The organism is Pseudomonas chaetocerotis (assembly GCF_015712105.2).
GTDB lineage: Bacteria > Pseudomonadota > Gammaproteobacteria > Pseudomonadales > Pseudomonadaceae > Aquipseudomonas > Aquipseudomonas chaetocerotis.
On the sequence record NZ_JACFYX020000006.1, the window covers coordinates 53,126 to 110,796 of the forward strand.

49 protein-coding genes, 1 tRNA gene and 1 pseudogene (2 of these 51 running past the window's edge) are annotated in these 57,671 nt (G+C 61.6%); 26 read left to right on the forward strand and 25 right to left on the reverse strand.

All coding sequences use genetic code 11. The features are described from left to right. On the forward strand, nucleotides 1-270 hold the end of the coding sequence (locus H3221_RS12040) for a formylglycine-generating enzyme family protein (RefSeq protein ID WP_196474668.1). It extends 564 nt beyond the left edge of the window; 270 of the gene's 834 nt are visible here — the last part of the coding sequence; the start codon falls outside the window, past its left edge; its stop codon occupies nucleotides 268-270. A 61-nt stretch (nucleotides 271-331) separates the two neighbouring features. Then, nucleotides 332-979: a 2-polyprenyl-3-methyl-6-methoxy-1,4-benzoquinone monooxygenase gene (gene coq7 / locus H3221_RS12045; RefSeq protein WP_196474669.1), complete on the forward strand. Its 648-nt coding sequence runs from the start codon at nucleotides 332-334 to the stop codon at nucleotides 977-979. 48 nt (nucleotides 980-1,027) lie between these two features. On the opposite strand, the gene H3221_RS12050 is transcribed toward coq7, so the two are convergent. Further along, on the reverse strand, nucleotides 1,028-1,450 hold the full coding sequence (locus tag H3221_RS12050; protein ID WP_003463479.1) for an OsmC family protein: 423 nt from the start codon (nucleotides 1,448-1,450) through the stop codon (nucleotides 1,028-1,030). Between the two features lie 234 nt (nucleotides 1,451-1,684). On the opposite strand from H3221_RS12050, the gene crp reads away from it, so the two are divergent. Beyond that, nucleotides 1,685-2,329, forward strand: a complete 645-nt coding sequence (gene crp / locus H3221_RS12055) for a cAMP-activated global transcriptional regulator CRP (protein ID WP_017675648.1) — start codon at nucleotides 1,685-1,687, stop codon at nucleotides 2,327-2,329. A gap of 49 nt (nucleotides 2,330-2,378) precedes the next feature. On the opposite strand, the gene trpC is transcribed toward crp, so the two are convergent. The 16 genes and pseudogenes from trpC to H3221_RS12135 form a co-directional block, all read right to left on the reverse strand. Beyond that, nucleotides 2,379-3,218 (reverse strand): indole-3-glycerol phosphate synthase TrpC, encoded by an 840-nt coding sequence (trpC, locus tag H3221_RS12060; RefSeq protein ID WP_196474670.1) that lies wholly within the window; start codon nucleotides 3,216-3,218, stop codon nucleotides 2,379-2,381. Further along, on the reverse strand, nucleotides 3,215-4,261 hold the full coding sequence (gene trpD / locus H3221_RS12065) for an anthranilate phosphoribosyltransferase (protein ID WP_196474671.1): 1,047 nt from the start codon (nucleotides 4,259-4,261) through the stop codon (nucleotides 3,215-3,217). Before trpD ends, trpC begins: the two co-directional genes overlap by 4 nt. Then, nucleotides 4,258-4,854: an aminodeoxychorismate/anthranilate synthase component II gene (locus H3221_RS12070; protein ID WP_196474672.1), complete on the reverse strand. Its 597-nt coding sequence runs from the start codon at nucleotides 4,852-4,854 to the stop codon at nucleotides 4,258-4,260. The genes trpD and H3221_RS12070 overlap by 4 nt, the downstream gene beginning before the upstream one ends. A 13-nt stretch (nucleotides 4,855-4,867) precedes the next feature. After that, nucleotides 4,868-6,358: an anthranilate synthase component I gene (gene trpE, locus H3221_RS12075; RefSeq protein WP_196474673.1), complete on the reverse strand. Its 1,491-nt coding sequence runs from the start codon at nucleotides 6,356-6,358 to the stop codon at nucleotides 4,868-4,870. 67 nt (nucleotides 6,359-6,425) lie between these two features. Next, nucleotides 6,426-7,246 (reverse strand): annotated as a pseudogene (locus H3221_RS12080) (phosphoglycolate phosphatase). Next, on the reverse strand, nucleotides 7,243-7,917 hold the full coding sequence (gene rpe / locus H3221_RS12085; protein ID WP_196474675.1) for a ribulose-phosphate 3-epimerase: 675 nt from the start codon (nucleotides 7,915-7,917) through the stop codon (nucleotides 7,243-7,245). The pseudogene H3221_RS12080 and the gene rpe overlap by 4 nt, the downstream one beginning before the upstream one ends. 199 nt (nucleotides 7,918-8,116) lie before the next feature. Then, nucleotides 8,117-9,577: an NADP-dependent succinate-semialdehyde dehydrogenase gene (gabD, locus tag H3221_RS12090; protein WP_196474676.1), complete on the reverse strand. Its 1,461-nt coding sequence runs from the start codon at nucleotides 9,575-9,577 to the stop codon at nucleotides 8,117-8,119. A 62-nt stretch (nucleotides 9,578-9,639) separates the two neighbouring features. Beyond that, on the reverse strand, nucleotides 9,640-11,019 hold the full coding sequence (locus tag H3221_RS12095; RefSeq protein WP_192982906.1) for a hypothetical protein: 1,380 nt from the start codon (nucleotides 11,017-11,019) through the stop codon (nucleotides 9,640-9,642). 77 nt (nucleotides 11,020-11,096) lie between these two features. Beyond that, nucleotides 11,097-12,245 carry an iron-containing alcohol dehydrogenase gene (locus H3221_RS12100; protein WP_196474677.1) on the reverse strand — a complete coding sequence of 383 codons (1,149 nt, stop codon included), beginning with the start codon at nucleotides 12,243-12,245 and terminating at the stop codon, nucleotides 11,097-11,099. Nucleotides 12,246-12,422: 177 nt separating this feature from the next. Then, a complete protein-coding gene (locus tag H3221_RS12105; RefSeq protein WP_196474678.1) occupies nucleotides 12,423-13,793 on the reverse strand; it encodes a sigma-54 interaction domain-containing protein in 1,371 nt (456 codons plus the stop codon). Between the two features lie 103 nt (nucleotides 13,794-13,896). Then, entirely contained in the window at nucleotides 13,897-14,724 is an 828-nt protein-coding gene (locus H3221_RS12110) for an ABC transporter permease (RefSeq protein WP_196474679.1), read from the reverse strand. Between the two features lie 206 nt (nucleotides 14,725-14,930). Then, a complete protein-coding gene (locus H3221_RS12115) occupies nucleotides 14,931-16,178 on the reverse strand; it encodes an ABC transporter permease (protein ID WP_196474680.1) in 1,248 nt (415 codons plus the stop codon). Nucleotides 16,179-16,332: 154 nt separating this feature from the next. Continuing rightward, nucleotides 16,333-17,364: an ABC transporter substrate-binding protein gene (locus tag H3221_RS12120; protein WP_075750056.1), complete on the reverse strand. Its 1,032-nt coding sequence runs from the start codon at nucleotides 17,362-17,364 to the stop codon at nucleotides 16,333-16,335. Between the two features lie 53 nt (nucleotides 17,365-17,417). Beyond that, nucleotides 17,418-18,515 carry an ABC transporter ATP-binding protein gene (locus H3221_RS12125; protein ID WP_196474681.1) on the reverse strand — a complete coding sequence of 366 codons (1,098 nt, stop codon included), beginning with the start codon at nucleotides 18,513-18,515 and terminating at the stop codon, nucleotides 17,418-17,420. A gap of 260 nt (nucleotides 18,516-18,775) precedes the next feature. Continuing rightward, nucleotides 18,776-19,405: a response regulator gene (locus H3221_RS12130; RefSeq protein ID WP_160019919.1), complete on the reverse strand. Its 630-nt coding sequence runs from the start codon at nucleotides 19,403-19,405 to the stop codon at nucleotides 18,776-18,778. Beyond that, nucleotides 19,402-21,807 (reverse strand): PAS domain-containing sensor histidine kinase, encoded by a 2,406-nt coding sequence (locus tag H3221_RS12135; RefSeq protein ID WP_196474682.1) that lies wholly within the window; start codon nucleotides 21,805-21,807, stop codon nucleotides 19,402-19,404. The genes H3221_RS12130 and H3221_RS12135 overlap by 4 nt, the downstream gene beginning before the upstream one ends. Nucleotides 21,808-21,920: 113 nt before the next feature. On the opposite strand from H3221_RS12135, the gene H3221_RS12140 reads away from it, so the two are divergent. Further along, nucleotides 21,921-22,919, forward strand: a complete 999-nt coding sequence (locus H3221_RS12140) for an alpha/beta hydrolase family protein (protein WP_196474683.1) — start codon at nucleotides 21,921-21,923, stop codon at nucleotides 22,917-22,919. A gap of 21 nt (nucleotides 22,920-22,940) precedes the next feature. Here the strand turns inward: H3221_RS12140 and H3221_RS12145 are convergent, their stop codons facing one another. The 3 genes from H3221_RS12145 to H3221_RS12155 are packed head-to-tail and all read right to left on the reverse strand — an operon-like array spanning nucleotide 22,941 to nucleotide 25,396. After that, on the reverse strand, nucleotides 22,941-23,702 hold the full coding sequence (locus H3221_RS12145) for a DnaJ domain-containing protein (RefSeq protein ID WP_196474684.1): 762 nt from the start codon (nucleotides 23,700-23,702) through the stop codon (nucleotides 22,941-22,943). Beyond that, complete coding sequence (gene murU, locus H3221_RS12150) at nucleotides 23,703-24,374, reverse strand: N-acetylmuramate alpha-1-phosphate uridylyltransferase MurU (protein ID WP_196474685.1); 672 nt, start codon at nucleotides 24,372-24,374, stop codon at nucleotides 23,703-23,705. Further along, the gene (locus H3221_RS12155) at nucleotides 24,371-25,396 is read right to left on the reverse strand and encodes an aminoglycoside phosphotransferase family protein (protein WP_196474686.1); all 1,026 of its coding nucleotides are present in this window, start codon (nucleotides 25,394-25,396) and stop codon (nucleotides 24,371-24,373) included. The genes murU and H3221_RS12155 overlap by 4 nt, the downstream gene beginning before the upstream one ends. Nucleotides 25,397-25,520: 124 nt before the next feature. Here H3221_RS12155 and H3221_RS12160 point away from each other — a divergent pair, with 124 nt between their 5' ends. The 11 genes from H3221_RS12160 to H3221_RS12210 all read left to right on the forward strand — a co-directional run bounded on the left by H3221_RS12160 (nucleotide 25,521) and on the right by H3221_RS12210 (nucleotide 39,952). Continuing rightward, on the forward strand, nucleotides 25,521-28,349 hold the full coding sequence (locus H3221_RS12160) for an LPS-assembly protein LptD (RefSeq protein ID WP_196474687.1): 2,829 nt from the start codon (nucleotides 25,521-25,523) through the stop codon (nucleotides 28,347-28,349). Beyond that, the gene (locus tag H3221_RS12165) at nucleotides 28,330-29,622 is read left to right on the forward strand and encodes a peptidylprolyl isomerase (protein ID WP_196474688.1); all 1,293 of its coding nucleotides are present in this window, start codon (nucleotides 28,330-28,332) and stop codon (nucleotides 29,620-29,622) included. The genes H3221_RS12160 and H3221_RS12165 overlap by 20 nt, the downstream gene beginning before the upstream one ends. Nucleotides 29,623-29,718: 96 nt before the next feature. After that, nucleotides 29,719-30,732, forward strand: coding sequence for a 4-hydroxythreonine-4-phosphate dehydrogenase PdxA (gene pdxA, locus H3221_RS12170; protein WP_196474689.1), 1,014 nt, complete (start codon nucleotides 29,719-29,721; stop codon nucleotides 30,730-30,732). A gap of 204 nt (nucleotides 30,733-30,936) precedes the next feature. Next, entirely contained in the window at nucleotides 30,937-31,746 is an 810-nt protein-coding gene (rsmA, locus tag H3221_RS12175; RefSeq protein ID WP_196474690.1) for a 16S rRNA (adenine(1518)-N(6)/adenine(1519)-N(6))-dimethyltransferase RsmA, read from the forward strand. A gap of 29 nt (nucleotides 31,747-31,775) precedes the next feature. Next, the gene (apaG, locus tag H3221_RS12180; protein ID WP_196474691.1) at nucleotides 31,776-32,156 is read left to right on the forward strand and encodes a Co2+/Mg2+ efflux protein ApaG; all 381 of its coding nucleotides are present in this window, start codon (nucleotides 31,776-31,778) and stop codon (nucleotides 32,154-32,156) included. After that, nucleotides 32,156-32,974, forward strand: a complete 819-nt coding sequence (locus tag H3221_RS12185) for a symmetrical bis(5'-nucleosyl)-tetraphosphatase (RefSeq protein WP_196474692.1) — start codon at nucleotides 32,156-32,158, stop codon at nucleotides 32,972-32,974. Before apaG ends, H3221_RS12185 begins: the two co-directional genes overlap by 1 nt. 40 nt (nucleotides 32,975-33,014) lie before the next feature. Next, nucleotides 33,015-33,344 (forward strand): thiosulfate sulfurtransferase GlpE, encoded by a 330-nt coding sequence (gene glpE / locus H3221_RS12190; RefSeq protein WP_196474693.1) that lies wholly within the window; start codon nucleotides 33,015-33,017, stop codon nucleotides 33,342-33,344. Nucleotides 33,345-33,628: 284 nt separating this feature from the next. Next, nucleotides 33,629-35,551, forward strand: coding sequence for a PrkA family serine protein kinase (locus H3221_RS12195; RefSeq protein ID WP_196474694.1), 1,923 nt, complete (start codon nucleotides 33,629-33,631; stop codon nucleotides 35,549-35,551). Nucleotides 35,552-35,767: 216 nt separating this feature from the next. After that, entirely contained in the window at nucleotides 35,768-37,039 is a 1,272-nt protein-coding gene (locus H3221_RS12200) for a YeaH/YhbH family protein (protein ID WP_192982864.1), read from the forward strand. Between the two features lie 10 nt (nucleotides 37,040-37,049). Beyond that, nucleotides 37,050-38,615, forward strand: a complete 1,566-nt coding sequence (locus H3221_RS12205; protein WP_192982861.1) for a SpoVR family protein — start codon at nucleotides 37,050-37,052, stop codon at nucleotides 38,613-38,615. Nucleotides 38,616-38,728: 113 nt separating this feature from the next. Then, the gene (locus H3221_RS12210; protein WP_196474695.1) at nucleotides 38,729-39,952 is read left to right on the forward strand and encodes a multifunctional CCA addition/repair protein; all 1,224 of its coding nucleotides are present in this window, start codon (nucleotides 38,729-38,731) and stop codon (nucleotides 39,950-39,952) included. Between the two features lie 224 nt (nucleotides 39,953-40,176). On the opposite strand, the gene folK is transcribed toward H3221_RS12210, so the two are convergent. After that, nucleotides 40,177-40,710 carry a 2-amino-4-hydroxy-6-hydroxymethyldihydropteridine diphosphokinase gene (gene folK, locus H3221_RS12215; protein WP_196474696.1) on the reverse strand — a complete coding sequence of 178 codons (534 nt, stop codon included), beginning with the start codon at nucleotides 40,708-40,710 and terminating at the stop codon, nucleotides 40,177-40,179. Next, on the reverse strand, nucleotides 40,701-41,057 hold the full coding sequence (gene folB, locus H3221_RS12220) for a dihydroneopterin aldolase (protein ID WP_160019936.1): 357 nt from the start codon (nucleotides 41,055-41,057) through the stop codon (nucleotides 40,701-40,703). The genes folK and folB overlap by 10 nt, the downstream gene beginning before the upstream one ends. 75 nt (nucleotides 41,058-41,132) lie before the next feature. On the opposite strand from folB, the gene plsY reads away from it, so the two are divergent. Then, nucleotides 41,133-41,702, forward strand: coding sequence for a glycerol-3-phosphate 1-O-acyltransferase PlsY (gene plsY, locus H3221_RS12225; RefSeq protein ID WP_196474697.1), 570 nt, complete (start codon nucleotides 41,133-41,135; stop codon nucleotides 41,700-41,702). Between the two features lie 56 nt (nucleotides 41,703-41,758). Here plsY and tsaD read toward each other — a convergent pair whose 3' ends face one another. After that, complete coding sequence (tsaD, locus tag H3221_RS12230) at nucleotides 41,759-42,784, reverse strand: tRNA (adenosine(37)-N6)-threonylcarbamoyltransferase complex transferase subunit TsaD (RefSeq protein ID WP_196474698.1); 1,026 nt, start codon at nucleotides 42,782-42,784, stop codon at nucleotides 41,759-41,761. A gap of 203 nt (nucleotides 42,785-42,987) precedes the next feature. On the opposite strand from tsaD, the gene rpsU reads away from it, so the two are divergent. From rpsU to H3221_RS12280, 10 genes are all read left to right on the forward strand, one after another. Then, nucleotides 42,988-43,203, forward strand: a complete 216-nt coding sequence (gene rpsU, locus H3221_RS12235) for a 30S ribosomal protein S21 (RefSeq protein WP_003290642.1) — start codon at nucleotides 42,988-42,990, stop codon at nucleotides 43,201-43,203. 146 nt (nucleotides 43,204-43,349) lie between these two features. Then, complete coding sequence (gene dnaG / locus H3221_RS12240) at nucleotides 43,350-45,350, forward strand: DNA primase (protein WP_196474699.1); 2,001 nt, start codon at nucleotides 43,350-43,352, stop codon at nucleotides 45,348-45,350. A gap of 67 nt (nucleotides 45,351-45,417) precedes the next feature. After that, nucleotides 45,418-47,265, forward strand: coding sequence for an RNA polymerase sigma factor RpoD (rpoD, locus tag H3221_RS12245; RefSeq protein WP_196474700.1), 1,848 nt, complete (start codon nucleotides 45,418-45,420; stop codon nucleotides 47,263-47,265). A gap of 155 nt (nucleotides 47,266-47,420) precedes the next feature. Then, nucleotides 47,421-51,155: a bifunctional diguanylate cyclase/phosphodiesterase gene (locus H3221_RS12250; protein ID WP_196474701.1), complete on the forward strand. Its 3,735-nt coding sequence runs from the start codon at nucleotides 47,421-47,423 to the stop codon at nucleotides 51,153-51,155. A gap of 16 nt (nucleotides 51,156-51,171) precedes the next feature. Then, nucleotides 51,172-51,248 (forward strand) — tRNA-Ile (locus H3221_RS12255). Between the two features lie 250 nt (nucleotides 51,249-51,498). Next, nucleotides 51,499-52,620, forward strand: a complete 1,122-nt coding sequence (locus H3221_RS12260) for a Fic family protein (protein ID WP_196474702.1) — start codon at nucleotides 51,499-51,501, stop codon at nucleotides 52,618-52,620. Between the two features lie 162 nt (nucleotides 52,621-52,782). After that, the gene (locus H3221_RS12265) at nucleotides 52,783-53,553 is read left to right on the forward strand and encodes a nuclease-related domain-containing protein (protein WP_196474703.1); all 771 of its coding nucleotides are present in this window, start codon (nucleotides 52,783-52,785) and stop codon (nucleotides 53,551-53,553) included. Between the two features lie 132 nt (nucleotides 53,554-53,685). After that, nucleotides 53,686-54,813, forward strand: coding sequence for a hypothetical protein (locus H3221_RS12270; RefSeq protein WP_162976834.1), 1,128 nt, complete (start codon nucleotides 53,686-53,688; stop codon nucleotides 54,811-54,813). After that, entirely contained in the window at nucleotides 54,810-55,916 is a 1,107-nt protein-coding gene (locus tag H3221_RS12275) for a hypothetical protein (protein WP_162976833.1), read from the forward strand. The genes H3221_RS12270 and H3221_RS12275 overlap by 4 nt, the downstream gene beginning before the upstream one ends. Next, the gene (locus H3221_RS12280) at nucleotides 55,903-56,592 is read left to right on the forward strand and encodes a hypothetical protein (RefSeq protein WP_162976832.1); all 690 of its coding nucleotides are present in this window, start codon (nucleotides 55,903-55,905) and stop codon (nucleotides 56,590-56,592) included. Before H3221_RS12275 ends, H3221_RS12280 begins: the two co-directional genes overlap by 14 nt. A 273-nt stretch (nucleotides 56,593-56,865) precedes the next feature. Here the strand turns inward: H3221_RS12280 and H3221_RS12285 are convergent, their stop codons facing one another. Further along, nucleotides 56,866-57,105, reverse strand: coding sequence for a helix-turn-helix domain-containing protein (locus H3221_RS12285; protein WP_196474704.1), 240 nt, complete (start codon nucleotides 57,103-57,105; stop codon nucleotides 56,866-56,868). 298 nt (nucleotides 57,106-57,403) lie between these two features. Then, nucleotides 57,404-57,671, reverse strand: the 3' portion of a protein-coding gene (locus H3221_RS12290; protein WP_196474705.1) for a helix-turn-helix domain-containing protein. 5 nt of this gene lie beyond the right edge of the window; only the last 268 of its 273 coding nucleotides appear in the window; its start codon lies off the right edge, out of view; it ends in the stop codon at nucleotides 57,404-57,406.

The window sequence follows — 57,671 nt, forward strand, 5'->3', positions numbered from 1 at the left end:
ACGGCAGCCGTCGGCCAGTTCCCGGCCAATGGCTTCGGCTTGCATGACACCGCTGGCAACGTCTGGGAATGGACAGCCTCGAACTTCACCCAGCGCTTCGACGGCAGCGAAACACAGAGCGCAGGCTTGCTCGACAATGGCCCGCGTGTGGTGCGCGGCGGCGCCTGGAACAGCGGCCCGGTCTACCTGCGCAGCAGCATGCGCGACCTCAAGCAACCCCATCATCGCGACTATGCCCTGGGGTTTCGCGTGTTGCGCGAACTGCCTTGAGCGCGGACGACCTGGTGACTTTGCAGTAAACTGGCAAGGTTGTTCCCTCTGGAGGTGCCCCATGGCCAGCGAACGTCAGTATTCCCCCGTCGACCGCCTGCTGCTGCAAGCCGATGCCGCACTGCGCACACTGCTGCCATTCAGCGGTGCGCCGGGTCGCCCATCGCCTGCCATCGTGCAGAACGAGACCGAGCTGAGCAGCGAGGAGTCGCGCCACGTCGCCGGCCTGATGCGCATCAATCACACCGGTGAAGTCTGCGCCCAGGCGCTCTATCAGGGCCAGGCGCTGACCGCCAAACTCCCGGAAGCGCGCAGCGCCATGGAGCATGCGGCTGATGAGGAAATCGACCACCTGGCCTGGTGCGAACAGCGCATTCGTGAGCTGGGCAGCCAGCCCAGTGTACTCAACCCGCTGTTCTACGGTATGTCCTTCGGCGTTGGCGCCGTTGCCGGACTGGTCAGTGATCGCGTCAGCCTGGGCTTCGTCGCCGCCACAGAAGATCAGGTGTGCAAGCATCTGGACGAGCACCTGGAGCAACTGCCCGAGCACGACACCAAGTCACGCGCCATCCTCGAACAGATGCGCATCGACGAACAGCAGCACGCCAACAGCGCCATGGCAGCCGGCGGTGTGCGCTTCCCGGCACCGATCAAGTTCGGCATGACCTTACTGTCGAAGGTGATGACCAAGAGTACCTACCGCATCTGAAACGAACGAGGGCGCCAATCGGCGCCCTCGTTACTTGCTCGTATGGATTCAGCCCAGTTCGACGATTTCGTAATCGTGGCTGATGTCCACACCGGCACGACCCAGCATGATCGAGGCCGAGCAGTACTTCTCCGCCGACAGCTCCACCGCCCGCTTGACCTGAGCCTCTTTCAGCCCACGGCCCTTGACCACGAAGTGCAGGTGGATCTTGGTGAACACCTTGGGCTCCTCGTCTGCGCGCTCGGCGTCGAGGAACACCTCGCAGCTTTCTACCGGTTGGCGGCCCTTGCGCAGAATGCTGACCACATCGAAGTTGCTGCAGCCACCGAGGCCGATCAGCAGCATCTCCATCGGCCGAATACCGAGGTTACGACCACCCGCATCGGGCGGACCGTCCATCACCACGGCATGGCCACTACCGGACTCGCCGAGGAACAGAGCTTCACCGGCCCATTGCACACGCGCTTTCATCGATATTGGCTCCCAGAGTGGAAAAGTTTGGCAGATTAGCACAGGCAGGCTGCAATCCGATGTGCGCCGAATGCGCGAAAGTTCCACACTGTAACGTTACCCAAGTCGCAAAAAACTCCTTGGTCATAGTATGTCTGTTAAGCTGGCGTCGGAATGCTGTCACACTTGGCCGGATAACAAATAAGAAATTGCCGTTGGACAAAGGCCTTCACTTTTAATATTCGGGACTCGGGCATGGTTGCTATTACCCTTACACCAAAGATCAAGAACCTCGACAAACTTCTCGCGCATTGTCATCGCCGTCGTTACACAGCCAAAAGCACCATCATCTACGCAGGTGATCGTTGCGAAACCCTGTTTTTCATCGTCAAGGGCTCAGTCACCATCCTGATCGAGGATGACGATGGCCGTGAAATGATCATCGCCTATCTCAACTCTGGCGACTTTTTCGGCGAGATGGGCCTGTTCGAAAAGGATGGCTCAGAGAAGGAACGCAGCGCCTGGGTTCGCGCCAAGACCGAATGCGAAGTAGCGGAAATCAGCTACGCCAAGTTCCGCGAACTGACCCAGCAAGACCCCGAAATCCTCTTCGCCCTCGGCAGTCAGATGGCCGAGCGCCTGCGCAATACCACGCGCAAGGTCGGCGACCTGGCCTTCCTCGATGTCACTGGCCGTGTTGCGCGCACCCTGCTTGACCTGTGCAAGCAGCCGGATGCGATGACCCATCCGGATGGCATGCAAATCAAGATCACCCGTCAGGAAATCGGCCGCATCGTCGGCTGCTCCCGCGAGATGGTCGGTCGGGTACTCAAGTCGCTGGAAGAACAGGGCCTGGTACACGTCAAAGGCAAGACCATGGTGGTCTTCGGCACGCGCTGAACCAGCCTCCGTAAAAAAGCCGGCTTGATTGCCGGCTTTTTTATGCGTCTTACTCAGGATCGTTGCCGATGACAGCCGGCCGGCCGCGTTCGGGAAAGAACAAGCGCTGTAATTCGCTGCCCGGACTTTCCGCACGCATGAAGGCTTCACCGACCAGGAAGGCATAAACCTGGTTGATCTCCATGAGCTCGACATCGGCGCGATTGAGAATGCCGCTTTCGGTCACCACCAGACGATCACGCGGAATACGCGGCAGCAGGTCGAGCGTGGTTTCCAGGCTGACATCGAAGGTGTGCAGGTTGCGATTGTTGATACCCACCAGCGGGGTGTCCAACGTCTTCAGCGCACGCTCCAGCTCATCGCCGTCATGCACCTCGACCAGCACGTCGAGACCGACGTCCTTGGCCACCGAGGCCAGCTCGGCCATGCGCACGTCATCCAGGCAGGACACGATCAACAGCACGCAGTCGGCGCCCAGTGCACGTGCTTCGACGATCTGGTACGGATCGACCATGAAGTCCTTGCGGATCACCGGCAGCGCGCAGGCGGCGCGCGCCTGCTGCAGGTACTGGTCGGCGCCCTGGAAGAAATCGATATCGGTCAACACCGACAGGCAGGTGGCGCCGCCCGCTTCGTAACTACGGGCGATATCCGCCGGCACGAAGTCGGCGCGCAGCACGCCCTTGCTCGGCGAGGCTTTCTTGATCTCGGCGATCACGGCCGGTTGCTTGCGCGCCGCCTGTTCCAGCAACGCGCGGGCAAAGCCACGCGCAGCATCGGCACTGCGCGCAGCGGCCTCGACCTCGGCCAGGCTGACCTGAGCGCGACGGGCCATCACTTCCTCGAACTTACGGGCGACGATCTTCTCCAGTACGGTTGGCACGCTCACCCTTCGTTCTCCTGTTTGAATACCGCGGTAAAGGACACCAGCTCTTCCAGCTTCTCACGCGCCAGGCCGGTGTGCAGGGCATCATGCGCCAGCTGCATACCTTCGCGCAGGCTGCTGGCATGGTCAGCAGCGTAGAGCGCCGCGCCAGCGTTGAGCACGATCATATCGGCGGCCTTCTGACCGTTGTCGGTCTTGCGCCGGCCGAGGGCATCGTGGATCAGCGCCAGCGACTGCTCGGCGTTGTCGACGGTCAGGCCGATCAGGCTCTGACTCTTGATACCGAAATCCTCGGGCTGGATGCGGTACTCGCTGACCGCGCCATTCTTGAGTTCGGCAATGAAGGTCGGCGCGGCCAGGCTGATTTCGTCCAACCCATCCTGCGCGTGCACCACCAATACGTGCTCGCTACCCAGACGCTGCAGCACTTCGGCCATCGGCCGGCACAGGGCCTGGCTGAATACGCCGATGACCTGATGCTTGGCGCCTGCCGGGTTGGTCATCGGGCCAAGCATGTTGAAGAGGGTGCGCAGGCCCAGCTCGCGGCGCGGGCCGATGGCGTGCTTCATCGCCCCGTGATGAGACGGCGCGAACATGAAACCGACGCCCACGCTCTCGACACAGCGCGCCACTTGCTCGGGCTTGAGCCCCAGGTAGACACCGGCGGCTTCCAGCAGGTCGGCACTGCCACTCTTGCCGGAAACTGCGCGGTTGCCGTGCTTGGCCACCTTGCCGCCAGCTGCCGCGACGACGAAGGCCGCCGCCGTGGATACATTGAAGATGTTCATGCCGTCGCCACCGGTGCCGCAGGTATCGACCAGACGCTCGGCGTCGATCACTACGGGCGCGGCCAGCTCGCGCATGACGCTGGCGGCACCGACGATCTCGTCGATGGTCTCGCTCTTCATGCGCATGCCCATGAGGAAGGCGCCGACCTGCGCGTCGGTGCACTGGCCGGTCATGATCTCGCGCATCACCGCCTGCATTTCCTCGGTGGTCAGATCGAGCTGGGCGACGATACGGCCCAGGGCTTCCTTGATATTCATGCGCGCACGCCTCCGGTCTGCTTGAGGAAGTTGGCGAACAGTTCGTGCCCCTGCTCGGTGAGGATGGATTCGGGGTGGAACTGCACGCCCTCGATGTTCAGGGTCTTGTGGCGCAGGCCCATGATCTCGTCGACCGAGCCGTCTTCATGCTGGGTCCAGGCGGTGATTTCCAGGCAATCCGGCAGGGTTTCACGCTTGACCACCAGGGAATGATAGCGGGTTACGGTGAGCGGGTTGTTGAGACCGGCGAACACGCCCTTGTCCTCATGGAACACCGGGCTGGTCTTGCCATGCATCACCTGGCGCGCGCGCACCACATCACCACCGTAGGCCTGTCCGATGCTCTGGTGGCCGAGGCATACACCGAGAATCGGCAGCTTGCCGGCGAAGTGCAGGATGGCCTCGATAGACACACCCGCCTCGTTCGGCGTGCAGGGGCCGGGCGAGACGACGATGCGCTCAGGCTGCAAAGCCTCGATCTCGGCGATGGTCAGTTCGTCGTTGCGGATCACATGCACGTCGGCCCCCAGTTCACCCAGGTACTGCACGACGTTGTAGGTGAAGGAGTCGTAGTTATCGATCATCAAAAGCATGGTACGGCTCCTCTTATTCCTGGGCCTGAACGGCTGTCTGTTCGGCGAGTGCGACAGCGCGGAACATGGCACGCCGCTTGTTCAGGGTTTCTTCCCACTCCAGCGCGGGCACCGAGTCGGCGACGATGCCGGCGCCGGCCTGCACGTGCAACTCGCCGTCCTTGATCACCGCCGTGCGAATGGCAATCGCGGTGTCCATGTTGCCGTTCCAGGCGTAGTAACCGACTGCACCGCCATAGACGCCACGCTTGACCGGTTCCAGCTCGTCGATGATCTCCATGGCGCGGATCTTCGGCGCACCGGACAGGGTGCCGGCCGGCAGAATGGCACGTAGCGCGTCCATCGAAGTCAGGCCCTTCTTCAGCTGGCCGGTGACATTGGAAACGATGTGCATGACGTTGGAATATCGCTCGATGACCATCTTCTCGGTCAGTTTCACCGAGCCGATTTCCGAGACGCGTCCTGTGTCGTTGCGGCCCAGATCGATCAGCATCAGGTGCTCGGCGACCTCCTTGGCATCGGCCAGCAGGTCTTCTTCCAGCGCCAGGTCGGCCTCTTCGGTGGCGCCACGCGGGCGAGTGCCGGCGATGGGCCGGACGGTGACCAGGTTGTCCTCGACACGCACCAGCACCTCGGGCGACGAACCCACCACATGGAAATCGCCGAAGTTGAAGAAGTACATGTAAGGCGTCGGATTGATGCAGCGCAGCGCGCGGTACAAGTCGATGGGCGCTGCCTTGAACGGAATGGACATGCGCTGGGAAATCACCACCTGCATGCAGTCGCCCGCCAGGATGTAATCCTTGATGGCGCTGACCGAGCGCTCGTAATCCTCACGACTGAAGCTGGAGCGGAACACGGGCTCCTCGCCCGCAGGCTTGTTCAGATCCACCCCCAGACGCGGGGTGAAAGGCTGACGCAGCTTGTGCAGGACTTCCTGCAGGTGCGCCTGGCCACGCTCGAAGGCCTGCGCCTCGGCCGGATCGGCCAGCACGATGGCGTGCATCTTGCCCGCCAGGTTGTCGAACACCACCACGGCATCGGAGACATTGAGCAGGATATCCGGCGTGCCCAGCGCATCGGGATTGACCCCGGCAGCCAGCTTGGGCTCCACGTATCGAACGCTGTCGTAGGCGAAGTAACCCACCAGGCCACCATTGAAACGCGGCAGCCCGGCGATGGTCGGTACCTTGTAGCGCGCCTTGAACTGCTCGACGAAGGCCAGTGGATCGGCGCACTCATGGCGCTCGACCTCGACGCCGTCGGTGGTGATCACCACCTCATGACCGTGCACACGCAGCACGGTGCGCGCTGGCAGGCCGATGATCGAGTAGCGGCCCCACTTTTCGCCGCCCTGCACGGACTCCAGCAGGTAAGAGTTGGGCGCATCGGCCAGTTTCAGGTAGATCGACAGCGGCGTGTCGAAGTCAGCGATGGTTTCGCAGGCAAGCGGAATGCGGTTGTAGCCTTCAGCGGCTAAACGCAGGAATTCTTCATGGGTCATGATCAGCCTCATGGCTCGGGGTAAACGGTCGGGTGCAAACGGGCCGCGCAGCGGCGGCAGGACGAGATCAGGCGCGCCAGCGCCAACGGGCCAGAGCCTTGATCACTTTCATCCAGAGTTTGCAGCTAACCACCACGGTGCGATCTCGACAGGCGGGGGAATAAGGAGAGCGGCCACGGTATCGCAGCCGCTCGGGCTAAGCAACTATCAGAGCAACTCGGCCAGGTTATCGACCACCAGACTTGGCTGCTCCTCGGCAATCGGCCGGCCGTGGTTGTAGCCGTAACTCACGGCGACGCAGGGCACCGCGGCAGCGCGCGCGGCCAGCACGTCGTTGCGCGAGTCGCCGACGAACAACGATTGCGTCGCCTCGACCCCGGCCAAACGCATTACCTGCAGCAGTGCCGCGGGATCGGGCTTCTGCTGCGCCAGGGTGTCACCGCCGATGATCCAGCGAAAATAGCCGCCCAGGCCGACCTGCTCCAACAACGGCGCGACGAAGCGCTCCGGTTTGTTGGTCACCACGGCGAGCTCGACGGCCGCCGTGCTCAGCGCTTCGAGCAGCTCGTGCACGCCGGGGTACAACGCGGTCAGGTGATGGCAATCGGCGTAGATATCGAGAAAGCGCGCCAGCGCCTCTTCCGTCTCGGCCTCGCCGACTGCCGAGTGATCCAGACCACCGGCCAGGGCGCGTCGCACCAGCACCCGCGCGCCGTTGCCGACCCAGTCACGGACTCTTGCAACACCAGCTGGCGCGCGGCCCAGCTCGACCAGCATGCGGTCGACGGCTTCGGCCAGATCCGGCACCGAGTCGATCAGCGTGCCGTCCAGGTCGAACATCACCAGGCGCGGCAGCTCACCGCCACACAATGCACGCAGCGGTTTCATCCACGCACCAGTGCCAGCTCGGTGCGCATAGCGTCGATCACCGCCTTGTAGTCCGGCTGGTTGAAGATGGCCGAACCGGCGACGAAGGTGTCGGCGCCTGCTTCGGCGATCTCGCGAATGTTCTGCACGTTGACGCCACCGTCGATCTCCAGGCGGATCTCGCGGCCACTGGCGTCGATCAGCGCACGGGCTTCGCGCAGCTTGTCGAGGGTGCCGGGGATGAACTTCTGCCCACCGAAACCGGGGTTGACGCTCATCAGCAGGATCATGTCGACCTTGTCCATCACGTACTTGAGCACGTCCAGCGGCGTGGCCGGGTTGAACACCAGGCCAGCTTTGGCGCCGCCGGCCTTGATCAACTGCAGCGAACGGTCAATGTGCTCGGAAGCTTCCGGGTGGAAGGTAATGTAGCTGGCGCCCGCCTCGATGAAGTCACCGATGATGCGATCCACCGGCTTGACCATCAGGTGTGCGTCAATGGGCGCAGTGATGCCGTACTTGCGCAGCGCCGAGCAAACCATCGGGCCGATGGTCAGGTTGGGCACGTAGTGGTTGTCCATGACATCGAAGTGGACGATGTCCGCACCGGCGGCGAGTACGTTGTCCACTTCCTCACCCAAGCGGGCGAAGTCGGCGGAAAGGATCGACGGGGCGATGGCGAAGGGTTGCATGGCGCACCTCTGAGTGCTTGGTCACGGTGGCGCGCATTGTAACGGCTGTGGCGTCTTCAATCGACCGAAGCCAGCTTGGCGTAGGGTGCGACATGCCGAAGGCTTGTCCACCATGGTTCGGCTGCGACGCAGCATGAAGAAAAGGTGGACAAGCTTCGCGTTGTCCACCCTACTCAAGGCACCGTGGGAGCCGCCGGCCTCAGATACCACCCAGGCAGAGGTACTTGATCTCCAGGTACTCATCCAGCCCGTACTTGGAGCCCTCGCGGCCCAGGCCCGAGGATTTCATGCCGCCGAATGGCGCCACTTCGTTGGAAATCAGCCCGGTATTGATACCCACCATCCCGTACTCCAGCGCTTCGGCTACACGGAAGGTGCGCCCCAGATCGCGGGTATAGAAGTAGCCGGCCAGGCCGAACTCGGTGTCGTTGGCTTGGCGCACCACCTCGGCTTCGTCGCTGAAACGAAACAGTGGCGCCAGCGGACCAAAGGTCTCTTCGCGGGCCACACGCATATCCGTGGTGACGCCAGTGATGACCGTGGGCTCGAAGAAATGCCCGCCCAACGCGTGCGGCTTGCCGCCCTGCAGCACCTTGGCGCCCTTCTCCAGCGCATCGGCCAGATGAGCCTGCACCTTGGCCACGGCATTGCCGTCGATCAACGGGCCAATTACAACGCCTGCTTCATCACCCGAGCCAACCCGCAGTTTGGCCACGGCCGCGGCCAGCTTGTCGGCAAAGGCGTCGTAGACAGCGTCGTGCACATACAAGCGATTGGCGCAGACGCAGGTCTGCCCGGCGTTGCGGTACTTGGCCACCAGTGCGCCTTCGACCGCGGCATCGAGATCGGCATCCTCGAAGACGATGAACGGCGCATTGCCACCGAGTTCCAGCGAGAGCTTCTTCAGCGTCGGAGCACATTGCTCCATCAATTTAATGCCGACACCAGTGGAACCGGTGAACGACAACTTGCGCACGATGGGGTTGGCGCACAGCTCGGCACCGACTTCTCGGGAACGCTCGGCATCAGCCGGCAGTACGCTGAACAGCCCGGCCGGAATGCCCGCGCGCTCGGCCAGCACAGCCAGCGCCAGCGCACTGAACGGTGTCTGTGGCGCCGGTTTCAGCACCATGGCGCAGCCAGCGGCCAACGCTGGGCCGGCCTTGCGGCTGATCATCGCCGCCGGGAAGTTCCAGGGCGTGATGGCTGCGGTCACGCCAATGGGCTCCTTGGTCACGATCAGACGCTTGTCCGGCTGATGGCCGGGAATGGTGTCGCCATAGACGCGCTTGGCTTCTTCGGCGAACCATTCGATGAAGGATGCCGCGTAAAGCACCTCACCGCGCGCCTCGGTCAGCGGCTTGCCCTGCTCGGCGGTCATGATCTGGGCCAGGTCTTCCTGATTGGCCAGCATCAACTCGTACCATTTGCGCAGTCGCGCCGCCCGCTCCTTGGCCGTCAACGCACGCCAGGCGGGCTGGGCAGCCTGCGCCGCCTCGATGGCCTGACGGGTCTGCGCGCCACCGATGTTCGGCACGACGCCCAGCGACTTGCCGTTGGCGGGGTTAAGGATTTCAGTCACATCGCCATTGCTGGCGTCGCACCATTGGCCATCGATATAGGCCTGATGGCGCAGCAGATCGGGATCGTTCAGTTGCATGATTTTCTCCTGCTGCCGAGGGAGGCGTTCCCTCCTCGGCTGAATTTGGGATTGCACAGGCCTCACTCGGCGGGCGGCAGATCCTTGGTGAAGGTCTGGTCGTTCTCGCCACGGAACATCCGTGCCCCATAGATCAGCGCGCACAGACCGACGCCGATGGCGAAGGCCCAGCCGGCGCCCTTGATCGCCAGCACCGCACCGATCACCCCGGCAATGCCCAGGTCACGTTGGCTGCGTGCCTCCATGATGCCCAGGCGCACACTGACGTAGCCCTGGATCAGCAGAGTCAGCGCCAGCGCAACACCGAGGATCGGCTGCACCAGCGTCACCACCGGCAACAACAGCAGACCGGTATTGGTGCCCCAACGGAACGAGCCAACCCCGCCGTAGATCGATTTCATCGCCTTGGCGCCACCCTTGAAGCGCTCGGTGATGACCACCTGCATGGCGGACCACTGCGGGCCACACATGGCCACGTCCGGCCCGAATATGCTCATGAAGGCATTGCGCCCACCAAAGATCAGGTGCGAGCGGTTGGGGTTGAAGTCGACCTTCTCGTCACGGCGCACATGGTCGGCCTCGCCGAGGATCGCCCTGGCGCCGAGCACGTCACCGAACACCACCAGATAGGCGGCGAACACGGTGGGGATGGCGGTGACGAACATCATCAGTGGCGGCATGCCGAGGCCGAACACGGTGTACTCGTTCCACAGGGTGACGAAGTCCGGCTGGCTGATACCCCACTCGATGCTGGGCCAGGGTGCCTCGCCGAAAATCGGCGCGACGATCACCGCCAGCAAAATGATCGGGAAGATGCCCAGCTTGGCGAAGTTCCACCAGAAGCGATTGCGCTTCTTCAGCTCCTGGAAATGGATGGAAAACACCAGATAGAAAGCGATGCCAATGGCGATGGAAATGGTCCAGGGGAAGCTGTCGAAACGACCGCCTTCCTTGAATACCGTCACCACCGCACTCAGGCCCGCGCCCATGATGATGCCGGCCTTGAGCGCCGAGGGCACCAGGGACACCACCTTGCGTGCCATGCCCGTCATGCCCAGGCCTATCGAGAACACCCCCAGCATCAACTGGAAGGCAATCAGCGCATGTACCCGCTCCGGGCCCTCCGGAAACTGGCTGCAGTAGGCCATCAGCAGGGGAATCGCCGGGGTGATCCAGCCCGGAACGACCGGGTCGCCCAGCAGATGGTGGGTCAGATACAGCAGGCCGTTGAGCATGACCACCGCCAGCGCCACCTCGAAAGGCATGCCGAGGAATTCGGTCATCAACGGAATCGCCGCCAGATCCACTGCGCACATGAGCAGGCCCTGCATGTAGTCGGAGATTTCGAAGCGGTAATGAATGAAAGGCAGACGCACCTTGAATGGCCCCACCGGCCAGTAGGGGGCTTCCACACCAAGGTCTTGTTGATGCAGTTCGGACATTTGAGTCACCCAGCTTTATTAGAGTTGTATTTCAGCCGGCCCCAGCACACTGGGGCCTGTCATCTTCGTTACGGTAATCAGTAGGCAGAGCGGTAGATTTGTTCGATGTCGCCAGCCGTCAGGCGCCGAGGATTGTTGCGCATCAGGCGGTCGATCTTGCTCGCCTCCTCGGCCATGGCCGGGATGGCGTCTTCCGGTACACCGAAGCTGCGCATACCCTTGGGAATGTCGACGCTGGCGCACAGCTCGGCCATGGCCTCGACGGCCAGGTTGGCGGCGGCCTTGTCGCTCAAGCCATGCGTTTGCACGCCAAGAGCAGCAGCGATCTCGGCCATGCGCTCGACGCAGGCCAGCTTGTTCCAGGCCATCACGTAGGGCAGCAGCAAGGCATTGCTGACGCCGTGAGCGATATTGAAGCGCCCGCCCAGCGGGTAGGCCAGCGCATGCACAGCGCCCACGCCGGCATTGCCGAAGGCCATCCCGGCCATCAGGCTGGCGGTGGCCATGTCTTCGCGAGCGACCAGGTCAGCCGGATTGGCGTAGGCCTTGGGCAGCGCCTTGGCGATGAGCTTGATGGCACCAATGGCCAGAGCATCGGTGATCGGCGAGGCGTTGACCGACAGGTAGGACTCTACCGCGTGCACCAGTGCATCGACGCCACTGGCAGCCGTCACGCCGCGCGGGCAGGTCAGGGTCATCACCGGGCTGACCAGGGCGACGTCGGGCAACAGATAGTCACTGACGATGCCCTTTTTCAGTTGCGCCTGCTTGTCGGAGAGGATCGACACGTTGGTCACTTCCGAGCCGGTGCCGGCGGTGGTCGGGATGGCAATCAGCGGCGGGCCTTTGCGCTTGACCTGATCGACACCGAACAACTCTTCCAATGCACCGTCATGCCCGACGTAACCGGCCACGGCCTTGGCGATATCGATGGCGCTGCCGCCACCAACACCGATCAGGCCATCGTGACCGCCGTCGCGATAGACCTTTGCGCAGGCCTCGACGATGGCGATCTCCGGCTCCGGCTCGACACCATCAAAGATGCCATAGCGGCGCTCGCCGAGTTGCTGAAGGACATGCTCGACCGTACCGGACTTGATCAGGATGGTGTCGGTGACGATCAGCGGGTTGGTGATATTCAGTCGAGGCAGTTCGACCGCCAGTTGCTCCACAGCACCCTGGCCGGTCAGCAGCTTATTGGCGATCTTGAATGCAGCAATACTCATCAGCAGGCCCTTTGTGCGTTGTTGTGCTGAACGGGTTCAGGGCTTGCCATAGCCATTCCTGTGCCAGCTCGCGAAAAGCGGCGTGCTAGAAGGCTTGCGTCGATTTGTCACAGCGCTGCGCAGAACACAACTGATCAGAAAACCAATCAAAATCGTGCGTTTCGATCCATTTTCCAATCAACCCTGTTCCCAGCGCTTCATCTTCTGCACCAGCGTCGCCTGGCTCAGGCCGAGCACCTTGGCCGCTTCTCGGGTGGTCTTGTGCTGCATCAGCGCACGACGGATGAGACGCCGCTCAAGGTTCTCCACCTGCTTGCGCAATGGCAGCAGGTCGTGTTCGCCAGCGTCGCTGCGGGCGATGCGCATCTCCTCCGGCAGGTCGAACAGTTCGATGCGTTCACCACTGCAGGTGACGACCAGGCGCTCGACCAGATTGATCAGCTCGCGGATATTGCCGGGCCAGGCGTAGTCGGTCAGCGCATCGAGCGCTTCGAGCTCCCAGCTCAGCGCTCGTCCATAACGCTGGTTGAATTCGGCCAGGTAGAAATCCAGCAGCGGCTGAATTTCCTCGGGCCGCTCGCGCAAGGCCGGAATGTGGATCGGCACGACGTTGAGCCGGTAGTAGAGGTCGGCGCGAAAACGCCCCTCGGCGACCATCGTACGCAGGTCGTGGTGGGTGGCGGTGATGATGCGCACGTCCACCTCCTTCAACTCCAGGCCACCGACCGGGATGAAGCGGCTCTCCTCGATCACCTTGAGCAGCTTGACCTGCAGCGGCAGTGGGAGATCACCGATCTCATCGAGAAAAACCGTGCCCTGGTGCGCCAGCTCCAGCAGACCGCGCTTGCCCTTGCTGCCTGCACCGGTGAACGCGCCCGGCACATAGCCGAACAACTCGGCCTCGATCAGGTTCTCCGGCAGCGCACCGCAGTTCAGCGCCAGGAACGGCTGCGCTGCGCGCGGGCTGCTCTTGTGGATGTACTGGGCGATCAACGTCTTGCCGACCCCGGTTTCCCCCTGTAGCAGCACCTTCACGTCGCTGGCGGCGACCTGCCGCGCCTGCATGAAGACGCGCCCGGAAGCGGGCTGATCGGCGACTGGTGAGGCCTCGAGCAGATCGTCACGCTGCCCGGCATGCAGCTTGGCCGTGCTGTTGCGCAACTGCTTCAGTTGCTGCAACTCGTCGCGCTCATGCTTCATGCGCAGCAGCTCGGTCATGTCGCGCACGGTGCTGACCACGTAGCGCACGCGGCCATCGGCGGCGAAGATCGGCGTACCACTGACCAGCAGACGCTTGCCCTGGCTGACGCTCTGCATCAGCGACAGCGCCTTGCCTTCCTTGAGCACGCGCAACGACACCGACTGCGAGATCACGCCCTGCTCGACCAGCGCCTGCATGTGCTGGCCGACGACGTCCTCGGCACGCAGCCCGGTCAGACGCTCATAGGCACTGTTGACCTTGAGAGTGATGCCGTCGGCGTCGGTGATGTAGACGCCGTCATGCAACGCGTCGATCAGTTCGCGAAAACCGGGATCATCGAAGTCCATCTGGCCGCCTTGTTACGGAGGAGAAACTGCACATTCTACGCCCGGAAACGAGCAAGGCCCCGCCGGTTTCCCGGCGAGGCCCTGAGCATGCAGCTACGGCGATCTATTCCGGCGCCGAAGTTCGCAGCTTCTCGCTGCGACCACGCAGCCATTCCAGGGTCAGCAGCAACAGAATGGAGAAGCCGATCAGCAGGGTTGCCGCAGCAGCGATGGTTGGCGACAGGTTCTCGCGAATACCGCTGAACATCTGCCGCGGCAGGGTAGCCTGCTCGGGACCGGCGAGGAACAGGGTCACCACCACTTCATCGAAGGAGGTGGCGAAGGCGAACAGCGCGCCGGAGATCACACCCGGCGCGATCAGCGGCAGGGTCACCCGGCGAAACGCCGTCAGCGGAGAGGCGCCCAGGCTGGCGGCGGCGCGCACCAGGTTGTGATTGAAGCCCTGCAATGTGGCGGACACGGTAATGATCACGAACGGCACGCCGAGCACGGCATGCACCAGGATCAGTGACAGGTAGCTGTTGCCCATGCCCAGCGGCGCGAAGAACAGGTAGCTGGCGACGCCGATGATCACCACCGGCACGATCATCGGCGAGATCAGCAGGCTCATCACCAGCGCCTTGCCGCGAAACTCGCCTCGGGTCAGGCCGATGGCCGCCAAGGTGCCGAAGACCATGGCCAGCATGGTCGCAGCCGGGGCGATGATCAGGCTGTTCTTCAGCGAGCGCATCCAGTCAGCGGACATGAAGAAGTCCTCGTACCAGCGCAGCGAGAAGCCCTGCAACGGGTAGACCAGAAAGGTGCCGGAGTTGAACGACAGCGGCACGATGACCAGCACCGGCAGGATCAGAAACAGCAGCACCAGGCCGCAGAGAATGCGCAGGCCGTAATACCAGAGGCGCTCGACGGGTGACATGTAGGGGCTGAGCATGCGGTTTTACTCCAGTGAGCGTTTTAAGCTCCCCTCTCCCGCTTGCGGGAGAGGGGTTGGGGGAGAGGGCGCTCTTCTTGTGCCCTCCTCCCGAGTTCGATTACCGAGAGGCGGTGGTGCCGAAACAAGCACCCTCTCCCGCCCTTCGGGCACCCTCCCCCATGAATGGGAGAGGGTCATCAGATGGCCTGCTGCGCAGACCGTTTTTAGCCAAGCCTCAGCTTGCTCGCACCAACCAGCCAGCTGTACACCACATAGAGCACCAGGGTCGCCGCCAGCAGCAGGCCGCCAAGGGCCGTGGCCATGCCCCAGTTGATGGTGGTGTTGGTGTAGAAGGCGACGAAGTAGCTGATCATCTGGTCGTTCGGGCTGCCCAGCAGCGCCGGGGTGATGTAGTAGCCAATCGACAGGATGAACACCAGCAGGCAACCGGCACCGACACCGGCCAGGGTCTGCGGGAAGTACACCCGCCAGAAACTGGCGAACGGGTGGCAGCCCAGCGATACCGCCGCACGCATGTAGCTGGGCGAGATGCCCTTCATCACGCTGTAGATTGGCAGGATCATGAACGGCAGCATGATGTGCACCATGGCCACGTACACACCACTGCGGTTGAACACCAGTTGCAGCGGCTGCTCGATGATGCCCAGCGAGATCAGCGCGCTGTTGATCAGCCCACCCGACTGCAGCAATACGATCCAGGCCGCCACCCGCACCAGGATCGAGGTCCAGAACGGTAGCAGCACCAGGATCATCAGCAGGTTGCCCTGCCGCGTGGGCAGGTTGGCCAACAGGTAAGCCAGTGGGTAGGCCAGCACCAGGCAGATGGCGGTGATCACCAGGCTCATCCAGAAGGTACGGGCGAAGATGTCCAGATAAATGGCCTGGTCCGGCGTGGCCTTGGCCAGTTCGCCAAGGTCGTCGATGCGGTGATCGAGCGCAGCCAGCAAATAGTATGGCGTCACCGACGAAGCATTGCGGCGGATCACCTGCCAGTAGGCGGGATCGCCCCAGCGCTCGTCCATGTCGAGGAAGGCTTCCTGGTAAGACACCGGCTCCTCGCGCAGCGGTAGCTTGCGTGCGGTGCTGCTGACCAGGCTGCGAAAGCCCGCCAGTTCCATGTTCAGGCGCTTGGACAGATCGCCCAGGCTCTGGTTGCGCCGCGCCTCGAGCATATCGCTGGCAATCGCCCGGTATACCGACTCCTGCGGCAGACCACGGCCATCCCATCCGGCAATCGCCTCGACGGTAAGCGGCAGGCTGCCGACCACCTCAGGGTTGTCGACGCTGCGCATCAGCAGCGCGCCGATGGGCAGCAGGAAGGTCAGCAGGAGAAACAGCAACAGCGGCAGGATCAGCGCCTTGGATTTCAGGCGATTGAAACGCTCGGCACGAGCCAGACGCTGCTTCAGGCTCGGCCCAGGCAAATCGTTGGCAGGCAGTACGGCGGCCATGGACAACTCCGCAAGCTAAGGCCGCACCAGGCGGCAGGAATTCGGGGATACGACAAACATCGATTGGGCAGTTCCGCCCCCTCATCCGGCGCTAAGCGCCACCTTCTCCCGCAGGAGAAGGGGACGAGGAAGGTGTCGCTATGCGACGCACCGTTTAGCGGGCAGCCCAGGCGTTGAAACGCTGCTCCAGCTGCTCACCGTAGTCAGCCCAGAAGGTCACGTCGATCGCCACCTGGTTGGCGATGTTTTCCGGGGTGGTCGGCATCAGGTTCAAACGCTCCGGCGCCAGCAACTCGATGGCCTGCTTGTTGGCCGGGCCGTAGGCGATGTTCTCCGAGTAGGTCTTCTGCGCTTCGGGCTTGACCGAGTAGGCGATGAATTCCTTGGCTAGCTCCACGTTCTTGGCGCCACGCGGGATGGCCCAGGAGTCGAAGTCGTAGATGCCACCGTTCCACACCACTTGCAGGTTGCTCTCGGCTTGCACGGCCGCGATACGACCGTTGTAGGCCGAGCTCATCACCACGTCGCCGGAGGCCAGGTACTGCGGCGGCTGGGCGCCGGCTTCCCACCACTGGATATTGGGTTTCAGTTCATCGAGCTTCTTGAACGCACGATCCTGGCCTTCCTTGGTGGCCAGCACCTTGTACACGTCCTTGACCGGCACGCCGTCGGCCATCAGGGCGAACTCCAGGGTGTACTTGGCGCCCTTGCGCAGGCCACGCTTGCCCGGGAATTTCGCCACATCCCAGAAGTCGGCCCAACTGGTCGGTGCAGCGCTCAATTTGTCGGCGTTGTAGGCCAGCACCGTGGACCAGACGAAGAAGCCGACGCCGCACGGTTGGATGGCGCCATCGATGAAGTTGGCCTCATCGCCGAACTGCGCCGGGTCGAGCTCCTCGAACAGACCTTCGTCGCAACCACGAGCCAGCTCCGGCGACTCCACCTCCACCAGGTCCCAGCTCACGCTGCGGGTGTCGACCATGGCTTTGACCTTGGCCATCTCACCGTTGTATTCGCCGCCCAGCACCTTGTTGCCAGTGTCCTTCTCGAAGGGTTCGTAGAACGCCTTGACCTGCGCCGCCTTGTTCGCGCCGCCGAAGGAAACCGCCGTCAGATCCACCGCCAGTGCCGGCATGGCGCAGCTAACGCCCAGGGCCAACGCCGCGAGCTTCAGGGATTTCGTCATTCTTATCAGCTCCTCTGTGTTTCGGGGTAAAGGTGAAGCACTGCGCGAAAGGCTCACTCGGCTTGGAGTGGATCCAGCGCGCGGACATGCTCGACAGACCAGCCGAGCGGAACCAGGTCACCAACGGTCAGGGCCGGATCGAGCTCGGCCACGGGTTGTTTGACGTAGAAATCGGATTGGCCGCAGACCTCCATGCGAATACGCACGTGGTCACCCAGGTAGATGAACTCGGCGATACGCCCGGAGAAACGATTCGGGCAGGTTTCGCTATGGCCGTTGAGGCGGATGCGCTCGGGGCGGATCGACAGACTCACGGCATCGCCCACTGCGCCGACATTGACTGCCGTGGCACGTACCTCTTCACCACGCGCCAGGCGCACCACGCACTGCTCGCCATCGCGGCTGATCAGCTCGCCGGCCAGACGGTTGTTCTCACCGATGAACTGGGCGACGAAGGTGTTGTGCGGTGCTTCGTAGAGTTCGCGCGGCGGCGCGATCTGCTGGATCTCGCCCTGATGGAACACGGCCACGCGGTCGGACATGGTCAGCGCCTCGCCCTGATCGTGGGTCACATAGACCACGGTCACGCCCAGGCGCTGGTGCAGGTGTTTGATTTCCATCTGCATGTGTTCGCGCAACTGCTTGTCCAGCGCGCCCAGTGGCTCGTCCATCAGCACCAGTTGCGGCTCGAATACCAGCGCACGGGCCAAGGCCACACGCTGCTGCTGACCACCGGAGAGCTGACCCGGATAACGGTTGCGGAAGCTGTCGAGCTGTACCATCGACAGCGCGCGCTTGACTCGCTCACTGATGTCGGTGCGCGACATGCCGCGCACGCTCAGCGGGAAGGCCAGATTCTCGGCCACGGTCATGTGCGGAAACAGCGCGTAGTTCTGGAACACCATGCCGATGTCACGCTTGTGCGGCGGCAATTTGTTCAGGGAGCGACCATCGAGGAGGATCTCACCAGCGGTCGGCGTCTCGAAACCGGCCAGCATCATCAGGCTGGTGGTCTTGCCGGAGCCGGACGGGCCGAGCAGGGTCAGGAACTCACCCTTGCGGATATCCAGGTTGAGGTCTTTGACGATCAGCGTTTCGCCGTCATAGCTCTTCTGCACGCCACGGAAGCTCACCAGTACATCGTTTGCCATCACACCACACCCTTGTTCTTGTCTCAGGCCGATGAGCCAAGATTAGGTCGGCGAGAAAGGGTGAAAAATCGGGCGGGATGACAAGCTGATATCAGGCGCGAGGAGAATCTCGTGTAGGGATTGTCCTACAAATCCCGAGTCAGTATCTCGGGCATCACGCCCGTAGGGTGTCGCGGGGCCGCCGAGGCTGCGCGCACCAATCTTCCGGCTCCACGGCATTGGTGCGCACGGCGCACCCTACACGCAAAGCCATGCGCAACTCAGACCAGTCGGTGCTCCATCGCGTAACGCACCAGATCGGCCATCGAATGCGCGCCGAGCTTTTGCATCAGGCGCGCTTTGTGCGTGCTCACGGTCTTGTTGCTGATCGCCAGGTGCAGGGCGATATCGTTGACGCCCTCTCCCCGAACCAGACGCTCGAACACCGAAAACTCACGCTCGGACAGTTGCGCATGAGGTGGGCGCGAATCGGTCAGGCCGACCTCGAAGACCATGCGGTCGGCCAGCGCCGGATCGATATAACGCCCACCGCCGGCCACCTTGCGAATCGCGGTAATCAGCAGCGCCGGATCGCTGTCCTTGGTCGCGTAGCCGGCAGCCCCGGCCTTGAGCGCACGCGCCGCCATCTGCGCCTCGTCGTGCATCGACAGCACCAGAATCGCCGGAGCTTCGGTCAGCGCGCGAATACGTGGGATGGCCTCCAGACCATTGACGCCAGGCATGGAGATATCCAGCAGCACCACGTCGCAAGAGGTGCGGCGCAACACCTCGATCAGTTGCTCGCCATTGCAGGCTTCGCCGGCCACCTCGAGATCACGCGCCATACCGATCAGTTGCTTGATGCCTTCCCGCACGATGGTGTGGTCTTCGGCCACCAGTACCCTAATCACGCTGCGATCTCCTCTTCCAGATTGATACGCGCACACAGCGTAGTGCCCTCGCCCGGCTGGCTGTCAATCTGCAACTGTCCGCCGAGCATGAGCATGCGTTCCTGCATGCCGACCAGGCCGAAGGATTGCCCCGGCTTGCGCAGCGCCGGATCGAAGCCCTTGCCATCGTCGACGACCGACAGACACAAGGCGCCCCTTTCCTGCCACAGGCGCACCTCGACGCTGCGCGCACCGGCATGTCGCATCACGTTGGTCAGTGCCTCCTGGAGAATGCGGAACATACCTATGGCCTGGGCATCCGGCAGATGCGGCAGGTGCTCCGGCACTTCGACCAGACAAGGAATCTGCGTGCGCTCCTCGAAACGCCGTACCTGCCATTCGATGGCAGAGGCAATGCCGGCATCGAGAATCGGCGGGCGCAGCGCCGTGGCCACATCACGCACCAGCTGGAACAACTGAGCGATCAGGCGTTTCATGCTGTTGAGGCGCTCGTCCAGCTCGGGAATCTGTCCGGCGCAAACGAGCTCGCACATCGCCGTTTCCAGCTTGAGCACGGTCAGCACCTGCCCCAGCTCGTCGTGCACTTCGCGGGCGATCCGTGCCTTTTCCTCTTCGCGCACACTTTCCAGGTGCGCCGACAGTTCGCGCAGACGCGCCCGCGAATCGGCCAGTGCCAGCTCGGCCAGCTTGTTCTCGGTGATATCCCAGAGAATCCCGTCCCAGACCACACGCCCATTGCCCAGCGGGCGCGCGGTGGTGCGGATATCGGCCCACAGCACCTCCTGATCGGCGGTGAGGATGCGCCCCTGCCAGTACCAGTCGCTCTCGCCTTCCAGCGCCAGCGTCTGGCTGTTCAGATAGCTGTTCAGATCCTGCGGATGCACCAGGCTGCGGATACCGCGCTCCTCGCGCTGCAACTCGTGCGCCGGCCAGCCGACCATATCCTGACTGGCCTCGCTGATGTAGGCGAAGTTGACCACCGCTCCCGGCCCGGCGCGCTCCAGGCGGAACACCAGGCCGGGCACGTTGCCGGCGATACCCTTGAAGCGTGCCTCGCTCTCCTCCAGCGCCGCACGCGCCCGACGGCGTTCGGTGACGTCGCTGAGAAACACCACCAGATACTCGGCCTGGCGATAACGCAGGAAACTCAGGGAAACATCGGCCGGCATGCGGCTGCCGTCGGCGCGCAGGCAGTCGACCTCGAAGCTGGGGGACCCCTCTTCCTGCTCACGCACGCGCTTCCACAGGTTGAGCCAACGATCCATGTGCAGGCCGGGCTCCAACTGACTCAATGGTTTGTCCACCAGCTCGCCGGCGGCGTAACCAAGCATGCGTTCGGCGGCACGGTTGGCGTAGCGCAGGTGACTGTCCCAGTTGACCCAGAGAATGCCCACCGTGCTGTGGTCGATGGAAAACTGGCTCAGACGCAATGCCTCGGCCGCCTGCTGGTGACGATCCAGCTCGCCACGGGCACCCAGCAGCCCTCGCTCCAGCAAACGCGTCTGCTGCCTTTGCCGATAGAGCGCAGTTGCAACCAGCATCAACACCAGGCCGAAAAATAGCGCGAGCGTCTTCCAGAAACCGACGAAATCAGTGGACTGCGGATAGCGCAAAGGCATCCAGATTTCCCGTAACGCCTCCAATTCGCGAGCCGGCAGTGCCTTCAGGGTCTGATCGACAATGCCGGACAACAGCGCCTGATCGCGGCGCGTGGCCAGACGCAGAAGCTGCGGCAGACCTATGTCGCCCACGATGTTCAAGCTGGAGAAGCGTGACTCGCGTAGCAGCAGGCTGAGGCTCGCTTCATCCAGCACCGCGTAGCTGACCTCCTGATTCAGAACCAAGAGCAACGCCGAACGCTCCGAAGTCGTCGCGCGCAGACGCAGGTTGGTATGAGTGCGTTCCAGGTATTCGGCAGCCTGACTCGGCGCACGCAACGCGACCCTCTGCTCCAGCGGCAGTTGGTCGAGATCCACCGCGCCATTGCCGCTACGCTCGCCAACCACCAGATGCGGTACGCGCAGGTAAGGCATGGAGTAATGCCAGATGCGCAGGCCGGCCGGTGTCTGCTGCAGGCCAGGGGCCAGATCCACCTCGCCGGCGCTTGCGGCACGTTCCAGGGCCCCCAGGTTCGGATACAAGCGCCAGTCGGGGGTGACACCCATGCCTTCGAGCAGACGCTGCATCAGTTCGACATTGGCGCCCGTCAACTGTCGGTTCTGGTCACGCACGACCCAGGGCGCCTGCTGAACAAGGCCCACGCGCAGCACCGGATGCTCCTTGAGCCAGGCGCGCTGCTCGGCATCGAAAGCGGGGCGCAATGGCATGCGCGTGCTCTCGGCCCAGGCGGTGGGAATGGCCAGCATCAGCAGGAGGGCGAGGGAACGGAGAAGGGAGTTCATGCACGGCGAATCCGGTGACGCGATCCCCTACCTTACTCCAGTCTTGCGCTAATCGCCTGACAAAAGCGGAGCTCGGCATTAGGCTCTGTAGCAGTCCCCAAGGAGCTTCATCGATGCGCCTAAACTCACTCGCACTGCTCGGTGTCTGCCTGTTCTGCACTGCCACGAGCTGGGCGCAGGAGCCAACCGAGGACACACAGAACGCGACGCCAGGCGAGACCGAAACATCGACTCCCAGCGAACGCCCACTGCTGCCCGAACGCAGCGTCAGCGACGCACAGGCGCTTGAGCAACGTCTGGACAAGCGTGAGCAGCAGATTCTTCAGGCCGGCGCAGAAAGCTTCCTCGCACTCTGGCTACCGGCCAACGTCGGCGAACCCAGTGGCGCGGTGATCCTGCTGCCCGGCGACGTGGAAAATGCCAATGGCGCCGCGGCTGTCGGTCCGTTGCGGCGCAAGCTGCCCGACGCCGGCTGGCACAGCCTGAGCCTGACGCTGCCGGACCCGGACGGTGACCCGCTGCCACTGCGTGATGCCAGCGCCGACACTGCAGCGGTGCCCGCTGATCCTGCAAATACCGAGGCGGCCTCCGCTGCCGATGACCCTGTACAAACGCCGGCGGCAGACGGTGCTCAACCCACGGACAGCAGCGCGATCAGCCCGGAGCAGCGGCGTCAGGCCCACGTCGATCGCGTGATGGCGCGCATCGATGCCGCCATCGCCTTCGCCAACCAGCAGCAAGCCAGAGAAATCGTCCTGCTCGGCCACGGCAGCGGCGCCTACTGGGCTGCGCGCTACCTGAGCGAGCGCCAGCCGGACAACGTGCAGAATCTGCTGATGGTGGCAGCCGAACTACCTGACGGCTTCGCGCCGCCACTTGATGAAATGGTCGCACAGCTGGCCGTGGCCACCGGCGACTTCTTCTACAAGGACCAAGCCACCGACCGCACGGCTGCCTTGAAGCGCCTGCAGGCCAGCAAGCGAGCCAAGCTACCCACGTACATACAGGTATCGATGAAAGCCCTGCCGGGTAACCTGGATGTTCAGCAAGAGCAGCTTTATCGCCGTCTACGCGGCTGGTTGACGCAGCACATACGCGCCGCAGGCAGCTAGCAGGCGGCCGAAAACTACCGGCTAGCGAATCCCTCGACGCTGACGAATCAGCGCATAGGCCTGATGCAGCTGGCGCGTGGTGTCGGTGGCTTCACGAATGCGCTCGGGCGAGGCGCCGGAGCCAGCTAGCTTGTCCGGGTGATGCCGGCTGAGCAGGCGCCGGTAAGCGCGCTTGATCTGCTCTGGCTCGCTGCCTTCATTCACCCCCAATAACCGCAGCGCTTCCTGGTAACTGCCGCCAGCCGGTGCCGGCTGTTGGCTGCGGCGCGGGGCGTATTCCTCGCCCAGGCTATCGAGCCGTGCACCATCCCAGCCTAGCCACTTGCCCCAGAGCAGGATCAACTCATGCTCGCTGGCCGACACCCGCCCATCGACCCAGGCCATGCGCCAGCAGGCTCGCAGTAACGCATCGGCGCGCTCACGCTGACGCTGCAGGGGCGCGCGCAGGTTGTCACGCCCGGTCTTGCCGCGGGCAAAGGCCTCGATGGCGCGACGCTGAGCCACCGGGCCCAACCCCAGTCTTTGCATTTCCGAACGCGCCTGCTGGATATGGCTCTGCACCACCCGGCCGTCGCTCTTGGCCAGACGCCCCAGCATCAGAAACAGCAAATCGTCATCCGTCGGCGCCGCACGACCGCCCAAACGCTCACGCAGATTGTCCCAGCCATGCAGGCGCAGACGACGATCCAGCACCTGCCCGAGCAGACCGCCCAGCAGAGCGCCTGGGATACTGGCCAGGGCGAGGCCGGCGGCAGCCCCGAGCATGGTGGCCGGCCACAACACCTAACGCGCCTCCTGCAACAAGCGCTCGACTTCGGCCAGACGCTCGTGCGTACCGACGTCGACCCAGCAGCCGCCATAATGCTCGCCACTGACCTGCCCGGCCGCCATGGCCTCACGCAGCAACGGCGCCAGCTTGAAGGCACCGGGCTGAGAAGAGCCGAACAGACGCGGGTGCAGCACGGCAAGACCGCTGTAGGTCAACCGCTCGCCTGTCGCCTCACCGTCACGAACCTGACCCGCCGCCAGCACGAAGTCGCCCTGCGGGTGATGCGCCGGGTTATCCACCAGCACCAGATGCGCCAGACCGGCGAGCGGCTCACGCAGTGCGGCGAAGGCGTAGTCGGTGAAGATATCGCCATTGACCACCAGAAATGGCTCGGCACCCAACAGCGGCAGCGCCTTGAAAATGCCGCCACCCGTTTCCAGCGGCTCACCTTCGGGGGAATAGACGATACGCACGCCGAAGCGCGAGCCATCGCCGAGGTAATCCTCGATCTGCTGGCCGAGCCAGGCATGATTGATCACCAGTTCGGTGAAACCAGCGGCCGCCAGCGCACGGATGTGGTACTCGATCAACGGCACGCCCGCCGCCTTCACCAACGGCTTGGGCGTATGCAGCGTCAAAGGACGCATGCGCTCGCCCTTGCCCGCAGCGAGGATCATCGCCTTCATGCACGTGCCCCTTCATCTTTCGCCAGGCTGGCAAACAGCTCACCCAACTCGGCGAGCTCCGGCCGACGCGCCAGCACAGCCTCTATATAAGAGAAGAAACGCGGCACATCGCCGAGGTATTTGGGCTTGCCATCGCGGTGGCAGATGCGCGCGAAGATGCCGATGACCTTGAGGTGGCGCTGCACGCCCATCAGGTCACTGGCTCGCATAAAGTCGTCGAACGATGCCTGTACCGGAATGCCCGCTGCCTTGGCACGCTGCCAGTAATCCTGCAGCCAGCCTTGCACGCGCACCTCGGGCCAGCTGAGAAACGCATCCTTGAACAGACACGTGATGTCATAAGTGACCGGGCCGTTGACGGCATCCTGGAAATCCAGCACGCCGGGATTGGGCCCGCTCTGCATCAAGTTGCGCGGCATGAAGTCGCGATGCACCACCACCTTGGGCTGCGCCAGGGCACTGTCGATCAACAGACGGCTGATGCGTTGCCACGCTGCCTCCTGCTCAGGTGTGAAGGCATGCCCCAGATGGCGTTGTACGTACCACTCGGGAAACAGCTGCAACTCACGACGCAGCAACGCCTCGTCGTAATGCGGCAGATGGCTGTCGAGCGGTAAACGCTGCTGCTGCAGCAAAGCCTCGATGGCATCGTCGAACAGCGCGTCGGCATTGTGTTCGTTTATCACGTCCAGATAGGTCTGGCGGCCCAGATCATCGAGAATCAGGAAGCCCTGCTCGAGATCGGCAGCCAACACCTCAGGCACATGCACACCGGCGCTGGCCAGCAATGCAGCAATACGCACGAAGGGTTCGCAGTTTTCCTGAGGGGGCGGCGCATCCATCAGAATCAGGCTGCGCTCACCGGCCTGCCAGCGAAAATAGCGGCGAAAGCTGGCATCGCTGCTGGCGGGAGTGAGTTCGGCCTCAGGCACCGCTCCCCATTCGCGTGCCGCGAAGAGGGAGGGCAATTGCTCGGCGAGCCAGGTTTGCAGCTGTTGCAGACGTACATCGTGTTCAGACATCAAGGGGTCTCCGACGGCGCTAGCCGTTGCGCGGGTCATGCTTTATTATCCAGCATCTTTTTCAGCCCATCGAGAGGCGTGCGGCCCCTGGGCCGATAGCGCGCAGGAAGCCCGGACTAACAAGATGGCAGTAAAATACCCCGCGTTCCGCAAAAAATTCCCGCTGCTGGTCACCGGCAGCCTCCTGGCCTTACAGCCCGCGTTCAGCCTACAGTCCTTTGCCGCCGAGCAATACGATTGCCAGGCGTCGCCCACGGGCGGCTGGGCCTGCGCGCCGAAATCGGCGGCCAGCTCCCTGCCTCCGCGCCCGGTGCATAGCCGTGATGCCGTCAGCGTGGGCGGTACTACCCGCGAGGTGGTTGCCGAGCAGGATGCCGCCCCAGTGCTGGTCACCGAGAGCAAGGGCCGTGCCCTCACCTCGCGCAGCCCCGATTACAGTCACCTGGACTGGGTCCCGCGCGACAAGCTGACTGCCGCGCAACTGGCCGAGGCCGGTCCTTACTGCGCAGGCACCTATGTCGAGCCGCTGCGTCCAGGCATGGATGACACCACGCCACTGGACGAGGCGCCGATGTTCATTTCCGCCAAGGCCTCGCGCTTCGAGCAGGAAAAGCAGATCGCCACGCTCGCAGGCGACGTCGTCCTGCGTCAGTCCGGCATGCAGGTCGAGGCCGACGAAGCCAGCCTGCACCAGACGGAAAACCGTGGTGAACTGGTCGGCAACGTGCGCCTGCGTGACAAGGGCACGCTGGTGGTCGGCGACCGCGCCGAGCTGCAGCTGGATAACGGCGAAGCCCGTATCGACAACGCCGAATACGTGATGCACCAGGCCCACGTGCGCGGCAGCGCGCTCTACGCCAAGCGCGAAGAGACCGCGATCATCCGCCTCAAGGATGGCACCTACACCCGCTGCGAACCGGGCGACAATGCCTGGCACCTGAAAGGCAACAACGTCACCCTGAACCCGGCGACCGGCTTCGGTACCGCCACCAACGTGACGCTGCGGGTCAAGGACATTCCGGTGTTCTACACCCCGTACATCTACTTCCCGATCGACGACCGTCGCCAGTCCGGCTTCCTGCCACCCAGCATCGGCACGTCGAGCAGCAATGGCTTCTCGCTGCAAACGCCGTACTACTTCAACCTGGCGCCGAACTACGACGCCACGCTGTACCCGACCTACATGGCCCAACGCGGCCTGCTGATGGAAGGTGAGTTCCGTTACCTGACCGAGAGCAGCGAAGGCCAGGTCGGCGGCGCATGGCTGAACGACAGCGAAGACGAGCGCAAACTGCAGTCCGAGTACGAAGACCAGCGCTGGATGTACAGCTGGCAGCACAAGCAGGGGCTCAACTCGCGCCTGCTCGCCGAAGTCGACTACACCAACATCAGCGACCCCTACTACTTCCAGGATCTCGATACCGATCTGGGCATCGACAAGCAAACCTACGTCGACCAGCGCGGCACCCTGACCTATCGCGGTGGCAGCTATACCGCACGCCTGAATGTGCATGCATACGAACTGGCCAACATCACCGATGTGACGCCGTATGACCGTCTGCCGCAGATCACCCTGGACGGCAAGCTGCCGTTCAATCCGGGTGGTCTGGACTTCACTTACGGCACGGAATACGTACGCTTCGATCGCAACCTGCGCTCGGGTTTCTTCGTCGACGAGGATGGCGTAACCGGTCGCCCACAAGATCTCTGGTACGACGAACGTCTGACCGGTCTTAACCGTGCAGACGGTGAACGCCTGCACCTGGAGCCAGGTGTTGCCCTGCCGCTGAACTGGAGCTGGGGCTTCGTCAAGCCTCAGGTCAAGTATCTTCAGACGCAGTACCAGATCAACCTGGACGCTCAGGGCAAGGCAGATATTGCCAGCGCGACAAACGACCCCCTCAACCCGAATAGTCAGTGGTTCGGCGTCGACTACAAGCGTTCGCCCAACCGTGGCGTAGGCCTGTTCAGCGTCGACAGTGGCCTGTATTTCGACCGCGACACCCAGCTGTTTGGCAAAGACGCCCGCCAGACCCTGGAGCCACGCGCTTTCTACCTCTACGTCCCGGAAGAAGACCAGACCGATATCCCGGTCTTCGACACCGGCGAGCCGACCTTCAGCTACGCCTCGCTGTGGCGTGAGAACCGTTTCAGCGGCAAGGATCGTATCGGTGACGAGAACAAGCTGTCGCTGGGCGTGACCAGCCGCTGGATCGAGTCGAACGGCTTCGAGCGTCAGCGTTTCAGCATCGGCCAGGCCTTCTACTTCGAAGACCGCAAGGTGCAGATGCCGGGGATCGACTATCGCGGCCGCCAGGATGCCACCTCGGATGTATCTCCGTACGCACTGGCGTACCTGTATCGATTCAACCGCGACTGGCGCTTCTCCTCGACCTTCAACTGGGATCCGGACCAGCACAGCACCCGCTCGGGCAGCGCAATGTTCCATTACCAGCCGGAAGCCAATCCGAACAAGATCGTCAACTTCGGCTATCGCTACCGCAACGATACCCTGCGCTACGACCGTGACAGCGGCACATGGACCACTAATCCGGACTATGGCAACCCAACGCTGGGCAATGGGCAGCCAAACCCCAACTACATCAAGAACTACTACAAGATCGACCAGCATGACTTCTCCGTCATCTGGCCGCTGGCTCCGCAGTGGAGCCTGATCTCGCGCTGGCAGTACGACTATGGCCGTAACCGTACCCTCGAGGCCTTCGGTGGTTTCGAATACGACAGCTGCTGCTGGAAACTGCGCCTGATCAACCGCTACTGGATCGATTACGACGAAGTCAGCCTCGACCCATCGCGCAACGACGAGCCGGACCGCGGCATCTTCCTGCAGATCGTCCTCAAGGGCCTCGGCGGCGTTGTTGGCAACAAGGTGGAATCTTTCCTCGACCAAGGCATTCAAGGTTACCGTGAACGTGAAGACCAAGCTTTCTGATCGCCTGCGCCCCCTGTTATTGGGCGCAGCACTGCTGGCGGCAACGGCTCAGGCCCAGGTTCGCCCACTGGATCGCGTCGTGGCCATCGTCGACAACGACGTGGTCATGCAGAGCCAACTCGACGCTCGCCTGCGTGAAGTGCAACAGACCATCGACAAGCGCGGCGGCGCCCTGCCTCCCGATGACGTACTCAGCCAGCAGGTGCTCGAACGCCTGATCATCGAGAACATCCAGCTGCAGATCGGTGATCGCTCCGGCATCCGTATCACCGACGAAGAGCTGAACCAGGCCATGGGTACCATCGCCCAGCGTAACGGCATGAGCCTGGAGCAGTTCCGCGAAGCGCTGGCACGTGACGGCCTGTCCTATACGGACGCCCGTGACCAGGTTCGTCGCGAGATGATCATCAGCCGTGTGCGCCAGCGCCGCGTGGCCGAACGCATCCAGGTCACCGATCAGGAAGTGCAGAACTTTCTCGCCTCTGACCTGGGCAAGATGCAGCTGTCGGAAGAGTTCCGTCTGGCCAATATCCTGATCCCGGTTTCCGAGGGCGCATCTTCCAACGAAATCCAGACCGCCGACCGCCAGGCGCAGGAGCTGTATCAGCAACTGCAGCAAGGCGCGGACTTCGCCCAACTGGCTGTCTCTCGCTCTGCCAGCGAGAACGCCCTGGAGGGCGGTGAAATGGGCTGGCGCAAGGCCGGCCAGTTGCCGCCTCCGTTCGACAGCATGATCAGCCAGCTGAACCCGGGCCAAGTCACCGAGCCGGTGCGAACCCCGGGCGGTTTCATCATCCTCAAGCTGATCGAGAAACGCGGCGGCGACACCCAGGTGCGTGACGAAGTGCATGTTCGCCACATCCTGATCAAGCCCAGCGAGATTCGCAGCGAGACGGAAACCCTTCGCCTGGTCGAACGCCTGTACGACCGTATCGTCGCCGGCGAGGACTTCGCCGAACTGGCGAAGAGCTTCTCCGAAGACCCGGGCTCGGCGCTGAACGGGGGCGACCTGAACTGGATCGACCCCAACGCGCTGGTTCCCGAATTCCGCGAGGTGATGAACGACACCCCCAGCGGCGAGTTGTCCAAACCCTTCAGAAGCCCGTATGGCTGGCACGTACTGCAGGTCATGGGCCGCCGCGCCACCGACAGCAGCGCACAGTTCCGCGAACAGCAGGCCGCAAACCTGCTGCGCAATCGCAAGTATGACGAGGAACTGCAGGCCTGGTTGCGCCAGATCCGCGACGAAGCCTACGTCGAGACCAAGCTGTAATTGCGGTATCGCCCCAAAAGCCCGGCCAAGTGCCGGGCTTTTTCGTTATTGGCCCGACAGCGTAAACTGGCGCATCAGCCCGTACAGAGAGCGACCATGACTGCGCAGCACTGTTTTGCCCTCACCCCAGGCGAGCCTGCCGGCATCGGCCCCGATCTGTGCCTGCTGCTGGCGCAGCAGGCACAGCCTGCACCTCTGGTCGCCATCGCCAGTCGCGAGCTGCTGGCAGAACGCGCGAAACAGCTGGGGCTGGATATCGAATTGCTGACCGCTGGCCCACAACAATGGCCAGACAAGCCGGCAGCAGCAGGCGCCCTGTATGTCTGGGATACGCCGCTGGCTGCCCCCGCCCTACCCGGCGTACTGACGCCCGCCAACGCCGCCTACGTGTTAGAGACCCTCACCCGCGCGGGCCAAGGCTGCCTGGACGGGACATTTGCCGGGATGATCACCGCACCTGTGCACAAAGGCGTGATCAACGAAGCGGGCATCACCTTCTCCGGGCACACCGAGTTTCTCGCCGAACTCACCCACACCCAGCAGGTTGTGATGATGCTGGCGACCCATGGCTTGCGCGTCGCGCTGGTCACCACACACCTACCGCTCAAGGACGTCGCGGCCGCCATCACCGCCGAGCGCCTCGAGCGCGTCACGCGCATCCTGCATGCCGATCTGCGAAGCAAGTTCGGCATCGCCGAACCGCGCATCCTGGTGTGCGGGCTCAATCCGCACGCGGGCGAAGGCGGCCATCTGGGCCGCGAGGAAATCGAGATCATCGAACCGACACTGGAGCGTCTGCGCAGCGAAGGCATGAACCTGATAGGACCGCTGCCGGCCGACACCCTGTTCACACCCAAGTATCTCGAACATGCAGATGCCGTACTGGCCATGTACCACGACCAGGGCCTGCCCGTGCTCAAGTTCAAAGGCTTCGGCGCGGCGCTCAATGTAACGCTGGGCCTGCCGATCATCCGTACCTCGGTGGATCATGGCACTGCCCTGGATCTGGCCGGCACCGGCAATATCGATACCGGCAGCCTGCAGGTGGCGCTAGAGACGGCCTACCAGATGGCAGCAGCCACCCGCAGCAAGCCACAAGCGGCGGGTTGATCACGACCGGCCATATAGCCCGATGCAATCCTGGGCCATCGCCGCCATGCTTTCCCGGATTGCATCCGGGCTACGGCCCGTCAGCGTCACAAAATCCGCGCGCGCCTACAGCCGCAGCATCTTTCGCTGTTAAACTGCGTGACTTTGCCTTATCGCTCTCGGCGCCTGCTTGATGCTTGCAGCTTGAGACTTGGAGCTGTCGCCATGTCCGAATACCAACACCGCGCGCGCAAGCGCTTCGGCCAGAACTTCCTGCATGATGCCGGGGTGATCGACCGTATCCTGCGCGCCATTCGCGCCAAGGAGGACGAGCGCCTGCTGGAAATCGGCCCAGGCCAGGGTGCCATTACCGAGGGTTTGCTCGGCAGCGGCGCGCAGCTCGACGTGATCGAGCTCGACCTCGACCTGATCCCTATCCTGCAAGGCAAGTTCGGTGACAATCCGCGCTTTCGCCTGAATCAGGGCGACGCACTGAAATTCGACTTCGCCCGCCTCGAAGCGGCGCCACGCAGCCTGCGCGTGGTCGGCAACCTGCCCTACAACATCTCCACGCCGCTGATTTTCCATCTGCTGGACAACGCGCCACTGATTCGCGACATGCATTTCATGCTGCAGAAGGAAGTGGTCGAGCGCATGGCCGCCGGCCCAGGTGGTGGCGATTGGGGCCGCCTGTCGATCATGGTGCAGTACCACTGCCGCGTGGAGCATCTGTTCAACGTTGGCCCCGGCGCCTTCAACCCGCCACCCAAGGTCGATTCGGCCATCGTTCGCCTGGTACCGCATGAAACCCTGCCGCACCCGGCCAAGGACCATCGCCTGCTCGAACGCGTCGTGCGTGAAGCCTTCAACCAGCGCCGCAAGACGCTGCGCAACACGCTCAAGCAGTTGCTGCCGGCCGAGGCCATCGAAGCGGCAGGCGTCGACGGCAGCCTGCGCCCCGAGCAGCTGGATCTGGCCGCCTTCGTCCGCCTGGCCGACCAGCTGGCCCTGCAGCCTTTGGCCGAGCAGGACTAAACTGCAATCACGCTAAACGGATCACGCGCATGTCCGACCCTCGTTATCAGATCGACGTCAGCGTCACCACCCGCTACCTGGCAGCCCAATCGCAGCCGGAGCAGAACCGCTACGCGTTCTCCTACACCGTGACCATCGCCAATAACGGCGAGCTACCGGCTCAGTTGCTGTCCCGTCACTGGATCATCACCGACGGCGATGGCCGTGTGCAGGAGGTGCGTGGCGCCGGAGTGATCGGCCAGCAGCCGCATATCGAACCTGGCGCCAGCCACACCTACAGCAGCGGAACGGTCATGGCGACGCAGGTCGGCACCATGCAAGGCAGCTACCAGATGCTCGCCGAGGACGGTAAACGCTTCGATGCGATCATCGCTCCGTTTCGCCTGGCCGTACCGGGGGCACTTCACTGATGGCGGTGTATGCCGTCGGTGACCTGCAGGGTTGCCTGAAACCGCTCAAGTGTCTGCTTGAGCAAGTGTCTTTCGATCCGGCGCAAGACCAGCTGTGGCTGGTCGGCGATCTGGTCAATCGCGGCCCGCAGTCGCTGGAAACCCTGCGTTTTCTCTACTCCATTCGTCATGCGATCACCTGTGTACTGGGCAACCATGACCTGCATCTGCTGGCCGCAGCGCACAATATCGAGCGATTGAAAAAGGGCGACACCCTGAGCGAGGTTCTCGATGCGCCGGATCGTAACGACCTGCTCGACTGGCTGCGCATGCAGAAGCTGGTGCACCACGACGCCGAGCGCAAGGTAACCCTGGTACATGCCGGCATCCCTCCACAATGGACGCTGAGCAAGGCGCTGCGCCGCGCAGCCGAGGTCGAAGAAGCGTTGCGTGACGATGCCCGTCTACCGCTGTTTCTCGACGGCATGTACGGTAACGAACCGGCCAAATGGAACAAGGAACTGCACGGCGTGACCCGCCTGCGGGTGATCACCAACTATTTCACCCGCATGCGCTTCTGCAAGGCCGATGGCACGCTGGATCTGAAGAGCAAGGAAGGTGTTGGCAGCGCCCCACCCGGCTTCGCACCCTGGTTCAGCCACCCGCAGCGCAAGATGCGCGGTGAGAAGATCATCTTCGGTCACTGGGCAGCGCTGGAAGGCAACTGCACGGAGCCCGGCCTCTACGCGCTGGATACCGGCTGCGTCTGGGGCGGTGCGATGACCTTGCTCGATGTCGACAGCGGAGCACTTCACCGCTGCACCTGTCCCAAGGAATAAGCGCCAGAGGCGCCCCACGAATCACTCGAAGGCAACGAACATGAGCGAGTTCAAACGCATTTCTCCACAACAGGCGCAGGAGCTGCGCAGCAAGGGCGCCGTCGTGGTCGACATCCGTGACCCGCAGAGCTTTGCCAATGGCCATATCAGTGGCTCGCGTCACCTGGACAACCACTCCCTGCATGATTTCATCACCCACGCCGACCTCGACGCGCCGTTGATCGTGTCCTGCTACCACGGCAACTCCAGCCAGGGGGCAGCGGCCTACCTGGTCGGCCAGGGCTTCTCCGAGGTGTACAGCCTCGACGGCGGTTTCGAGCTGTGGCACGCCACGTACCCAAGCGAAACGGCGCAAAGCAGCGAAGAATAAATTTCTTCAGGCGGCAAGCCGCGTCCGCTCTGGCCTGCCGCCACTTCCCGACGTACGGTAACATTCAGTTATCGTTACCCAGCCCTTGACCCTCGGCAGAACGAACTATTCTGTTACTCAGGCCATCCCACTCAAGGTAGAGCCGGCCAACCGGCATCGGGCCATCGGTAACGACTTTTAGGTTTTGGGGGATTCTTCCCGACTTGTCTCTGAGCCGGGGTTACCCAGCACCTGCACGCACGACCGATCCCGAGCCAGCTTTCAGCATCGAGCGAGGTGAAGTCATGAGCATTTTCAGTCACTTCCAACAACGTTTCGAGGCGACCCGCCAGGAGGAGTACTCGCTGCAGGAGTACCTCGAACTGTGCAAACAGGATCGCAGCGCTTACGCCACTGCGGCCGAGCGTCTGCTGATGGCCATTGGTGAGCCGGAACTGCTGGACACCTCCAGCGACTCGCGCCTGTCACGCATCTTCTCCAACAAAGTCATCCGCCGTTATCCGGCCTTCGCCGACTTCCATGGCATGGAAGAGTGCATCGACCAGATCGTCTCCTACTTCCGCCATGCGGCTCAGGGCCTGGAAGAGAAGAAGCAGATCCTCTATCTGCTGGGCCCGGTAGGCGGCGGTAAATCTTCGCTGGCCGAGAAGCTCAAGCAGCTGATGGAAAAGGTGCCCTTCTACGCCATCAAGGGCTCGCCGGTATTCGAGTCGCCCCTGGGGCTGTTCAACGCCACCGAGGATGGCGCCATCCTCGAAGAGGATTACGGCATTCCACGGCGCTACCTCAACTCGATCATGTCGCCCTGGGCCACCAAGCGCCTACAGGAGTTCGGCGGCGACATCAGCCAGTTCCGCGTGGTCAAACTGTACCCGTCGATCCTCAACCAGATCGCCGTGGCCAAGACCGAACCCGGTGACGAGAACAACCAGGACATCTCCGCTCTGGTCGGCAAGGTGGATATCCGCAAGCTGGAAGAATTCCCGCAGAACGACGCCGACGCCTACAGCTACTCGGGCGCGCTGTGCCGGGCCAACCAGGGCCTGATGGAGTTCGTCGAGATGTTCAAGGCGCCGATCAAGGTGCTGCACCCGCTGCTGACCGCCACCCAGGAAGGCAACTACAACAGCACCGAAGGCCTCGGCGCGATTCCCTACAGCGGCATCCTGCTGGCCCACTCCAACGAGTCCGAGTGGCACAGCTTCCGTAACAACAAGAACAATGAGGCTTTCATCGACCGTATCTATATCGTCAAGGTGCCGTACTGCCTGCGCGTGACCGACGAGATCAAGATCTACGACAAGCTGCTGATCAACAGTTCGCTGGCCAAGGCCCATTGCGCGCCGGACACCCTGAAGATGCTTGCCCAGTTCTCCACCCTGTCGCGCCTGAAGGAACCGGAGAACTCCAACATCTATTCGAAGATGCGCGTCTACGACGGCGAGAATCTCAAGGACACCGACCCGAAAGCCAAGTCGATCCAGGAGTACCGCGACAGCGCGGGTGTCGATGAGGGCATGAACGGCCTGTCGACCCGCTTCGCCTTCAAGATCCTGTCCAAGGTATTCAACTTCGACCCGCACGAAATCGCCGCCAACCCGGTGCATCTGTTGTACGTGCTGGAGCAGCAGATCGAGCAGGAGCAGTTCCCCGCCGAGGTACGCGAGCGCTACCTGCGCTACATCAAGGAGTACCTGGCGCCGCGCTACATCGAGTTCATCGGCAAGGAAATCCAGACCGCCTACCTGGAGTCCTACAGCGAATACGGCCAGAACATCTTCGACCGTTATGTGCTGTACGCCGACTTCTGGATTCAGGATCAGGAGTACCGCGACCCGGAGACCGGCGAAATCCTCAACCGCGTGGCGCTCAACGAGGAGCTGGAAAAGATCGAGAAGCCGGCAGGCATCAGCAACCCGAAGGATTTCCGCAACGAGATCGTCAACTTCGTGCTGCGCGCCCGCGCCAACAACAACGGCAAGAACCCCACCTGGCTCAGCTACGAGAAACTGCGCGTGGTGATCGAGAAGAAAATGTTCTCCAACACCGAGGACCTGCTCCCGGTCATCAGCTTCAACGCCAAGGGCAGCAAGGAGGATCAGCAGAAGCACAACGACTTCGTCAAACGCATGGTCGAGCGCGGCTACACCGAGAAGCAGGTGCGCCTGCTGTCGGAGTGGTACCTGCGGGTTCGCAAGTCTCAGTAAGCCCTACCCGGCGCGCGCCGCGTGCCGGGTCATTCGCTGCCTGCCTGTGTTTACGTGCGGGCAAGAACCTGTTCAAAGTCTCGCGAGCTAGAACGCTGCAAGGCGAAAACAGGTGAGGACGCAGAGTTTACGAGCTGTAAATGAGCAGTCCGAACCTGTTTTCAACGCAGCAGGGTCGACGCGCAGCAGGCTCTGAACAGGTTCGAAGGAGATGTCATGAGCTATGTGATCGACCGGCGCCTCAACGGCAAGAACAAGAGCACGGTGAACCGCCAGCGCTTCCTTCGGCGTTACCGTGAACACATCAAGAAGGCGGTGGAGGAAGCCGTCAGCCGGCGCTCCATCACCGACATGGAGCACGGCGAGCAGATCAGCATTCCCGGTCGTGATATCGACGAGCCGGTGCTGCATCATGGTCGCGGCGGCAAGCAGACCATCGTCCACCCCGGCAACAAGGAATTCACCACCGGCGAACGCATCCCGCGACCACAGGGCGGCGGTGGTGGGCGCGGCAGTGGCAAGGCGAGCAACTCCGGCGAAGGCATGGACGAGTTCGTCTTCCAGATCACTCAGGAGGAATTTCTCGACTTCATGTTCGAGGACCTGGAGCTGCCCAACCTGGTCAAACGCCACCTGACCGGCGCGGAAACCTTCAAGACCGTGCGCGCCGGCATCAGCAACGAGGGCAACCCCTCACGCATCAACATCGTGCGCACCCTGCGCTCGGCCCACGCGCGGCGTATCGCCCTGTCAGGCTCCAGCCGCGCCAAATTGCGCGAAGCCAAGGCCGAACTGGAGCGACTGCGACGTGAAGAGCCGGACAACTTCGGCGATATACAGGCCATTCAGGAAGAAATCGAACGACTCAGTGTGCGCATCCATCGCGTGCCGTTCCTCGACACCTTCGACCTCAAGTACAACCTGCTGACCAAACAGCCCAACCCCAGCTCCAAGGCGGTGATGTTCTGCCTGATGGACGTGTCCGGCTCCATGACCCAGGCCACCAAGGACGTGGCCAAGCGCTTCTTCATCCTCCTGTACCTGTTCCTCAAGCGCAATTACGACAAGATCGACGTGGTGTTCATCCGCCACCACACCAGTGCAAAAGAGGTCGACGAGGAAGAGTTCTTCTACTCCCGCGAGACCGGCGGCACCATCGTTTCCAGCGCGCTGAAGCTGATGCAGGAAGTCATGGCCGAGCGCTACCCGATCAACGAGTGGAACATCTATGCCGCCCAGGCGTCGGACGGCGACAACTGGAATGACGACTCACCGGTATGCAGGGATATATTGATCAACCAGATCATGCCGTTCGTGCAGTACTTCACCTACGTCGAGATCACCCCACGTGAGCACCAGGCGCTGTGGTTCGAGTACGAGCAGGTGGCCGAAGCCTTCGCCGACAGCTTCGCCCAGCAGCAACTGGTGTCCGCCGCAGACATCTACCCGGTGTTCCGCGAACTGTTCCAGCGTCGCCTGGTGAGTTGAGGTCAATGCCATGAGCGCTACTGCCAAGAAACGCCAACCGCTGTCTACCGGTTCGGAGTGGACCTTCGACCTGATTCGCCAATACGACAAGGAGATCGCGCGCATCGCCGAGCGCTATGCGCTGGACACCTACCCCAACCAGATCGAAGTGATCACCGCCGAACAGATGATGGATGCCTACGCCTCGGTCGGCATGCCGTTGGGCTATCACCACTGGTCATACGGCAAGCATTTCCTCGCCACCGAGAAAGGCTACAAGCGCGGGCAGATGGGCCTGGCCTACGAGATCGTGATCAACTCCGACCCCTGCATCGCCTACCTGATGGAGGAAAACACCATCTGCATGCAGGCGCTGGTGATCGCCCACGCCTGCTACGGCCACAACAGTTTCTTCAAGGGCAACTACCTGTTCCGTACCTGGACGGACGCCAGCTCGATCATCGATTACCTGGTGTTCGCCAAGCAGTACATCATGCAGTGCGAGGAACGCTACGGCATCGACGCCGTGGAGGAGTTGCTCGACTCCTGCCACGCGCTGATGAACTACGGCGTCGACCGTTACAAACGCCCCTACCCCATCTCCGCCGAGGAAGAGCGCCGGCGCCAGAAGGAACGCGAGGAACACCTGCAGAAGCAGATCAACGACCTGTGGCGCACCATTCCCAGGAACGCGGACAAGGGTGGCGAGAAGGACAACAAGCGCTTCCCCGCCGAACCGCAGGAAAACATCCTCTATTTTCTGGAAAAACACGCGCCCTTGCTGGAGCCCTGGCAGCGCGAAGTAATCCGCATCGTGCGCAAGATCGCCCAGTACTTCTATCCGCAGCGGCAGACCCAGGTGATGAACGAAGGCTGGGCGACCTTCTGGCACTACACCCTGATGAACGATCTGTACGACGAAGGCCTGGTCACCGACGGCTTCATGATGGAGTTCCTGCAGTCGCACACCAGCGTGGTCTACCAGCCGCCGTTCGACAGTCCCTACTACAGCGGTATCAACCCCTATGCCCTGGGTTTTGCCATGTACCGCGACATTCGCCGCATCTGCGAAAACCCTACCGAAGAAGACAAACGCTGGTTCCCGGATATCGCCGGCAGCGATTGGCTGACCACGCTCAAGTTCGCCATGAACAGCTTCAAGGACGAGAGCTTCATTCTGCAGTTCCTCTCGCCCAAGGTGATTCGCGACTTCAAGCTGTTCGGCATTCTCGACGATGACCAGAAGGACGAACTGCTGGTGCCCGCCATTCATGACGAACCGGGTTATCGCACCATCCGTGAGCTACTCGCCGCGCAGTACAACCTGGGCAACCGCGAACCCAACGTGCAGATCTGGAACATCGACCGCCGTGGCGACCGCTCGCTGACCCTGCGCCATCAGCAGCACGACCGCAAACCACTGGGCGACTCCACCGGCGAGGTGCTCAAGCACCTGCACCGGTTGTGGGGCTTCGACATTCACCTGGAAGTCTGTCAGGGCGACCAGTTGATCACCACGCAGCATGTACCGCCACGCGGCAGCTCGGAGAACGACAGCGAATACCCGAGGCTGGACCTGATCATTCCGCCGATTTGAGCGCTTGCGGGTCCAACTGCCGGCCTTGATCGCGCCCTAGCCCTATATACCGGCCCACACGGCGCGTCTCACCTCGATCTTCGGTATCCTCTGCGCTCAGTGGAGGAACACACATGCAGATCTACACAGTCGGCGGCGCCGTGCGCGATCGCCTGCTCGGCCGTCCCATTAGTGAAGTGGACTGGGTCGTGGTTGGCGCCAGCGCCGAGCAAATGCTCGAGCTCGGCTATCGCCCGGTGGGCGCCGACTTTCCGGTGTTCCTGCACCCGAAAACGGGCGAGGAGTACGCACTGGCCCGCACCGAGCGCAAGAGCGGGCGCGGCTATGGCGGCTTCACCTTCCACGCCAGCCCCGACGTCACCCTGGAACAAGACCTGATCCGCCGCGACCTGACCGTCAACGCCATGGCCGAGGACGACCAGGGCAACCTGATCGACCCTTATGGCGGCCAGCAGGATCTTGAAGCCCGCATCCTGCGCCACGTTTCGCCGGCATTCGCCGAAGATCCGCTGCGCGTCCTGCGCGTGGCCCGCTTCGCCGCTCGCTATGCGCCGCTCGGTTTCAGCGTTGCGCCAGAAACCCTCGAGCTGATGCGTCAATTGGCCGAATCCGGCGAGCTGGCCCACCTCACCGCCGAGCGCAGCTGGAAGGAGATATCCCGCGCCCTGATGGAGCCGCGCCCGGACGTGTTCGTCCAGGTGCTGCGCGATTGCGGCGCGCTGGCCGCCCTGCTGCCGGAAGTCGACGCCCTGTTCGGGGTGCCGCAACCGCAGGCACACCATCCGGAAATCGATACCGGCGTGCATGTGCTCAGCGTGCTACGCCAGTGTGCTGAGCACGACCAGCCGCTGAGCGTGCGCTGGGCCTGCCTGCTGCATGACGTCGGTAAAGGCCTGACGCCCCAGGATGAGTGGCCACGGCATATCGCTCACGAGCCCAAAGGCCTGCCACTGATTCAGGCGATCAACGAGCGCTGCAAGGCCCCCCGTGACTGCGCCGAGCTGGCAATGCTGATCGGCGAGTTTCATACCCATGGCCATCGCGCGCTGGAGTTGCGCCCCTCGACACTGCTGGAACTGCTGCAACGCTTCGACGTGTTTCGCCGCCCACAGCGCTTCGCCGAATTCGTCGCAGCCTGCGAGATGGATGCGCGTGGTCGCCTGGGCCTGGAGCAGCGCGACTACCCGCAGGCCGCTTACCTGCTGGGCGCTGCCGAGGCTGCCCGGCAAGTGCCGGTCAAACCGCTACTGGAGAAGGGATTCAAGGGCGCCGAGCTGGGCGAGGCGCTCAACCGCGAGCGCCTGCAAGCGCTCAAGGCCTACAAGCAGAGAACGTAGCCCGGATGAATCCGGGGAGGCCAGACACCCGTCGAGGTTTTCATCCAGGCTACGACCTGAAAGCCTACAAGGCGCAACATGCCCCCTCGTGGGAGACCGCTTGCGGGCGATATCGCTGCAGAACGCTCATCGCCGGCAAGCCGGCTCCTACAGGCCGCTGCAGCAGCCGTAGCCCGGATGCAATCCGGGACGACTCTGAGGCCGATACCAGGATTTCATCGGGGCTACGCAGGGCGCGTCGGTAGCAACTCAGTTGGCGTCAGCTCGACACCACGCCACTGGAAGGTCGCCGGCCAGAGCTGCTGATCGATCTGCGCCGACGCCCACAGCTCGGCGAACGAACGGCTATCGACCGGATGGCACGCCTCGGGCGCCAGCAATGCCAGGGGCCAGAGCACGAAGGCGTTCTTGAGAATTTCCGCGCGCGGCAGGACCAGGCCGTTGAAATTGCCGACCTGCTCGCCATACAGCAGCACGTCGATATCCAGCGGCAAACCCTTGCGATCCGGCGCGTAGCGGCCATTGTCGGCTTCGATGAATTTCAGCCGGCGATCCAGCTCCAGTAGCGGCAGCTCCGTCTCGCCCACCACCACCAGATTGAAGAAATTACCGCTCTTGATGCCCACGGCATGGCTCTCGAACACCGGCGAGCAGCGCATATCGCTGAGCAGCGCCGCCAGCGCATCGAGGCCCGCGACGAGGTGAGCCTCACGCTCGATATTGCTGCCGAGGCCGAGAAAGACGCGTGTCAGAGGCATCCGCGCTCGATCTCCACGCCCACGCCGCCGCGCGCGGCTGGCACCGCGCCGGGCTTGGTCAGCTTCAGACGCATCCAGGGAATGTTGAACTCGTCCATCAGCGTCTGCACCAGCCGTTCGGCGAAGGTCTCGACCAGAATGAACTGCGACTCGGCCGCGAAGGCCTGAATGCGCGTGGACACGCTGGCGTAGTCGAGCGCCAGGTTGAGGTCGTCACCGGCTGCGGCGGGGCGGTTGTCCCAGCCCATCTGCAGGTCCAGACGCAGGCACTGACGAATGTCGCGCTCCCAATCGTAGGCGCCGATCACCGTGTCGACCTCCAGGCCCTCGATAAATACTCTGTCCACCCGCACTCTCCGCGCCACGACAAGGGCGCTGCACCTCGTTAGAATCGGGCCACCCCATGCCCTGGAATGGCCACCATGTTCTGGCTTCTGGCAATCCTTGCCTATCTGCTCGGTTCGTTGTCCTTCGCCATCCTGCTCAGCCGACTTGCTGGCGGGCCAGACCCGCGTGCCAGCGGCTCGGGCAACCCCGGCGCCACCAACATGCTGCGCGTGGCCGGCAAGAAGCTCGCCGTGATGACGCTGATCGGCGACCTGCTCAAGGGCCTGCTACCGATCCTGATCGCCAAACTGCTCGGCCTCAGCCTGCACCAACAAGCCTGGATCGGCCTGGCAGCCGTCGTCGGCCATCTTTACCCGCTGTACTTCCGTTTTCGTGGCGGCAAGGGCGTGGCCACTGCCGCCGGCATGCTGCTCGGCCTCTACCCACCAGCCGCCTTGCTCGCCCTGGCGGCATGGGCCCTGATATTCCTGCTGACCCGCACCAGCTCGCTGGCCTCGCTGATCGCAACACCGCTGACGCTACCGCTGCTGGCCTGGCAACAACCGGCGGCGTTGCTGCCCGCCTGCGTATTGACCGGGCTGATCGTCTGGCGCCACCGCAACAACCTGCGTGACCTGTTCGCCGGGCGCGAGCGGCGCTTTTAAGCAACAGATCGGACTGCAAATCGCGGCTGCAGCCGCGCCTACAGAACCTCGACTCGTTAAATCGCCGGCAACGACTCCATCGGCCAGCGCGCCTGCACCTTGATCGCCAGATCCTCATGCTGCCCGGCGAGCAAACGCTGGCACCCGGCATAGGCGATCATCGCGCCGTTGTCGGTGCAGAAACGTGGCCGCGCGTAGAACACCTTGCCTTTCATCTCGCTCAGCATGCGCTCCAGATGTTCGCGCAGCGCCTTGTTGGCACTCACGCCACCGGCGATCACCAGGCTGTTCAGCCCGCTCTGCTTGAGCGCGCGTTTGCACTTGATGGTCAGAGTCTCGACCACCGCCTGCTGGAAGGCCAGCGCGATGTCGCGACGGGCTTGGTCGAGGTCGTCACCGTTGTCGCGGCATTGCTGCCAGGTATTCAGAGCAAAGGTCTTGAGGCCGCTGAAGCTGAAATCCAGGCCCGGACGATCGGTCATCGGCCTGGGGAAAACGAAACGCCCCGGTGCGCCCTGCTCGGCCAGTTTGGCGATTTCCGGCCCCCCCGGATAATTCAGGCCCATCAGCTTGGCGGTCTTGTCGAAGGCCTCACCGGCCGCGTCGTCCAGCGACTCGCCGAGCAACTGGTACTGACCGATGCCATCGACTCGCACCAACTGGGTATGGCCACCGGACACCAGCAAGGCGACGAACGGAAAGGCTGGCGGTTGCTCTTCCAGCATCGGAGCCAGCAAGTGACCTTCCATATGGTGCACGCCGACGGCCGGTACACCCCAGGCAAAGGCCAGCGCCTGCGCGCAGGACGCGCCGACCAGCAGCGCGCCGACCAGGCCAGGGCCTGCCGTGTAGGCCAGAGCGTCGATGTCGCCGGCCTGCTTGCCGGCCTCATCCAGCACCTGGCGGATCAACGGCAGCATGCGCTTGACGTGATCGCGCGAGGCCAATTCCGGCACGACACCGCCGTAGACGCGATGCAGGTCGATCTGGCTGAACAGGGCGTCAGCCAGCAGGCCGCGCTCACTGTCATAGAGCGCGACACCGGTTTCATCGCAGGAGGTTTCCAATCCCAGTACGAGCATGGAGCTTGAGCCTTGATTTGCCGCGTGGAACAAAGGCGCGCATGATAAGCGCCGCCCGGCGGAGCGGCCAGCGCTTTTCGATCAGAGGCCTTTGCATTCCTCGGCTCGAGGGGGTAACATCCGCAACCCTTAAAAACCGACGCAACCCGAGCCATTTGCCGGGAGCGCGTTGAACACCGGTAATTAACGAAGGTACGACCTGGATGCCAGCCGTCAAAGTTAAAGAGAACGAACCCTTCGACGTAGCCCTGCGTCGTTTCAAGCGCTCCTGCGAAAAAGCCGGCGTACTGGCTGAAGTCCGTAGCCGCGAATTCTACGAAAAGCCGACCGCTGAGCGTAAGCGCAAGGCCGCTGCCGCTGTTAAGCGTCACGCTAAGAAAGTGCAGCGCGAACAGCGTCGCAGCGTTCGCCTGTACTAATACCGTACACGCAACGCTCGAATGCCCGGCTCTGGTCGGGCATTGCATTTGAAAGACTCCGCCTCGCGCTTCAGCGAGTGAGCGGAGTTTTTGCTTTTCTACCCATCGTTGTCCCGCGCTTGCGCCGGGCAGTATGCTGAGCGCCTATGGCCGGCCTGATCCCGCAATCCTTCATCGATGACCTGCTCAACCGCACCGACATCGTCGATGTGGTGAGCTCGCGCATCCAACTGAAGAAGACCGGCAAGAACTACAGCGCCTGCTGCCCGTTCCACAAGGAAAAGACCCCCTCCTTCACCGTCAGCCCCGACAAGCAGTTCTACTACTGCTTCGGCTGCGGCGCCGGCGGCAACGCCCTCGGCTTCGTCATGGACCACGATCAACTGGAATTCCCCCAGGCGATCGAGGAGCTGGCCAAACGCGCCGGCATGGACGTGCCGCGCGAAGAAAGCGGTCGCGGGCACAAACCCAGACAGCCAGTCGACTCACCGCTCTACCCGCTGCTCAATGCCGCCGCCGAGCACTATCGCCAGGCACTGAAAAGCCATCCACAGCGCAAATACGCGGTGGACTACCTCAAGGGCCGCGGCCTGACCGGCGAAATCGCCCGCGACTTCGGCATCGGCTTCGCCCCGCCCGGCTGGGACAACCTGCTCAAGCAGCTGGGCGCCGACGCCCTGCAGCAGAAAGTCATGATCGACGCTGGCCTGCTGATCGAGAACGCCGAGAACGGCAGGCGCTACGACCGCTTCCGCGACCGCATCATGTTCCCCATCCGCGACAGTCGTGGCCGGGTGATCGCCTTCGGCGGCCGCGTGCTCGGCGACGACAAGCCCAAGTACCTCAACTCGCCGGAAACCCCGGTGTTCCACAAGGGCCAGGAACTCTATGGCCTCTATGAGGCACGCAAGCACAACCGCGATCTCGACGAGATCATGGTGGTCGAAGGCTACATGGACGTCATCGCCCTGGCTCAGCAGGGCCTGCGCAATGCCGTGGCGACCCTGGGCACGGCCACCAGCGAAGAACACCTCAAGCGCCTGTTCCGCATCGTGCCCAGCGTGCTGTTCTGCTTCGACGGCGACGCTGCCGGGCGCAACGCCGCCTGGCGCGCCCTGGAGTCCACCCTGCCGAGCCTGCAGGACGGGCGCCGCGCACGTTTTCTGTTCCTGCCCGATGGCGAAGACCCGGACACCCTGGTCCGCGCCGAGGGCACCGACGCCTTTCGCGCACGCATCAACCAGCACGCGCAACCGCTGGCCGACTACTTCTTCCAGCAGCTGTGCGAAGAAGCCGACCCGCGCTCACTGGAAGGCAAGGCACACCTGGTGACCCTGGCCGCGCCGCTGATCGACAAGATTCCCGGCAACAACCTGCGCGCGCTGATGCGTCAGCGCCTGAGCGAGATCACCGGCCTTTCCGGCGAAGCGCTGAGCCAGGTCGCCAGCGCACCGCGCAGTCACGCGCCAAGCACGACCGGCCAGGCGTCCGGCAGCGATTACCCGGATTACGGCGACATCCCCGACAGCGCCTACTACGACAACCTGCCGGACGTCGGCGGTTACGAGCAGCCTGCACCGCCCCAGCAGCACTACGAGCGCAACAATGAAGGCAGTAAGGGCAGCTGGAAAAAAGATGGCGGCGGCAAATGGAACAAGAAGGGCAAGGGCGATTTCGCGCCACGTGCCCCGCGCACTGCCGTGAGCGTCGAATCACCGCACCTGATCGCACTGCGCACGCTGCTGCACCATCCGCACCTGGCGCAAAAGGTCGAAGATGTCAGCCATTTCGCCGACGAAGATGACACCTACGCTCAGCTTCTCGTGGCTTTGGTCGGTGCCCTGCAGAAAACGCCCAACCTGCGTTCGCTGCAACTGATCGCCCGCTGGCACGGCACCGAACAGGGTCGCCTGCTGCGGGCGCTGGCGGAGAAGGAATGGCTGATCCAGGGTGACAACCTTGAACAGCAGTTTTTCGACACCATTACTACACTTGCAAACAGTCAATCGCAGAGGCGACGTGAAAAGGCGCTCCGCAGCATCATTCATAAAAGCCCCAGCGAGCTCACCGACGAGGAAAAGACACTGCTCAGAGAGCACTACAGCCTGGCCTCCTCGCAGAGCAGCAAGTCCCCAACTGGCGCCTAAAGCCAAAACCGAGGTATAATCCTCGGCTTGTTTTCAGCCCGCCAAGACCTTCAGTGGATAGGGTGTTATGTCCGTAAAAGCGCAGCAGCAATCTCGTATCAAAGAGTTGATCACCCTGGGTCGTGAGCAGAAGTATCTGACTTACGCAGAGGTCAACGACCACTTGCCTGAGGACATTTCAGATCCTGAGCAGGTGGAAGACATCATCCGCATGATCAATGACATGGGGATCCCGGTACACGAGAGTGCTCCGGATGCAGACGCCCTGATGCTGGCCGACGCCGACACCGACGAGGCTGCAGCCGAAGAAGCCGCAGCAGCCCTCGCCGCCGTCGAGACCGATATCGGCCGCACCACTGACCCGGTGCGCATGTACATGCGCGAAATGGGTACCGTGGAACTGCTGACCCGCGAAGGCGAGATCGAAATCGCCAAGCGCATCGAGGAAGGCATCCGCGAAGTCATGAGCGCTATCGCTCACTTCCCCGGCACCGTCGACGGCATCCTCGCCGAGTACACCCGTGTCACCACCGAGGGCGGCCGCCTGGCCGAAGTCCTCAGTGGCTACATCGACCCGGATGACGGCAGCGTGCCTGACGAAGCCGCCGCCCCTGTTCCCGTCAAGGAAGGCGCCGCCGCTGAAGAAAGCGACGACGAAGAAGAAGACGAGAGCGGCGACGACGAGGAAGAAGAAGGCGATGGCGGCCCGGACCCGGAAGAGGCGGCTCGCCGTTTCACCGCCGTGGCCGAGCAGCAGGACAAAGTCCTCAAGGCGCTGAAGAAGCACGGCCGTGGCAGCAAGCAGGCCACCGAAGAGCTGGCCACCCTGGCCGAGCTGTTCATGCCGATCAAGCTGGTGCCCAAGCAGTACGACGCCCTGGTCACCCAGGTGCGCGACGCCCTTGACCGTCTGCGTGCGCAAGAACGCGCCATCATGCAGCTGTGCGTACGTGATGCGCGCATGCCGCGTGCCGACTTCCTGCGCCTGTTCCCGGGCAACGAAATCGACATGGACTGGGCTGCCGACCTGGCCAAAGGCAAGGCCAAGTACGCCGAAGCCCTGGGCAACCTGCAGGCCGACATCCAGCGCTGCCAGCAGAAGCTGGCCGACCTGGAAGCCGAGTGCAGCCTGAGCCTGGCCGAGATCAAGGACATCAACCGTCGCATGTCCATCGGTGAAGCGAAAGCTCGCCGCGCCAAGAAGGAAATGGTCGAGGCGAACCTGCGTCTGGTGATCTCCATCGCCAAGAAGTACACCAACCGCGGTCTGCAGTTCCTCGACCTGATCCAGGAAGGCAACATCGGCCTGATGAAGGCGGTGGACAAGTTCGAATACCGTCGCGGCTACAAGTTCTCGACCTACGCCACCTGGTGGATTCGCCAGGCGATCACCCGCTCGATCGCCGACCAGGCGCGCACCATCCGTATTCCGGTGCACATGATCGAGACCATCAACAAGCTCAACCGCATCTCCCGTCAGATGCTCCAGGAAATGGGTCGCGAGCCCACTCCGGAAGAGCTGGGTGAGCGCATGGAAATGCCCGAGGACAAGATCCGCAAGGTATTGAAGATCGCCAAAGAGCCGATCTCCATGGAAACCCCGATTGGCGACGACGAAGATTCGCACCTGGGCGACTTCATCGAGGACAGCACCATGCAGTCCCCGATCGACGTAGCCACGGTCGAAAGCCTCAAGGAAGCCACTCGCGAAGTGCTGGCCGGCCTCACTGCCCGTGAAGCCAAGGTCCTGCGCATGCGCTTCGGTATCGACATGAACACCGACCACACCCTAGAGGAAGTGGGTAAGCAGTTCGATGTCACCCGTGAGCGTATCCGTCAGATCGAAGCCAAGGCGCTGCGCAAGCTGCGCCACCCGACGCGAAGCGAGCATCTGCGCTCCTTCCTCGACGAGTGATACCAGAACCCCCGGCCCAGGCCGGGGGTTTTGCTTTCTGGGCAGTGCGCCCGATCACTCGCCAGCCAACGGCAGCACAGACGCTGCAATCAAACTGCCATCCCTGCTATGGCCGATCTACACTAAGACGATACCGATCGCGAAACGAGGCCGTTATGCCCCGCTTGCCGGCCATTGTGCTGTTGTGCCTGGCGTACTGGATGACCCCGGCCCTGGCCCTGACACTCAACGAGGATGAGCGTACCTGGCTGGCAGCCCACCCCGAAATACGCCTGGGTGTCGATGCATCCTGGCCACCTTTCGAGTTTCGTGACGAACAGGGCAACTATCTCGGCCTGACCGCCGCCTATGTACGGCTGATCGAAGAGCGCCTTGGCGTGAAGCTGCAACCCGTCGAGCCCAGCAACTGGAGCGTGATACTGGAGCAGGCGCGCATGGGCCAGGTCGACCTGCTCCCCGGCGTGATGTCGACACCCGAACGCCAGCAATACCTGGCCTTCACTCGCCCCTATCTGGATTTCCCCATCATCATCCTGGCCCGCACTGGCGGACCGCAGCCCAAGCAGCTCAGGGACCTGTACGGCCTGAAAGTCGCCGTCGTCAGCGACTATGCACCGCACGAACTGCTGCGCCAGCACCATCCCGATCTCAACCTGCTGCCGCTACGCAATGTCGCCGCTGCCCTGCAGGCGCTGGCGACCAACCAGGTCGACGCCATGGTCGGCGATCTTGCCTCCAGCGTCTGGAGCCTGCGCCAACTCAAGCTCGACGGCGTCTATATCAGTGGCGAGACACCCTATCGTTACCAGTTGGCCATGGCCGCACCGCGTGGCCAGAGCATACTGGTGGGCATCCTCGACAAAGTCTTCGCCGAACTCAGCGCCGAAGAAATCGCCGCCTTGCAGGAGCCCTGGGTCGGCAGCGTGCTGGACAAACGCAACGCCTGGCACGAAATCCTGCTCTACGGCCTGCCCGCCCTGCTCGGCCTGCTGGCGGTCATCGCCATCATCCTGCGCATCAACCGCCGCCTGAAACGCGAGATGCGCAACCGCGAAGCGCTGGAGCAGGAACTGCGTAACCGCGAGCAGCACTTTCGCGACATGGTCGAAAGCCTTTCGGCCATCACCTGGGAGACCGAGCCCAGCGGACTCACCTACACCTACGTCTCGCCCCACGCGGAAAAGCTGCTGGGCTACCCGCTGCACGAATGGCTGGAGCCCGGCTTCTGGCAACGCCACCTGCACCCGGACGATCACCAGCGCACCCTGCGCACCTGCCTGGAACAATGCTCGGCCGGCAACGACCACGCCCTGGAATACCGCCTGCTCGCCGCCGACGGGCGCACGGTGTGGGTGCGCGATATCGTCACCCTGCTGCAACGCGACGACCGCCAGGTGATTCGCGGCCTGATGGTCGACATCAGCGACGCCAAGCAGACCGAGCAGGCGCTGCGCCTGTCGGAACAGAAGTTCGCCTCGGTGTTCCAGCAGTGCCCGGACATCCTGATCATTGCCCGCCGCATCGACGGCGTGCTGCTGGAGGTCAACACCGCCTTCACCGAACAGACCGGCATCAGCGTCGAGCAGGCCCTTGGCAAGACCGCCACCGAACTCGATCTGTGGGGCGTGCCTGGCATCGGCCCGAGCCTGCTGCTGCGTCTGCAGGACGAAAGCCTGCGCAACCTGGAAATGCCCTTCCGCCGCGCCGATGGCAGCCTGTTCACCGGCCTCATCTCGGCCAGCCAGTTCGTGCTCGACAACACCCCGGCACTGGTCGTGGTGGTGCGCGACATCAGCCAGCTCAAGAGCACCCAGCAGCAACTGCAGATTTCCGAAGAGAAGTTCGCCAAGGCCTTCCACGCCTCGCCCGATGGCCTGCTGATCACCCGCCTGCGTGATGGTCTGCTGGTAGAGGCCAACGATGGTTTCAGCCGCATTACCGGCTACAGCCTCGACGAGATTGCCGAACAAAGCACCCTCAGCCTGGGCATCTGGGCCGACCCGAAAGATCGTGAACGCCTGGTGCAACGCATTCGCGAACAAGGTAGCGTGCGTGACCTGATCGCCCCGGTGCGCACCAAGAGCGGCCAGTTGCGCCTCTGCGAGCTCTCCGCACAGCCGCTGCCCATCGGCGGCGACGAATGCCTGCTGACCATCGCCCGCGACATCACCGAACGCCAGCAGATGCAGGAAGAACTGCAGCAAGCCGCCACCGTCTTCGAAAGCACCGCCGAAGGCGTGCTGATCACCGACCTCGAACAGCGCATCACCGCGGTCAACCGCGCCTTCACCCAGATCACCGGCTACAGCGAGGCCGAAGTCCTCGGCCAGCGCCCCAGCCTGCTCTCGTCCGGCCAGCACGACAACGCCTTCTACGCCGCCATGTGGCGCAGCCTGGCGGCCAACGGCCACTGGCAGGGGGAAATCTGGAACCGGCGCAAGAACGGCGAGCTGTACCCCGAATGGCTGACCATCAGCGCCGTGCGCAACAGCGATGACCAGATCACCCACTTCGTCGGGGTATTCGCCGACATCTCCAGCCTCAAGCATGCCCAGGCACGCCTCGATCATCAGGCCCACCACGACCCCCTGACAGGGCTGCCCAACCGCTTGCTGTTCGAGAACCGCCTGCGCAGCGTTCTGGATGGCGCACGGACTGACGACCAACTGGGCGCCGTGCTGTTTCTCGACCTCGACCGCTTCAAACAGATCAACGACAGCCTTGGCCATCCGGTCGGCGACCAGCTACTCAAGGCCATCGCCGCGCGCCTGAAGCTGCAACTACGGGATATCGACACCGTGGCCCGTCTCGGCGGCGACGAATTCATCATCCTGCTTCCCGGCCTGCATCAGCCACAGGACGCCGAACAGGTCGCGCGCAAGCTGCTCGAGTGTTTCCGGGTGCCGTTCCAGATCGATAACCATGAGTTCTTCGTCAGCGCCAGCATCGGCATCAGCCTCTACCCCAAGGACGGCCTCGACGTCGCCACCCTGGTGAAGAACGCCGACGCGGCCATGTACCAATCCAAGGCCAAGGGCCGTAACCGCAGCGAGTTCTACACCCGCTCGTTGACCTTCCAGGTCAACGAACGCATGGCCATGGAACAGGAACTGCGCCGCGCCCTGGAGCGCGACGAGCTGTGCCTGTACTACCAGCCCAAGTACTGCCTGCGCAGCCAGAGCCTGGTCGGCGCCGAAGCACTGGTACGCTGGCCACACGCGGTGTTCGGCGACATCCCGCCGGATCGCTTCATCCCGGTGGCCGAAGAAAGCGGGCTGATCCTGCCGCTGGGCGACTGGGTGCTGGAACAAGCCTGCCGCCAACTGCAGGACTGGCAGGAAAGCGGCCGCGGCTTCGGCGCCCTCTCGGTCAACCTCGCCGGCGCCCAGCTGCACCAGCCCAGCCTGCTGCCGCGCATCAGCGCATTGCTGCAGCGCTACAACCTGGCGCCGGAGCTACTGCAACTGGAGATCACCGAGAACTTCATCATGAACCAGGCCGGCGAAGCGCTGGACATCCTCCACCGCCTCAAGCAGCTCGGCGTGCAACTGGCCATCGACGACTTCGGCACCGGCTACTCCTCGCTCAGCTACCTCAAGCGCCTGCCACTGGACGTACTGAAGATCGACCAGTCCTTCGTCCGCGGCCTGCCGGATGACCCGCACGACCTGGCGATCACCCGCGCCATCATCGCCCTGGGCAACAGCATGCAACTGACGGTGATCGCCGAGGGCGTGGAAACCAAGGCCCAGGAACTCTGCCTGGCCGCCCAAGGCTGCCTGCAGATCCAGGGCTACGTGGTCAGTTGCCCGCTCTCGGCCGAGGCCTTCAGCCGGAAATTTCTCCCGCCAGGTCAAGCGGTTGGCGCTGACGAGAACGCGCCGGTATAATCCGCCGGCCTTCTGGGGGCCTATAGCTCAGTTGGTTAGAGCAGAGGACTCATAATCCTTTGGTCCACGGTTCGAGTCCGTGTGGGCCCACCACCTTCAAAGCCGCGCATTGCGCGGCTTTTGTGTTTCTGCGATGAGAAAAATTTGCTGCGGCGGCCCACCAACTTCACTCCCTCCGCCCGCAAAGCGTCCACCCGCCCCAAGAGCTATAACAATCTCCGGGGATGCCAAATCTGTAGCCGCGCGACATGGAGATGATTAGACAGTGAGCCGAATAGCCGGCATTATCGGCTCACTGAATGAGCCGAATAGGCTCGCTAATCGGCTCATAGATGACCCTCTTATGAATGACCCGCTCTGGATCTGGCAGCAGACCGACTGGCCGCACTTCAGCTGGCAAGCCGAAGCGCTCGCCCCGCTGTTGCGAGCCTGCAGCCAGACTCAGGGGCGTTTGTTGGGAATGCTCGGTGCAGTGGGCAGTGACACCGAAGTGCAGAGCAGCCTGGATGCCATGCTGCAGAACATCGTCACCTCATCAGCCATCGAGGGTGAGCAACTGAATGTCGGCTCGGTGCGCTCATCACTGGCGCGGCGCCTGGGACTGAGCGAAGAAGGCCGCATCACGTCCCGCTCCGAAGGCCTGGCGGAACTGCTGCTCGATGCCACCCACGCACATCAAGAGCCGTTAGACGAGCAGCGACTCTTCACCTGGCACCGTTGGCTATTCCCCAGCGATGACCAACTTCTGGCCAGACCTCTGCACATCGGCGCACTGCGCGGCGAAGAGCCGATGCAGGTGGTTTCGGGTCGCATCGACCGCCCAAATGTACATTTCGAAGCCCCGCCTCGCGCCGGGCTGGAAGCGCAACTGACGGACTTTCTCGCCTGGTTCGAAAGCAGCCGCCGCGATGCCAGCCTCGATCCCTTTCTGCGCGCCGGCATCGCCCACTTCTGGTTCGTGACTCTGCACCCCTTCGATGACGGCAACGGCCGCCTCACTCGCGCTATCACCGACCTGGCATTGGCTCAGGGCGAACAACAGGCCATCCGCTTCTACGCCATGTCCGCGAGCATCCTCGACGACCGCGCCGGTTATTACCGCATCCTCGAAGCCAGTCAGAAAAGTGGGCTGGATATCACCGGGTGGCTGCAGTGGTTTCTCGCAACCTTACTCAACAGCCTGGAGCAGGCCCTTGCTCGTATCGACCGCGTGCTGGTCAAGGCGCGCTTCTGGCAGGCACACCGCAGCCAAGCCTTGTCTGCCGAGCAGATCAAAGTGCTTAACCGCCTGCTCGATGGCGGCGAGCGCGGTTTCGAGGATGGCATCAGCGCGGCGCAATACCAGGCAGTAGCCAAGGTCTCCAAAGCCACCGCGACCCGCCATCTGAGCGACCTGCTGAAAAAGGGCTGCATCCAGCGACTGCCCGGCGGTGGACGAAGCACCCGTTACCAGATAGCACGCTGAGCTGAGTCCTTCGGCCCCTGGTGCGTCATCGCGCCATAGGACAATGGTCGCGATCCCCTTGAGCACTCGAAAGCAATTGGCCATTATCGGCTCAGTGCCAGGCAACTGGATTTCGGCACACCTGCTCGCCTCTCCATCAAGCAGCTCGGCTCAAGGAAGAAAATGGATTACAGCCCGATAGTCGCCCAGGTCTGGGGCATGCTGACCTGGTTTATCCCAGCGGCTCTGCTGATCGGCCTGCTCAAGTCGCCTTGGGCTAAGGGTCATATTGGCGAACTCCTGGTGCGCCTGTTCGCCCATTGGCAATTGGACAAGCAGATCTACCGCCGCCTGCACAACGTCACCCTGAACACGCCTGACGGCACCACGCAGATCGACCACGTATTCGTCTCGCCCTACGGCATCTTCGTACTGGAAACGAAGAACATGAGCGGCTGGATATTCGGCAGCGAGAAGCAGGCGCAGTGGACGCAGAAGCTCTACAAACGCACCTTCAAGTTCCAGAACCCGTTGCGCCAAAACTACAAACACCTCAAAGCCCTGGAAGCCACCCTTGGCGTCAGCCCCGAGCACCTGCACTCGGTCATCACCTTTGTCGGCGGCAGCACCTTCAAAACCGAAGTACCGGCCAACGTCACTCAGGGCATCGGTTTTATCCGCTATATCCAGTCATTCCAGCAGGCGGTATTCAGCGAGGCTGAAGTCGACGCCATGCTGCACGCCCTGCAAACCGGCCGCCGCGCGCCAACCCTCGCCACTCACCGCGAGCATGTGCAAAACCTCAAGCGCCGAAGTGATCCGACAGCCGAACGGCAATGCCCGAAATGCGGCAATGCGCTGCTGATTCGTACAGTGAAAACTGGCCCGAAGGCTGGGCAGCAGTTTTGGGGGTGTTCGGGTTTTCCCAAGTGCCGGACGATACAGAGTCTTTGAAGACTGGGACAGAACAGGAAGTCTTGGCCAACCTCTTATTACGTACTAACGTGCTATAACAACCCAACTATATAGCTGCTTGCTACAACCTTAATAACAGCAGGCCGCACAACGCGACACAAGGAGGTTTTGATGGCTGGCGGAGAGGTATCGGCAATTGCCGAAATGGCAAACGTCGTTTCATCTGAAATATTTAACTGGTTTAAGTGGAATAGATTTCCACTTATGGACCAGAATTTTAAATGCCTTAAAGTTGATAAACACGCACCTCCCAAGAAACAAAAGGACCAGACCTCTGACACCGCGCCACCCCCTATGGCAGTATCAGAGCAAGAGCGCCTTCACAAACACCCTGTAGACATAGTATTCAGCTACATTGATCCATACACTGCACAACGGGTCATGCTAAACACAGACCTAAAAAGCTATAAAAGCGGTTCTATATCCAAAACAATGATTAGATCCGCCCTGAAATCCCTTGCAGTAACGATTGATTGTGCCCGCTCAAGTCCAGAGTGGAAAGTAAAGTACAATCACGTTGAAGATAGTGATATTCGCGGTTTACTCTTTGTATACAACCATGACGGAGAGTACGATAAAAATTTCTATGATGTATTTAAAACCGAGAAAGTAGATGGCTCAGACAAAGGCCAGGGCAAAGTAGATCTAAGCAACTTCCCAGTGTGCAAAGGACAGCAGATACATATCATTGAACCAAGAACAATAAACTACCTATTAACCATAAAAAACGACTGCGCGATCCTTCATACGGAAGGTACGTTCCCAGAGAGCGACTATTTCTTCCACTATCCAGAACTCACTCTACATAAAACAAAACTCCCAAAAGAAGCTCGCCCCGCAACAATTGAGCTTCTTTCTGCACCATACATGATAATTGAGCACAACGCGGTAAAAAAGTGGAATGAGAAGACGGAGAGGCTAGAAGAACGGTTCGGCGCCGGCTTTATTGTCTATTACAACAGAAGCGGCAGCACAGCAAAAGAGTTTGTATATTTGCTAGACACACTCTCTAACTTACAAATTTTAGACCGAGATTGCTCACTGCGATTAAGAGTTGCATGCGATACACCATCAGCAGAGCTAAGAAGCAATTTCGACGCTGCCAAAACTTCCTATGCTGGAGATTGGGGCTTTGACGAGTATAAGAAACAAAAGCTTGAGAGAATAGATCTAAAAGTTATAGAAATAGTCAAGAAGAAGTTTTCTGAAACTGAAATCGGCTGGAGGGATGAACGATGAAGATGGGACATCTCTACAGCGTCAGTGACAAAGCTCTTTTCGACGCACTCAACAACTCCAAGCTGACCAACCAAGAGATAATAGATATCTTTTTTTCTAGAGGAATCCTAATCTCTAAAGAAACGAAGCGAAAAGACCTAGCCCTATATTTCTCAAGACTTACACACGGGTTTCACGACTTTGAATTTTTATCAGAAATACTAGGCACATACTCCAGAAAAGAGAAATCAACGTCCTGCGAAATACCAAGCACAGTAAAAAAGGAAGATGTAATCCAAGCTGCACACGAACTTTGCCAGAAGATCAATCAAGAAGGTAACACAGCAGACACCAACATCCTACCCAATGGCGACATAGAATTAGTAGTAAAGTATAAAAAACTAAACCTAGACAAAAGCGAATTACGCCAGACAGTCAACAAAGAAGCAACGCTTATTATTGAACCCAGCAAAACAGGCTTTACACTAAGAACACCTCTCAACGAGGATGCAAATATTTGGAAAGAAGACCTTCTTCAAAAGATACAAGAAGAAACAGATACAGAAGTTGAGTTCACCGAAATATCACTTGAGCACATCAGCGACCACAAACTCAGAACAGAGTTTTTCACCGAACTTATAAAAAAGATAGGGAATTACGAACTACTTGATGTTACAGATGCTTATGTTTACCACCCTAAGGAAAGCACCTCGGTGGACTCGGATTTTGACAGAGACGATGATGACGAAGAAGTAGACTTCGGAATCCACATATCAAAAGCCTCACTCAAAGGAGAGGGTGTATTACAGTCAGAAGAGCTTCATAGTCTGTATGCGAAAGGATTCTACATTTGGAGAGTTATTTGGCGCTGCAAAGAGCCAGCGGTCGGCAGCGACCAAATAGAGCTCGAGGCGCAATTTGCCGAGCCTGAATCTTGCACAGAATTCTCATACATTGCCAAAGGATTCTATAAATATAAAAACCAAGGAACTTATAGCAAGAACAGGACAACCCTTAGCTACTCTGCTGAAAAGGACTTACTCCAAAAGCTTGAAAATAAAGCCCGTGAAACAATCAGGGAGATTTCACAAAAGGCAGCGGAGGAAGGAAATGAAGAAGATTAAGATCCTCAAGGCATTTCTTCCGGGCGGCCTAGAGGAAACGTACGCTATTATAACAAACACCCCATTTAAAATCGGAGCGCAAAGTGGTTTTGAACCGATAAAATTCTCAAAAACTCATGCACGCGCAAAATTTATAGAAGAAACTCTCTCAAGAGAAGTCATCACTGACCCCTTCGGAAACACCGAAGAAATCATATCCAAAAGATACGTAATAAATGAGTTCACAATACTTAGTCTTCGCAACGACCACCTACTGATACTAGAAAACCCCTCACGCTCTGTTAGAGAATTAATAAAGAAATTATCAGAGGTATTAGGAACTAGCTTCTACGCCTCAGCGATACAGATCGACATACCTGCACTGAGCGAATTTCTATCAAAAAGCCATGGGGCAGCCAACCTAAAGAATACTAGAGTTTTACTTTCCGGAGTAAGCTTGGACGAGGAAAGCTCTGCTGTCGTAGAAATAACTAGTCTAAAGAACGCAATACATGATGCAAAGCATCACTTCAAAGGTAAAGCCTTTAAAATAGAAAGAGCACGATTTACTGCGTCAAGTGGCACAAGGAAGTCCACAATTGAGGTTCGTTCGACCGGACTGATATCCGTGCATGGCCCGGAGGAAAAAGGCCTGATTGAGCTAATAAACATGTTCATAGCCGAGGGGCTATCCTAGGGCGTACTCCAGCAACCAAGGACTTGAGCCTCGGGACCGGCTAGTAGACTTGCTAAAAACCCATTCGATGGGTACATACACTTGGCTGTTTCGAGGTACAAAAAAGTACACTGGCGGTACAGTGCCCAGCTTTTACAGGTTTCGCAAACTTTCGCTCAAGCCCAGTAACGACGCTGCCTTCAGCTTATTTTACTTGCGCTGAGCTGCTCACGGTTTTACTGGGATTGTGGCGTTTCTAGGTCACTCATAATCCTTTGGTCCACAGCCAAAACCTCACAGCGGACTGACCTGCCCGCATTCAGGTGCCGTGTCGCCTGTCATCAGCCAGAGGGTGTACTTCTTGAACCTCGGATGATTGGTAACTTTGAGAAGGACGGTAGCGCTGATATCCGACCGCAGGGAAAGCTCTTGCTTCTTGTAGGTGCTCAGACTGATCTGCAGTTGCTCACAAAAGTCACCTTGCGTGAGACCTTCGTGCATCCGTAGTGCCTTCAATTTTGCCGGCAGATCCATCGCACCCTCTATTGACAAGGGTCCCATTCGGGACCTATATTGATCCCGAATGGGACCCTTTTGCATGACCACTTAAGAGTCTACCAAATACCCCCTTATTTCAGACTCGCTACGCGTGCGTATTCCCCTGCCCGCTCGTTCGAAACCACCCTTCATTGCCGGGTGACCATCAGGAGGCCTTATGGAAGATGCCTTGATTCCCATCGTGCTGATGCGCCATCGCCGCCGGATGAATTGGGGCGTGATGCATTGTCCTGCGTGGCGGCTCGTCGCACTGGGTGCACCGCCACCCGGCCCCTTAGCTCGTTCCTGTGTCCCCACCGCTTTGGCCGGCCAACTCCTCTTCGAAGCGCTGCACAAAGCTGCTCAAGCTGATGCCCAGCACCTGACAGATATCCCGGAGCTGGATCAGATCCAGCCGGCGCAGCCCGCGTTCTACGTCGCTGGCAAACGACTGCGGGCGGTCGAGTGCTTTGGCGAAGTTGCCCTGGGTCAGCCCAGCCTCGACCCGACACTGTTTGAGCAATTTCAAGAAAACCAGGTTTTCGTCTCGATAAACCGACTTT

Bases quoted from the DNA above. Each gene is read 5' to 3' on its own strand.
- H3221_RS12210 (WP_196474695.1), top strand. From the start codon at position 38,729: ATGCAGATCTACACAGTCGGCGGCGCCGTGCGCGATCGCCTGCTCGGC.
- dnaG (WP_196474699.1), top strand. From the start codon at position 43,350: ATGGCCGGCCTGATCCCGCAATCCTTCATCGATGACCTGCTCAACCGC.
- H3221_RS12285 (WP_196474704.1), bottom strand. From the start codon at position 57,105: ATGGATCTGCCGGCAAAATTGAAGGCACTACGGATGCACGAAGGTCTC.
- H3221_RS12260 (WP_196474702.1), top strand. From the start codon at position 51,499: ATGAATGACCCGCTCTGGATCTGGCAGCAGACCGACTGGCCGCACTTC.
- rpsU (WP_003290642.1), top strand. From the start codon at position 42,988: ATGCCAGCCGTCAAAGTTAAAGAGAACGAACCCTTCGACGTAGCCCTG.
- H3221_RS12265 (WP_196474703.1), top strand. From the start codon at position 52,783: ATGGATTACAGCCCGATAGTCGCCCAGGTCTGGGGCATGCTGACCTGG.
- crp (WP_017675648.1), top strand. From the start codon at position 1,685: ATGGTTGCTATTACCCTTACACCAAAGATCAAGAACCTCGACAAACTT.
- H3221_RS12105 (WP_196474678.1), bottom strand. From the start codon at position 13,793: ATGGACTTCGATGATCCCGGTTTTCGCGAACTGATCGACGCGTTGCAT.
- murU (WP_196474685.1), bottom strand. From the start codon at position 24,374: ATGAAGGCGATGATCCTCGCTGCGGGCAAGGGCGAGCGCATGCGTCCT.
- H3221_RS12200 (WP_192982864.1), top strand. From the start codon at position 35,768: ATGAGCTATGTGATCGACCGGCGCCTCAACGGCAAGAACAAGAGCACG.
- H3221_RS12100 (WP_196474677.1), bottom strand. From the start codon at position 12,245: ATGAGTATTGCTGCATTCAAGATCGCCAATAAGCTGCTGACCGGCCAG.
- rpoD (WP_196474700.1), top strand. From the start codon at position 45,418: ATGTCCGTAAAAGCGCAGCAGCAATCTCGTATCAAAGAGTTGATCACC.
- glpE (WP_196474693.1), top strand. From the start codon at position 33,015: ATGAGCGAGTTCAAACGCATTTCTCCACAACAGGCGCAGGAGCTGCGC.
- apaG (WP_196474691.1), top strand. From the start codon at position 31,776: ATGTCCGACCCTCGTTATCAGATCGACGTCAGCGTCACCACCCGCTAC.
- H3221_RS12155 (WP_196474686.1), bottom strand. From the start codon at position 25,396: ATGTCTGAACACGATGTACGTCTGCAACAGCTGCAAACCTGGCTCGCC.
- H3221_RS12275 (WP_162976833.1), top strand. From the start codon at position 54,810: ATGAAGATGGGACATCTCTACAGCGTCAGTGACAAAGCTCTTTTCGAC.
- H3221_RS12050 (WP_003463479.1), bottom strand. From the start codon at position 1,450: ATGAAAGCGCGTGTGCAATGGGCCGGTGAAGCTCTGTTCCTCGGCGAG.
- H3221_RS12115 (WP_196474680.1), bottom strand. From the start codon at position 16,178: ATGGCCGCCGTACTGCCTGCCAACGATTTGCCTGGGCCGAGCCTGAAG.
- trpD (WP_196474671.1), bottom strand. From the start codon at position 4,261: ATGAATATCAAGGAAGCCCTGGGCCGTATCGTCGCCCAGCTCGATCTG.
- H3221_RS12070 (WP_196474672.1), bottom strand. From the start codon at position 4,854: ATGCTTTTGATGATCGATAACTACGACTCCTTCACCTACAACGTCGTG.
- plsY (WP_196474697.1), top strand. From the start codon at position 41,133: ATGTTCTGGCTTCTGGCAATCCTTGCCTATCTGCTCGGTTCGTTGTCC.
- H3221_RS12140 (WP_196474683.1), top strand. From the start codon at position 21,921: ATGCGCCTAAACTCACTCGCACTGCTCGGTGTCTGCCTGTTCTGCACT.
- folK (WP_196474696.1), bottom strand. From the start codon at position 40,710: ATGCCTCTGACACGCGTCTTTCTCGGCCTCGGCAGCAATATCGAGCGT.
- H3221_RS12250 (WP_196474701.1), top strand. From the start codon at position 47,421: ATGCCCCGCTTGCCGGCCATTGTGCTGTTGTGCCTGGCGTACTGGATG.
- tsaD (WP_196474698.1), bottom strand. From the start codon at position 42,784: ATGCTCGTACTGGGATTGGAAACCTCCTGCGATGAAACCGGTGTCGCG.
- H3221_RS12120 (WP_075750056.1), bottom strand. From the start codon at position 17,364: ATGACGAAATCCCTGAAGCTCGCGGCGTTGGCCCTGGGCGTTAGCTGC.
- H3221_RS12160 (WP_196474687.1), top strand. From the start codon at position 25,521: ATGGCAGTAAAATACCCCGCGTTCCGCAAAAAATTCCCGCTGCTGGTC.
- H3221_RS12185 (WP_196474692.1), top strand. From the start codon at position 32,156: ATGGCGGTGTATGCCGTCGGTGACCTGCAGGGTTGCCTGAAACCGCTC.
- H3221_RS12205 (WP_192982861.1), top strand. From the start codon at position 37,050: ATGAGCGCTACTGCCAAGAAACGCCAACCGCTGTCTACCGGTTCGGAG.
- coq7 (WP_196474669.1), top strand. From the start codon at position 332: ATGGCCAGCGAACGTCAGTATTCCCCCGTCGACCGCCTGCTGCTGCAA.
- H3221_RS12195 (WP_196474694.1), top strand. From the start codon at position 33,629: ATGAGCATTTTCAGTCACTTCCAACAACGTTTCGAGGCGACCCGCCAG.
- H3221_RS12110 (WP_196474679.1), bottom strand. From the start codon at position 14,724: ATGCTCAGCCCCTACATGTCACCCGTCGAGCGCCTCTGGTATTACGGC.
- H3221_RS12270 (WP_162976834.1), top strand. From the start codon at position 53,686: ATGGCTGGCGGAGAGGTATCGGCAATTGCCGAAATGGCAAACGTCGTT.
- pdxA (WP_196474689.1), top strand. From the start codon at position 29,719: ATGACTGCGCAGCACTGTTTTGCCCTCACCCCAGGCGAGCCTGCCGGC.
- rpe (WP_196474675.1), bottom strand. From the start codon at position 7,917: ATGCAACCCTTCGCCATCGCCCCGTCGATCCTTTCCGCCGACTTCGCC.
- trpE (WP_196474673.1), bottom strand. From the start codon at position 6,358: ATGACCCATGAAGAATTCCTGCGTTTAGCCGCTGAAGGCTACAACCGC.
- H3221_RS12280 (WP_162976832.1), top strand. From the start codon at position 55,903: ATGAAGAAGATTAAGATCCTCAAGGCATTTCTTCCGGGCGGCCTAGAG.
- H3221_RS12135 (WP_196474682.1), bottom strand. From the start codon at position 21,807: ATGAACTCCCTTCTCCGTTCCCTCGCCCTCCTGCTGATGCTGGCCATT.
- rsmA (WP_196474690.1), top strand. From the start codon at position 30,937: ATGTCCGAATACCAACACCGCGCGCGCAAGCGCTTCGGCCAGAACTTC.
- H3221_RS12095 (WP_192982906.1), bottom strand. From the start codon at position 11,019: ATGTCCGAACTGCATCAACAAGACCTTGGTGTGGAAGCCCCCTACTGG.
- H3221_RS12125 (WP_196474681.1), bottom strand. From the start codon at position 18,515: ATGGCAAACGATGTACTGGTGAGCTTCCGTGGCGTGCAGAAGAGCTAT.
- gabD (WP_196474676.1), bottom strand. From the start codon at position 9,577: ATGCAACTGAACGATCCCGATCTGCTGCGCCATCAGGCCTATATCGAT.